Raw genomic sequence first — 57,671 nt, forward strand, 5'->3', positions numbered from 1 at the left:
CTTTGTTACGGGCCTTGGCGATAGGTAATTCGTCGCAGGTAGCAAACCGGTGACGAATTTCAAACTTGTCACTGCTTAATAAAGATTCACTACAAGGTGGCGCCATCCAGACAATGATCAACTCTTCGGGCAAGTGCTCTGAGTGCTCTAAACTGTTTATAAGGTTGGACAACTGACGAATACGCCCTTTAACGATGGTAACAATACTAAATGGAGTGTTCATAATGCTGTCTCTTTCAGTTGAGTCCTAACGGACAAAAAGAAAAATGCTGTGCATAAAGCTTGGGATATACACAGCGCACAATATTATCTATCCCAGACTCTTAGTGTAGACAATTGGGACACAAAAGCCTGGGGAGCTTGGTCTTTAAGATTTATCCAGCCCTCATCCAGGTCATCGGCTAAGCCCGCTGATGTGACTAAGCTCATGACATCCGGCGTAAAACCGATGAATTTTTGATGAGCGTGGGCATCGACTAAGAAGTCTTTTGCTTCTGGTTTGGTAGTTAAACTTTGTGCTCCCTCCTTAGAGGTAAGAAGCAAAACGGCGTCATACAAGACCGACGGTCCACCGTCGATTTTTTGCTGTGCCTTCACAAGGGTTCCATCATCGGAGATGGCGCCGCCAATAGTGGGTGCAACGACTTCATACATCGCGCCTTTTGCTTTAAGGGCATCGATGACCTGATTAAATAGCTTGCCGCTAAAGCCATCAGTAAGAAGGATCCCTAACTTTCGACCCCGAAAACTAGCGGGGGCATTTTTCAAAATACTTAAGGCGTCTGAAACGGGTAAGTCCTGCCGGGTTGCCATGGCCGCGTCAGCGGCAGCGGGCATCTCATTAAAGCCAAGCCCTTCTGCTACCGCATTGGCAAAATCACTGTCCACGTTCAGCAGGTGGCTGACTACTCGTTCGCGAATCGCTAAATGCGCTACCTTGGATAGCTCGAACACAAAAGCATCTTGCATATGCTTTTGTTCAACCTGAGTTTGGCTGTGTAAAAACTGCCTTGCTTGGCTGTAGTGATCGCTAAAGGTGTCAGAGCGGTGCCTAAGCTTTTCTCCGTCTACGTTATCAGCATGGGAAGTAAAGCCTTTTGAAGGGCACTCCCGAGGATTGCTTTCATTCCCTGCCCACGAGTTAGGTTCATAGTTGGCTCTGCCTTTGGGGTTATGCATTGCCATGTGACCATCTTGTTGAAAATGGTGCATGGGGCATTTAGGAGCATTGACTGGAATGTGGGTGAAGTTGGTTGAGCCTAACCGCTTAAGTTGGGTATCAAGGTATGAAAAGTTACGGCCCTGCAACAGTGGATCGTTCGTAAAGTCGATACCAGGAACAATATTTTGTGTGCAAAAAGCCACTTGCTCAGTTTCAGCGAAAAAGTTATCCACCACCCGATCAAGCACCATTTTACCAATAACCTTCACCGGCACTTGTTCCTCTGGGATTAGCTTGGTGGCATCAAGCACATCAAATTCAAAATTATCGGCGAAGGTTTGATCAAATACCTGCACGCCCAATTCCCACTCTGGATAATCTCCAGCCTGTATCGCCGCCCACATATCTCGGCGGTGGAAGTCAGGATCGGCACCATTGATTTTTAGTGCCTCATTCCATACCACCGACTGCATACCGCCTTTGGGCTTCCAGTGAAATTTTACATATTTCATTTCACCTTGTTCGTTGATGAACTTAAACGTGTGTACACCAAAGCCTTCCATAAAGCGTAACGAGCGAGGAATAGCCCGATCTGACATGATCCACATCAGCATATGCGTGGACTCGGGTGATAAACTCACAAAATCCCAAAAATTATCATGGGCAGTTTGAGCCTGAGGAAAGCCACGGTCGGGCTCTTGCTTGGCAGCGTGTATCAAATCGGGGAACTTAATGGCATCTTGAATAAAAAACACGGGCATGTTGTTGCCCACAAGATCCCAATTACCTTGCTGAGTGTAAAATTTTACTGCAAAACCACGGACATCACGGGCAAGATCCGGAGAGCCTTGATTTCCCGCCACCGTTGAAAAGCGTGCAAATACTGGGGTTTTTTCTCCTTTGCGCTGAAATAAATCCGCTTGGGTTAGCTCAGGTATGGCCTCGACCGTTTCAAAGTAACCATGGGCACCATAGCCGCGGGCATGAACGACGCGCTCAGGGATCCGTTCATGGTCGAAATGGAATATCTTTTCTCGCATTACATGGTCTTCTAATGCTGCTGGACCGCGAACGCCGGCTGTTAAGGAGTTTTGGTCGTCACTAACAGGGCAACCTTGGGCGGTTGTCATGGTGGGGTGGTGATTATCTGCAGTTTGATGAAGTTCGCCGCCAGCGCCTTGCTTTTGGTTATATTTAAAAGATTCAGCCATAATCGTACCTTTTGCGGTGATAGTAGAATTGCTGCGTTAAAGAAACACAGTGACTTTTGCACTGCTTGATGGGAAGCAAAGAAGATTCCGCTTTTAAAGTTTATTAAAATCAATAACTTGAATAAGTGAAGGCGGGTCGAACTAAACAGGAATTACAATGTCATTGTAACTCTTACAACAGGGCTATATTCTCCCCTGTGCCGTCTGCCTAGTGTATACTTTGGTGCAGAACGTTCATCTTGTTGAATTATTGGACAAAATGCCCGTTTTTAAGCCACACTGGTAACACATACCCGAAAAACAATAACCCACGGATGATGGGAAGGATTTATGACTCAACCTCAAAAAGGGGTGTGCGCCGAGCCCAATTTACATGCCCAATATCTTTTATTGAATGTTGTCGACGAAGATGTGGACACCATAAGAGGGAAGCTGGCTCGCGTACTAGATATCTTTGATGCATACGATAACGAGCATTACGAAGCCATGTTAACGGGTATGGTGGCGGTGGGGTCAACCTTTTGGTCTGAATTGTACCCGGGGTTGTTGCCTAGCGAGTTAGCGCCTTTTCCTGATATGCAGTGTGAAGATAGAACGGCGCCAGCCACCCCTTGGGACTTGTTTATCCAAATCCGGGCCGATCGCCTTGATATTTGCCATGCGGTGGCGATGGAGGTGATGGACTTATTGCGCATTCATGTGGAATTGGTCGAGCAGATCCGTGGATTTCGTTATTTGGATGGCCGTGATCTTAATGGGTACATTTACGCTACGGATAACCCACGAGGAATGTTACGTCGCAAGGTCGCGATTATTGAACAAGACGAAAGTGAATTTATCGGTGGGAGTTATGTGCATATCCAGCGTTTTCGCCACGATTTACGTCGTTGGGAAAGCCTTTCTCAACGTCAGCAGGAACAAGTGATGGGCACCACCCGAGAACACAATCTGCCGAGTCCTGAACAAAACGCCATGTCCCATTGTGTACGGGCTAATACGCTCAACCAAGCAGACAAGCTGCCAGGCTTAATTAAGCAAGGCATGCCTTATGGCGATTTAACGACGCAGGGGTTGTTTTTCGTCAGTTGTGCAGCCAGTGCGCAACCGTTTAAATTAATGCTTCACAGTCAGGTGTTCGGTACTGGAGACGGGGATTACGACCGATGGTTAGACTATACCTGTGCCGAAACCGGCGCCGCATTTTTTGCCCCCTCAGTAACCTTCATACGTCAGCAGGCAAGCAGTTAATTTGCTTAACGCCCCGTTATTAGCGCTCTAAATCGTAGGCACCATCCCAGCTTTCATCAAACATCATACCTTGGTACTGTAAACAAATGTCGATATGGTGCTGGGCGAGCCGGTCATCAGGGTTGATGGATCTTGCTTTAATAAAATGGGCTAATGCATCTTCCCATTCTCGGCGAATACGGCACGCTAATCCGGCCGTGATATAAGACTGGATCGCCAGTCGCTTTTCTTGCTCTTCGGGGGCAAGATGATCTAACACTTCGTAGACTTCGATAGGCGCACGCCGACCTTTTACTCTAACCCAGTCAAGCAGGCGGGTTTTGATGGCGTAATCGGCTCCTACGGCTTCAAGGGTTTGGGCACTGACAATGATATCGGCATCGTATGCCGGTGTTAGTGACTCTAATCGGTAAGCAATATTCACACTGTCACCGATTACCGTGGTATCCATTCTGTCATCAGAACCAACGGTTCCCATGATCACCGGCCCGTAATGTATGCCGATCCCCATATTGATGGGCACATATTCGCAATTATCCCGATGAGAATTATACATAACCAAGGCTTTGCGCAAATCGATGGCGGCCTGAATGGCATCTTTCGCTTTGTCTTTGGGCGTCCCGCCGGGATGATCAAATAACGCCATGATGGCGTCACCAATAAATTTGTCGATAAAGCCATGATTATGATGAATAGGATCATTCATTCTAAGGAAGTAGGAGTTTAAAAAACCCATTAATTCCTGCGGACTGAGTCGCTCAGACAAACTGGTAAAGCCACGGATATCACTAAACAAGATGGCCACGTCATCTTCATCGGCGTGACCCAGTTCTAAGGTGCCTGCCCCGCCATGTTTGGCAAAATGCTCAACGAATTGGCGAGGGACAAACTTTTGAAAGGTCTTATTGAGTTGCATTGCCTCGTTGGCTTTATCCAGATAGCTAGCTTCACGCTCATGCTCTGAATTAACAACCGGTGCAGGTTGCGGGGTAGTACAGGCCAGTTCTTTTTTTAGGGTATGCAGCTTTTTCTTCCACCTTAGCAAAATGACGGTGGTCGCCACGCTGTATACAACCAAAATAATGCAAACTAGCCAGATCATCATCACAGTTACCGCACCTTATGAATACACATTATAGTCGACTGAGTACATGGTCGGCGGCTTGCAGCGTCTTTTCTATCACATCGGGGGTATGAAGTTTTGACACGAAACCGGCTTCGTAGGAAGCAGGAGCAAGGTAAACGCCTTGTTCAAGCATGCCATGATAGAAGGTTTTAAACTGAGCCTGATTACAGTTTATGGCTTGGGTATAGTTAGTTACGCGCTCTATATCCGTAAAAAACAGCCCAAACATACTACCGGCCACATTGGTGGACAATGGTATACCGTGACGTTTCCCTAAAGCTTCAAAACCGGCGGCTAAGGCAGCTGTTTGCGTGAAAATCTCTTCGTACATGGCGTCGTCGTCCAGTTGCGCCAAGGCGGCTAAACCGGCGGCCATGGCTACGGGGTTGCCAGACAAGGTTCCCGCTTGATACACCGGTCCGGTGGGAGCAATATGTTCTAAGATTTTTCGCTTGCCGCCAAACGCGCCCACAGGCATACCGCCACCAATGACCTTTCCTAAACAGGTGAGGTCGGGTTGGATATTATATCTTGCTTGCGCGCCGCCTTTGGCAACGCGGAAGCCGGTCATCACTTCATCAAAAATCAGCACCGCGCCGTAGGTGTCACAAATGCTTCTTAGCCCTTCAAGAAAGCCCGGTACGGGAGGAATACAGTTCATGTTACCGGCAACGGGCTCGACAATAATACAGGCAATATCGTCACCATGGGTGCGGAAGGTTTCTGCCACACTTTCCAAGTTGTTATATTCAACCGTTAGGGTATGTTGGGCGACATCTGCCGGTACGCCCGGTGAGCTAGGCACGCCTAGTGTGAGAGCGCCTGAACCGGCTTTTACCAGTAAGGAGTCAGCATGGCCGTGGTAACAACCTTCAAATTTGACGAGTTTATTTCTGCCGGTGTAGCCTCTGGCAAGGCGAATCGCTGACATGGTGGCTTCAGTGCCCGAATTGACCATGCGCACCATTTCCATGGAAGGAACAAGTTGGGTAACCCGTTCAGCCATAATAATTTCCGCTTCGGTGGGGGCACCGAAACTTAGGCCATTTTGTGCGGCCTCGATAACCGCATTGCGAATGGCGGCATTATTGTGACCTAGAACCATAGGGCCCCAAGATTGCACATAATCAATATATTTGTTGTCGTCGGCATCCCAGATATATGGTCCATCCGCTTTTTTCATAAAGCGAGGCGTGCCACCAACGGCTTTAAATGCGCGAACTGGCGAGTTTACGCCACCGGGAATGGTTTTTTGTGCCCGTGAAAACAGGATCTCAGATTTAGACGTCATAATTATTAACTCTTGTTGGTATACCAGACAACATCGTGTTCGTATTTGCTAACCAGATGCTCAACACCCAGTGTAATCGCAAATAGGGCCATTCTCACTAGAACGCCATTGTCGGTTTGGCGAAAGATTGCCAGATTTGGGTTGGAATTTAAATCATTATCCAATTCGTTTGCTTCCGTACGTGAATCACGGGGAAGGGGATGCATGATTACCGTTTTCGATTGGAAGTGGCGGGTGTAAATGGTTTGGTTTAAGCGAAAACGCCCGCGATACTTGTTGGCTTCATCCTGGGATGGGAAGCGCTCTTCTTGAATACGAGTTTGATAACAGATATCGGCATCCACCATGCCATCAATATGATCGGTGACGGTTAAACGGTGACCGGCGTTTTCTATGGCGGCAATGACGTTGTCAGGCATGGCAAGCTCGGCCGGTGAAATCAGTGTGAAATGAATGTTTTTATACAGACACAGTAATTTCGATAATGAATGCACGGTGCGACCATAGCGCAGATCGCCGATCATCGCGATATGTAAGCCATCAATGCCCTTACCGTTATATTCTAGCTCTCGTTGAATGGTGTACAAATCAAGTAAGGCTTGAGTAGGGTGTTCATTGGCACCATCGCCGCCGTTAATTACCGGTACTCGGCTGCCTTCGGCAAATTCTTTTACCGAGCCCGCTTGAGGATGACGCATGGCAATGATATCTGAATAACCACTCAGCACTCGAGCGGTGTCGTATAATGATTCGCCCTTGGCTAACGCCGAATTACTCATGCCAGTGGTTTCTCTGACTTCGCCACCAAGCAAATTAAAGGCTGTACCGAAACTTACCCGGGTGCGAGTACTCGGTTCGAAAAATAAATTACCCAAAATCGCGCCGGTTAGAACACTCGTTCTTTTCTGCCGACGGGCATACGGCTCCATAGAATGAGCCACAGTAAAGATTTTTTCGATAGCTTCCCGTTCAAATTGATTTACCGAAAGAATATGATGACCAGTGAAGTGTGACATAGCGCTCTTAAAAAAAGTATTAACCGGCGTAGTTTAGCAAAATACCGCCAAGGTGTAGAGGGAAGTTAGCGAATAAACAATGGTGTATGTTGTTTATACTTGTGATGTACACTATTGACCCATTAGATGGGTTGTAAATAGATAAGTTATTTCAGTAAAGAGAGTGGCATGGACAACCGTATTAAGCGCGGTAATGCGTCGCAAAAGAAGTCCTGGTGGCAAACTGACTGTCCCAAATGCCGCCGCATGCGATATATCGTTATTTGGGGGCTATTGATGTTTTTGGTGTACTTTTATGTCTGGAACTGACAACGATCCGATTTTTGTTCGCGCCACCTCAAAGGGGAATGGCATAACCACATTGGTTATTGGTGTGGTTGGCTTAGTTGTCTCTGCGTTGTGGATAACCATGCTACCTGAATGGTTGTTTTTGGCTGGAATTTTTCTCACCAGTGCGTCTATTGTTACCTTGCTAATTGGTTACTTTAAGCTGCGGGAGCCGCCTTTTAGTATGGAAATTTCACCGGATGAAATTCGCTATCACCATCGGCGAGGCAATTGGTTGTTACATTGGGATAATATTCAGCGAATCGATTGCCCGCGTATTCAAGAGGGACTTTCACACACCCAATTAGATGCGGTGGGGATAAGAATTAAAGACTACGGCGCATTTTTGGCGGGGATCTCTCCTCGGTTAGCAACTCACCTATTAATGGAGCAACGCCCTTTGTTGATACATCAACGGGGAAACGATTGCGCTTCAGGGGATTGTTTTAGCCAAGCCCAGTTTGATGACAAGCATTATGTACTTGAAAATGGCGAAACCTTTACAGGGGTGAAAGCCATGTTAGCCAATAGAATGACCCAATTGCGTGAATTGCTTGGCTACGATATTTATATCTCTGGCACAGATATCGATCGTGAGCCAAGCGCTTTTGTGGCTTTACTACGCCAATGTCAAACGGCTAGACAGACGCGCAATATGGACTCTATTTAAGGCGCTTTAAAGTTCATATCCTCTAAAAAGCGCTGGGCTTCAGTTAGTAATACCTGCACTTCTTTAAGTAAGGCGCTAAGATGCTCATCAACTAAAAAGTGTTGATCTTGTTTTAGCGCCGACTCTAATTCTGAGGCAATCGCCTGTAATTTAGGTGCTCCCGTGTAACAACAGGCTCCGTGCAGTTTGTGCACTTCAGCTTGCAGACCTCCGTAATCTTTCTCGTCCCACAATACCTGCAACTGTGCCGTACAATCCGGTAGCAGCTTAATAAAATCATTGAGCAGCATCTTGGCGGTTTCCGGTTGCTGATTGGTACGTTTAACTGCCAGTTGCCAATCCAGTGTTGGCAACGATAAAGCCGCAGGCTCTGCATGTTGGCACCAGCGTTTGATTAAATCCAAAAGCTCTCCCATTTCCATGGGTTTGGGTAAATAATCATCCATGCCCGACGCCAGTAGCCGTTCTTGCTCTTCTTTAAACGCGTGGGCGGTAACGGCAATAATGGGGGTGCCCATATTCAGTGCAGTTTTGCGAATAAGGCGTGAGGCTTGTAATCCGTCCATTCCCGGCATCTGTACGTCCATCAAAATAAGGTCAAATTCGTCACTTTGACAGCGATTAACCGCGTCTTGGCCGCTCATGGAGGTGGTGAGGCTTACCGGTGAATGGTCGAGCCATGCGTGGAGTAGTTTCAGGTTCATATCCATGTCATCAACAGCAAGAATACGTGTTTTCGGTAAGGTATTTACCTTTTCCTGCAACGGATTTTGACGTTTAGCCGATTTCTGATGAAGTATGCCTTCTAATTTAGTTACCGTTAGGGGCATGCGTATCTGCTCGTGAAAATGCTGGGTTAAGCTAGGATATTGATTAAACGGTTCTGGGCCTGAATACCAAAGTATGCGTTTTTTCGCGGGGAAGTTTACCAGTTCGCTTAAGTACGCATTACGCATGTCTAACTTGGTGAGAGGCACAGTGGCAAACAGCAGATCGGCTTGAAATTGTAGGGTTTTTAAAAATGCCAAGGATTCCACACTGGTGACATTCGCCCCTAATCGAGTAAGAATGGCAGCGGATGCCCGGCGGGTGGCCGGCAACGGATCCACCAGAACAACCCGTTTTCCTATCCAGTCGGAGTGGGGAGATAAAATGTATTTCTGACTGAGTTGATTGGCCCGTAGGGTAACGTTAAATGAGCTGCCTAGCCCGGGTGTGCTGGTAAGATCCAGCTCTCCGCGCATAAGACGCACCAGTTCCCGACATATCACCAACCCTAGCCCGGTGCCCTGATAATTGCGGTTTAGGGCATCATCAACCTGAGAAAATGCACTAAAGAGTTTTTTCTTATCCTGTCGACTAATACCAATACCCGTGTCTTCAATGCGAAAGGCCATTTCATAAATACCGTGGGGTAGAGAATGGCCACTTACTGCAAGTGTAATGGCGCCAGAGGGGGTAAATTTCAGTGCATTGCTGAGTAGGTTGTTCAATATCTGTTTGATACGAAACATGTCACCGATGAGCTTTTCAGGTAGCGGTGATAATTCAAAAACAAATTCAAGCCGTTTTGAGTGCGCAGATTTAGACATGAGGGTAACCATGTCTTCAAGCAATTGATTCGGAGAAAATGGTTGATTGTTAATTTCCAACTTACCCGCTTCAATTTTGGAAAAATCGAGTACGTCGTTAACGATACCTAACAGGTTATCGGCGGCGGTGTTGATAATACGCACCTGTTCTTGCTGTTCTACCGGCAAGGCAGCATGGGTTAATTCTTTACTAAACCCTAATATTGCATTTAACGGCGTGCGTATTTCATGACTCATATTGGCCAAAAATTGCGATTTAACATTACTGGCGTTTATGGCGTCTTTTCGTGCAATGTCTAAGCGGGCGTTTTGTTCCTCGATTAACTCCATGTTGTTGCGCAGATCATTGGTCGCTTGCGCCACTTCCGCTTCTAATTGGCCACGACTTTTTTCCATTAGTGCGATGGAAAAAAGGCCCGCCTCTAAAAATACGCAAACTTGGAAGCAATAGGTGGTGAATTGGTTGGAAGGCAGTAAGCCGATAAAGCTTAGCATGGCAATTAAGGCCCCAAAAGCGAGCATGCTCCAAGCAAAAATAAAGTAACGAGCGGGCTTGAAGTAATTCATGAAGGCTTCAAAGCCGGCATAAATATAACTGCAAATAGCCACCAACCCGATGCCATACACCAAGTTGTTTTTCCAGATATGGGGCAACAGGTTAAATATGCATCCTAGGGCGATAATGCCCTGAATAACCAACAGCGTGGTGATCACTGGGTGCGCATTAGGTGAATGCACACGGGTTTCCAAGAAGGTAATGGTAAATACCCCGGCACTAATACCGATCAACAGAAATATAAGTTCGGTATGGGCGGCAAACCACGGTTGAACCCCTTGGGGGAATAAAAGATGAATATGCCCACCCCAAACAAACTGCCACAGTATTACCGCTAAAACATAGCCGACATAGGCCAGTAAACTGGGCTCTTTGGCGCCTAAGAATAAGACAAAGTTGTACACCGCCAAGATAAATAGGCCGCCATAAAATAGCCCCCATAACAGACTGTCTAATTGGGTGTTGTAACTGTGGATTGGTTCGGGTTGTACCGATAGGGGCACGATAAGGCTAGATGACGCACTTTCTACCCTCACATACAGTTCCAGTGGCGTATCTACCGGAAGACGGGCACGCATGGTGGGGATCCGGTAGATTTGTTCAGGTTGTAGCTTGCCTTGATGCGACTGCTGCAGTACCTGATCACCTTGAACCAAATACATATCTACTTTATCAAGTTGGCTAAAGTTTATGGTAAAAACCCAGTCGTTGATGTTACTGGCATTACTAAAGCGGGTGACTAACCACATGCCTTTATTCTGAAATCCAAGATTTGCATTACCAGAGGTAAACCATCGAAAATCGGCGCGCCTGCTGATAACTTCGCTAATGGTTAATTTAGCTGCGTCAGTTTCGTAGTAAATTTCGAAATTATTAGAAAGATCCGATTCAACATTCTCGTTAATAAGCTGTAGGGTAGATTGAGCCTGAGTTGGCGCAATACATAAAAAGCACAAGAGAATAACACTGAACCGACACAACAGGTTTGCGGGCATAGGTATTTATTTAGAAACAAAAATATTGGTCTATTAAAGCATCTCATCTGCCATTTGTACAAAATTCTCAACCTAAAATCAGTGGTTATTTGTTACCGTGGACAGCATCTGAAATGGGAATGCGCTCATGTATTGCGAATTCAGTTGCATTGGCTCACAATGGATGAAAAGCAGTGAACTTAAAATAAAACGAAAATAACGCATGAGCGACGAAATATTCATCAACCGAGATGGCGTTGAGCAACTTCCCCTACGCCGATTTACCGAAGATGCCTATCTGAACTACTCTATGTACGTCATTATGGATAGGGCGTTACCCCATATATCAGACGGGTTGAAGCCAGTTCAACGGCGTATTATTTACGCCATGTCTGATTTAGGACTAAGTGCTACCGCGAAATATAAAAAGTCTGCCAGAACCGTGGGGGATGTACTCGGTAAATTCCACCCCCATGGCGACTCTGCTTGTTATGAAGCTATGGTGTTGATGGCTCAACCTTTTTCTTATCGCTACCCGCTAGTCGACGGACAGGGAAACTGGGGAGCACCAGATGATCCCAAATCCTTTGCTGCCATGCGTTATACCGAGGCCCGCTTATCACGATTTAGTGAGGTATTGCTCAGTGAGTTAGGTCAGGGCACGGTAGATTGGATGCCCAATTTTGATGGCACTTTGCAAGAGCCCAAAGTGTTACCGGCTCGGTTGCCGCATATTTTATTGAATGGGGTTACCGGTATTGCCGTGGGAATGGCCACCGATATTCCGCCTCACAATGTCAGAGAAGTGGCCAACGCCTGCGCCATGCTGTTAGACAACAGTAAAGCCAATTTGGACGACATTGCCGAACATGTGTTGGGGCCTGACTACCCCACTGATGCTGAAATTATTACGCCGCGAGAAGATATACGTAAACTTTATGAGACCGGCCGTGGTTCCATAAAAATGCGTGCTGTTTTTCATGAAGAAAATGGTGACATTGTCATAACGGCCCTGCCGCACCAAGCTTCCGGTGCCAAAGTGTTAGAACAGATAGCGGGGCAAATGCAGGCGAAAAAACTGCCGATGGTGAGTGATTTGCGGGACGAGTCAGATCACGAAAACCCGACACGGCTGGTGGTAACCCCACGTTCTAATCGGGTGGATAACGATCAGCTTATGCAGCATCTTTTTGCCACCACGGATCTGGAAAAAAGCTATCGCGTCAATCTTAATATGATTGGTCTTGATGGTCGCCCTCAGGTTAAAGATTTGCGCACCATACTGACCGAATGGTTGGTGTGTCGGAAAGATACGGTGACTCGGCGATTGCAGTATCGATTGGATAAGGTACTGGCACGCCTACATATCCTTGAAGGTTTGATGGTCGCGTTTTTAAATATTGACGAAGTCATTGAAATTATTCGTACTTACGAGCGCCCGAAAGCCGAATTGATGCAACGTTTTTCGTTGTCTGATAAGCAAGCTGAGGCCATACTCGAGTTAAAGCTTCGTCATCTTGCCAAGCTTGAAGAAATTAAGATCCGTGGCGAACAAGATGAACTTGAGGAAGAACGTAAAAAACTGGAAACCCTGCTTGGTTCAGATCGCCGTTTAAAAACCCTAATCAAAAAAGAAATTTTGGCCGATGCGGAAAAATACGGCGACGATAGACGCTCGCCCATCGTTATGCGTACTGAAGCCAAAGCGTTGTCTGAAAAAGAACTTATCCCCTCCGAACCGGTGACGGTGGTGGTGTCTGAAAAAGGCTGGGCCCGTTGTGCGAAAGGCCATGATGTCGACCCAACGGCATTAAGTTATAAAGCTGGTGACGGATATCTTGCCAGCGCCAAAGGGCGCAGCAATCAGCCTGTGGTGTTTGTTGACTCTTCAGGTCGTACTTTCTCTTGTGATGCCCATGGTTTACCGTCTGCCCGTAGTCAGGGCGAGCCGCTGACCGGCCGCTTTAGTGTGGTGGGCGGTGAGCAGGTAACTGATGTCCTCATGGGAGAAGAAAACCAGCGCTATCTGGTGGCATCTGATGCCGGTTACGGATTCGTAGGCAAGTTTTCTGACATGATAAGTAAGAACAAAGCGGGGAAAGCGTTTTTAACCTTACCTTCTGCCGCGAAGGTGATAACACCACAACCGGTGAATGATATTGAATCTGACTGGTGTCTCTCTATTAGCAACGAAGGGCGTATGTTGCTGTTTCCGTTACGAGATTTGCCAAGCCTTTCAAAAGGGAAAGGGAATAAGCTAATCAATATTTCAGCAGCTCGAGCAAAAAACCGTGAAGAGTTTGTGACCAGTATTGCGGTGGTGCCGGAAGGGGCCTCGGTGAAAATACATGCCGGTAAACGTAGTATGGCTTTATCGCCCTCGGATTTGGCCCATTATTATGGTGAGCGCGGCCGGCGAGGCAACAAACTTCCTCGGGGATTACAGCGGGTTGACGCTGTCACCATTGAAGCTACACACCAAGAAACGGATGACACTAGCGAGCAATAATTCATACCAATTAATAAGTTGTCGAAACCCAACCTTGGACTAAACTCAACCTGAGAGAGAATAAAATTTACTCGGGGAAAGGTTATGCTAGGGATTGTTTTTACAACATTGGTGGAGATGCTTGAGGAGAAAGTGTCTCCAGAGTTTGCTGATGAAGTGATTGTGGAAGCTAATCTGGATAACGACGGTGCCTATACTGCCGTTGGATATTATCCGTTTTCAGATATGCAAAAACTACTGACGGTTTTAGTGGATAAAACCGGTAAGCCCCTAGACGCACTATTGTACGACTTTGGGCTGTATCTTTTTACTAAGTTAGCGTCTGCCCATGGTCAGGTTATGACCGGCAGAACTGGAATTCTAGACGCGTTATCTGTGCTAGATAATGATATTCATGTTCAGGTTCGCAAACTGTACCCCGATGCGGATCTCCCCACCTTTAATGTGATTTCTCAAACTGATAATTGTATGCGCTTGCGCTACTACTCCTCGCGGGATCTATACTCTCTAGCCGAAGGATTGATGGATGGCGCCGCTGCGCATTTTGGCCAGCGTATTTCTCGACAGCTTATTAAGCTTGATCAACCTCATACATACGAATTTAGTATTAGAGTGGAACAGTAACGTGTCAGAAAAGAATAGCCGAGATGACGTGGATTTTTTAAAGCGTCGTTTGTCTCGGGAGAAAAAAGCCCGCAAGCAGGCTGAAACCCTATTGTCTGAAAAAAGCAATGAACTGTACGATGCGCTTCAAGACAGTAAACAGACCGAAAGTCGGTTGAAGCTGGCATTATGGGCGGCCCAGGAGTCTTTTTGGGAATGGAATGCGAAAGACGATCAGTTTGCTATCCGCGCCTTTTCTTATAAATCCATCAAAGAATTCCATTGGAGCAGTAACACCTTCAGCTTACTTCGTCATGTGCACGAGGAAGATATCTCCAATCTCGAGTTTCAATGGGCGCTGGTGTTGCATTGCGATCAAGACAGGTTAGAACTGTCCTTTCGCTATCGCATCAAAGGTCAGTTTCTGTGGATGCGGTTGCGGGGGCGTGTATTAGAAAGAGATGGCAACGGTTCCGCCATCCGTATTGTAGGAACCATTCGGGACATTACCCACGAACGGGAAGCTGAGCAGTCGTTTCACCTTATGGCATCGGCGTTTGCCAGTTCTAAAGAGCCCATGTTGGTGTTATCTAACGACTTAAAAATAACCGAGTGTAATAACGCGGGTCAGCGCTTGTTAAGTTTAAAAGATAAAACGACCTGTTTTGGCTGGGCCCTGTTTGATGTATTAGATGAATCAAGCGATAAATTAACGCAATTGCAAGATAAAGAAGTGCGCTTTGAAACTAACCTCACATTGGCTGGAGGGCGCAAGCTACCTGTCGATGTAGCATTAGCTAAATTTGAAAATCGATACCAGAACAAGCCCTACATTATTGCCACCTTAAGAGACATTTCTGACCGCAAAATGAGCGAAAGCCTATTACGGCAACTGGCAATGCACGATGAACTCACCGGATTATTTAACCGCACAGGTCTTAATGATGTATTGGACAAGTACCTTAGTGGCGAACAGAAGTTCTCACTGATGTTCATAGATTTAGATGGCTTTAAACAAATCAATGATGGGGCGGGTCACGAGCTTGGCGATCTATGTTTACGCCGGGTGGCGAAAATCATGGAGCAGGTGCCAGTTATCGACAAAATTGTTACCCGATGGGGGGGCGATGAATTTGTCATTGTGCTACCAAGCTGCGACGTCAAACGCGCAGAGAAAATTGGATTGTCGGTAATCGAGGGCATTGAAAACTTAAAAATAGAATCTCAAAGTACAGAGCTGCGACTGTCAGCAAGTATTGGTATTGCTTCTTTTCCATGCCACGGGCAATCAGTGGAAAGGTTAATACAAAATGCTGATGCAGCAATGTATCAGGCTAAGATCCACGGCAAGGGCTGTGTGAATATTTACGAGCAAGGTTTATGGGAGAGCATGAAAGCTCAGGTCAGCTTATTGGCGGACTTGCGAAAAACCATCGAGCATGATCAATTGGACTTTTTCATCCAAGGTAAATATGACATACACGGTACGCTAAAATGCGGTGAGCTTTTATGCCGCTGGCATTCTGCATTACACGGGAATATATCGCCGGGTGTGTTTATTCCCTTGGCTGAAACCCATAGGCTCGACTTCTCCATTGGACTGCAAGCATTGCATCGAGCATGCGAGTACATAAAAGTGATGGATGAAGAGCGGGAGCCCGTACAATTGGCCGTCAATATCAGCGCAAATCAGTTACTTGATCCTGGTTTTCCTAGTCAGGCTGTGGCCATTTGTCGCGAACATAATGTGGCGGCGAAAAATATCGAAATTGAACTGACAGAATCTATTTTCATGCAAAATGAAGAGCAAGCAATTGCAGCTTTGAACACGCTACGCCGGTATGGATTCGCCTTAGCCTTAGATGATTTTGGAAGTGGTTTTTCGGCGCTCAGTTATTTGTGCATGTTTTCTTTTTCTACGATTAAATTGGATCGTAGCTTACTAAAAGATATTCACCGCGACGAAAAAGCCTTGGCGTTGTTTCAAGGGATTATTGCCATGTTACGACGGTTGAAAATGCATACGGTGGTAGAAGGGGTCGAGTTGTCAGAATATCTGCCGGTATTGCGAGAAGCCCGAGTGGATTTACTGCAGGGGTTTTATTTTGATAAACCTGCGCCCTTTGGGCAGTTTATGGCAAGGTTGCCGTTACGCGGGATTATTTAGTGAATATGGATAGCGAAGGGTGGGTTGTGGCTACTTGGTGATGCCCAACCCACGTTTTTGCATTATTTGGCATTAGTGCTTTCGAAAATTTTATCCGCTGATGCCGCAACAAAGCCTTGATAGCGACGACCATTGGGCATGGTATAGCGCTGAGCAAACTCGTAGAAACATGAAGGGATCTCCACCTGCTCACTGCCCATGGTGACTACCGCCTTATCGGCCATGGTCGATGACTGAGCTAAGAAAACGTCTTCACCACCTTTGATTTCTCCGCCGGATGTATTTAGCACAAAGCCGGCACTTTTTAGCAAGGCATTCACCTGGGCGAGAGATTGGTACTGAGCTAAATAATTCACGCTAACGGTAAAATGATTAGCCTGAAACCCCCAAGCAGCTAGCCAAGCAGCATATTCAGATTCATTCAAAAGGGTATCGTAGTCTTCTTTGGTTAACGCCCAATGGCGACCAGAATAAAGAAAATCGTCACTGTCCACGGCATGAGCATTCATTGAGTTAACTAAACCGACAATAATATCCTGGGCAGTTTGCGATAACTCCTCAACCCGCAACTCACTGATAAATACCTTGGGTTTGGTGTCATCAGGATGTTCGAAATGTTGAGCGGTCAGCTTTTTGGCTTCAAAGTTATAGTCCCCTTTGGCCTCATAACCTAAGGCAAGAAAATGGGCTGCCAGTTTCTCTAAGTTGGTTTTGCCCAAATTAAAGGTTCTAAACGCCACATGGTCGTTGACGATTTGCTCACGACCTTCTTCTCCGGCTAGCAGGGAATGAATCTTATGGGCTGACGGTGTGATAGCAACATATTTGTCCCACAGATGGGCAAACAAGGTATCTATGTTCGTATGCATAACAACAATACTCCTTGAAACTACAAGGTTAAACCGGGGCTTAACGCACCAGGCAGTGTCACTTTATCCAGCTCCACCGAAGCCACAGGGTACGCACAGTAGTCTGCCGCATAATAGGCGCTGGCTCTATGGTTGCCGCTTTCGCCTACCCCACCAAAGGGCGCCGCACTGCTTGCTCCGGTAATGGGACGGTTCCAGTTAACAATACCGGCCCGAATACGGTCGAAGAAGTAACGGTAGTCATCTTCTTTGTCGCCAATAAACCCAGCAGAAAGACCATAACGGGTATTGTTCGCCTCACAAATGGCACTGTCGAAATCATCATAACGAATCACTTTCAACAAGGGACCGAAATGTTCTTCATCTGGCAGTGAAGGAAGTATCTCGGTAACATCAATAATGCCTGGTGTGGCAAAGCCCTTAGTCGTGTCAGGTTGGGTCAGACGTACAAGAACATGGGCGCCTAAGCTTTCTAATTGCCGTTGTGCATCTGCCATCATTTTAGCCGCAGAGGATGAAATCATTGCCCCCATGAAAGGCTGGTCTGCATCGTCGTAATTGCCGACTTTAATCTGTTTTGTCACTGCAATAAGGCGTGCTAGAACTTTGTCTCCGTCATTGCCAGAAGGCAAAAATAAGCGTCGTGCACAGGTGCAGCGCTGGCCTGAGGTAACAAACGCCGATTGCACGATGTCATGAACAACGGCATCAGTGTCCGGCGCATCTTTTACTATGAGAGGATTATTGCCCCCCATTTCTAAGGCCAGTATTTTGCCCGGATGACCGGCAAATTGCTCGTGAAGGATCTTACCTGTACGGGAACTGCCAGTGAAAAACAAACCGTCAATATCATGGTGAGAGGCTAATGCTTTACCGGTGTCGACTTCCCCTTGAACGAGGTTTAGTACGCCGGCCGGTAAACCTGCTTGAGCCCATAAGTCCACCATAAAGGCCGCCACTGCAGGAGTCAGATCGCTAGGCTTAAAGACTATGGTGTTTCCTGCTAACAAGGCCGGCACAATATGTCCGTTGGGTAAATGACCGGGAAAGTTATACGGGCCAAATACGGCAACCACACCATGGGGCTTGTGGCGAATAAATGCCTGGCCTACCGGCATGGGGTTTTCTACTGTACCGGTTCGCTCCTGATAGGCTTTTTCTGAAATACCAATCTTTCCTATCATGGCGCCCACTTCGGTGGCGGTTTCCCACTCCGGCTTGCCCGTTTCCTTCGCAATAAGCTTGCTTAAGGCCGCTTTGTTTTGCCCGAGTAGTTCACCATAAGCCTTGATAATGGCTAGTCGCTGCTCAACGGATTGAGATGCCCAAAGCGGAGCACTTTGCCGTGCCGCTTTGATCGCTAAGTCTACTTGCTCTGGGGTGGCAGATTGGCCTTCCCAAATGACCTGGTTTTTTGCCGGATCGACGGATTCAATAGTGTGTCCTTGTCCCGCGATCCACTCACCATTAATGAAGAGTGTCGTTTGCATGTATGGTACCTGTCGTTAGTCTCGATAGTGGATGGGCGCGAAACGCACCATATCACCATCATTTATATTAAGCGCCTTGGCGGCTTGTCTGGATATTACTGCTACATTGTTGGTTTCGCTTACCGCCAAATCTGTGGCAACGGCGCGAAAATCTTTGACTGACGTGTTAATGATGTAGCAGGTTTGGCCGCCTTGAGCGGCCGTTTGGTCGTCAATTACTACCGGCAGTTTTCGGCTGGCCTGTGCAGTTCGGATATGACTAAGGTTAGCTTCTACGGTGGGCCCGGCATCAAAAATATCAACATACCCGCGATAACCGAATCCTTCCTCTTGCAACAGTTGCAGGGCAGGGCGCGTTTTGTCATGCACTTTACCAATTACTGCTTGAGCTTCTTTGCTTAACAAATTGACATATATCGGGTATTTGGGCATTAATTCAGCAATGAAACGCTTATTCCCGATGCCGGTAAGGTAATCGGCGGTGGGGAAATCCAGCGAAAAGAAATGCTCTTCCAGCCAAGCCCAAAATGGTGAACGCCCTTGTTCGTCATTGACACCACGCATTTCTGCAATGATGGTTTCTGAAAAGCGCTCGCGGTGTTCCATCATAAATAGAAAACGTATTTTTGATAAAAAACGCCCGTTGATGCCGCCACGGGCCTGCTCCCGCAGAAACAGCGTGCATATTTCAGTAACACCGGTGTAGTCATTACATACCGATAAAATATCTACGGTGTTGTGGATATTAAGTTCACGGGAAGCATGCACCACTTTACCTACGTGATAATGGTAGAACGCATCATCTAGGCCCACAGCGGCTTCGATACCGGTGGTTCCCACTACCGTATTGGTGGTGGTATCTTCCAGTACGAAAAGATAAGACTGATTGCCCGGCGCGTTCACCGTGGAAGAAAACGCAGCTTCAGCCCGCGAGATCTTGTTTCTTAATAAGGTTTCGTTTACCGGTAAAGAGGTAAATCCCACACCGGATTCCACGGCGACCTGATGCAGTGCCGAGTAATCCTGTGCTGAGATGGGGCGAATAATATACATAGTCGCTCGCTTTTTAATCTGGAGTTAGGCGCTAACGACGTGCGCAACGGCACGTTCGAAGCGAGCCATGCCATCGCGGATATCGTTTTCTGTGACAATCAGAGATGGCGCAAAACGCACCACGTTAGCCCCCGCGACTAAACACATAAGTTTTTCGTTAGTGGCTGCAACAAGAAAATCACGGGCCCGGCCTTCGTACTTTTTATTTAACGCAGCACCAAGTAACAACCCCTTGCCTCTGACTTCTTCAAAGACTTGATATTTATCGTTAATATCGTCAAGTAGGGCGCGGAATAAGGCTTCTTTTTCGGTGACACCATTCAGTACTTCTGGGGTGTTAACCACATCTAAAGCGGCTTCAGCCACTGCACATGCCAGCGGGTTTCCGCCATAGGTGCTGCCGTGAGTACCAGGTTTTAGGTGGGCGGCGATAGCTGCCGTGGTTAACATAGCACCAATGGGAAAACCGCCCCCTAAGGCTTTGGCCGTGGTTAAAATATCAGGAACCACATCAAGCCCCATGTAGGCATAAAGATGGCCGGTACGGCCGACACCAGATTGCACCTCATCAAAGATCAGCAGGGCATTGTGCTTATCACATAACGCACGCACGCCTTTGATAAAATCAGGATCTGGCGAAATAATACCGCCTTCACCTTGTAAAGGCTCCATCATAACCGCACAGGTTTTTTCGCTGATCAGCTTTTCAAATGCTTCCAGATCATTGTAGTCACAATGAAGCACGGCTCCTGGTTTAGGGCCAAAGCCATCAGAATAAGCCGCTTGGCCACCTACGGTGACGGTGAAGAATGTACGTCCGTGGAAGCCCTTATTAAAGGCAATGATTTCGTTTTTATTCTCGCCAAATTGTTCTAGCACGTAACGGCGCGCTAATTTAAGCGCCGCTTCGTTAGATTCAGCCCCTGAGTTAGCAAAATAGACGCGCTCTGCAAAAGTGGCGTCGGTAAGCTTTTTCGCCAAACGTAAAGCGGGCTCGTTGGTGAAAACGTTACTTAAATGCCATAATTTGTTGCCTTGTTCTGTTAGCGCACCCACAAGGGCTGGGTGGCAATGACCCAGTACGTTCACCGCAATACCGCCTGCAAAATCAATATATTCGTCGCCGTTCTGATCCCAGACGCGAGAACCTTCACCACGGACAGGCACCATGTTCGCTGGATTATAGTTTGGTACCATGACTTCATCGAAGGTAGCGCGAGTTACTTTCATTCTATTTACCTCTGTTATCAGGCATCCAGTAGGCTTCTTGCATGTAGTTAGTGGATGCGAATAGGACAAGTTAGCCTACTAGTATGCCATTTCTCGTGGCAATTTGTAACCATAGCTAATTGGCTGGAGGCCTTGTTTCTCGCGGTCTTTGGCTTGTTTTGCAAGAAAAGTGAATAACTATTTAGATACAAGCCCAATCGCTATTCTATTTGTTGATAAGTAAAGAGGGGAAGGTTATGGCTATAAGGACAAAAAACGATGGATATTCATCACCTTGAATGAATATCCATAAAAAAATTAATCTGCCTTGGTATTTTCGGTCAGGGGAAGCTGAAAAATATCGATTTTCTTTAAGATATCTCGTTGCGGGCGAGTGAGGCCACTGCTTGCTAATACCGAGGGAATTTCCTGCTTTTCTATAAATTTACTTTGGTGAAGCATCCTTACTGCGGTGTATTTTTGTGCGCTAGATAATAGGCCCGGCAGGCTTTCGTTGCTGTTTGTCGATACCGCACTGGCTGAATAGGTAGGAGCGAGTTCTAAATGCTTAAAATGCATATGGGCTACGATATCTGCATTTAAGTTATCTGCATACATATTTTGAATGGCAATCAGGTAGTTTGCTGAGGCCGGTAATTTTGTCAGTGCGGCGTGCAGAGCCGTGTCTCTATCGTCTTCAGCTTCCCGTAATAAATCCAACTGCACCTGCTCGAAATACTTAAAGTAAAGCCGAATAATCGCGCATCGGCCCAATTGTGAAAAAATACCTAAGGCAAATGCTTCATGGGCTTTCACATTGTATTGAGGGGCGATGGCTCGCAGCGTTAACGCCGTACCCTGGGCATATTGCATGAGTTGGTTTTTAATGTCGGGAAAGGGGTCAGTAATTTTAGGCAAGGCCTTGCGCAAAATCATGCTGGGCAACAACAGCCTGAGGTTATCAATACCCAAAAAGCTTAACGCAGTGCGCAACGATTCCACCAAAATGATTTTGCCCCGGGCATCTCGACGTCGGAACTTAGGGGAATTCACCACCGTCAGCAATTCGTCAAACAACCAAGGTAGTGCGCCAGCATGAGGTTCAATGCGCGAAATTGCAGTGGATTTCACTGACAAAATATCCAGCAATGACGCAACGTTCTCATCGAGACCTAATACCTCTTTTGCTAACGTATCAGGCTGAGTAAAATGACTTTGTATAAGGTTGAATACACGTTGATGTAGCGCCGCATTGACACGATCTAAATAAGACGCGTCAGTGTCTGCTTTAATCTGCTTATTTTTGATGGCGACTTTTTCTACCTGAAGTAACCGTCGTCGCGCGTTATTTTGTTCCGATTCAGCAAAACTCACTTCCCCAGGGCTACGTCTGCCCATCATCTGCGAAACCCGTGCAGGAGTAATAAGCAGATTATCGAATCGCTCTTCTACAGGCGGCAATGAGGGTTTTGCTGCTTTCACGAGAGTGGGGCTCCGGCGGTTAATTGGCCCGGTGCAAAGGGCTTCAGATACGGAATAAAACAACGTTGAGGCTCATTCATTTAAATAATATAACTTGGTTATCGGCCGGTAGGCAGAATTTTTTGAGCTTTTGTTGCCGCTAATTGCTGATTAAATTGCTCTGCTTGGCAGATAAACGCGCTTAGCAAGTCGTGACCATGTTCTGTTAATAGCGATTCGGGATGAAACTGTACGCCCCATATGGGTAAAGCGCGGTGGCTCACGGCCATAATTTCCCGCTGTCCTGAGGATGCGTCACACCATGCATCCACGGTAAACGTATCGGGGAGGGAATCTGGCGCGATAACCAGCGAATGGTAGCGGGTGACGTGATAACGACTGGGTAGATGGCGAAAAAGCCCCGTACTTTGATGAGTCAGCAGCGAGGTTTTGCCATGTTTAATATCATTAGCTTGTACCACTTTTGCGCCGAAAGCCTGGCCAATGGATTGATGGCCTAAGCAAACCCCGAATAGAGGAATGTTGCCGGCAAACCTTTTGATTGCCGCCAAGGTAATGCCGGCTTCGTTGGGGGTACAGGGGCCCGGTGAAAACACCAGCATGCTGGGTGACATCTGGGCAATCTCCGCCAAGGTGATGGCATCATTGCGCACCACCTGCACCGTCTGGCCCAGCTCTGTAAAGTACCGGGCGAGATTATGGGTGAATGAATCGAAGTTATCGATTAATAATAGCAACGACTGAGCCCTTGTCTGCTTGCGCCAATTAACGGGGGCGGGGAATAAAGCCTAATGTGTCATAGACGTTTGCTAACGTGACGGCGGCTTTGGCCGAAGCTTTTTGGGCACCTTGTTTCATGACTTGATCAAGGTAGCTTCGATCTTCTCGGATAGCCCGGAATCGCTCTTGTACTGGCGTAAGCAAAGCCACCACGGCATCGGCTACATCACCTTTAAGGTGGCCATACATTTTATCTTCGTAATCACCCACTAAGTCATCCACTTTCTTGCCCGTGGCTAACGAAAGCAGCGTGAGTAGATTGGATACGCCGGGTTTTTCCTGAGGATTAAAATAAATACGTGCTTGGTCGTCAGAATCGGTCACGGCCCGCTTTATTTTTTTGGCTATTTTTTTAGGATCTTCCAGTAGGCCGATAAAGTTATTCACGTTATCGTCAGACTTTGACATCTTCTTACCCGGTTCCTGAAGGCTCATGATGCGAGCACCGAATTCAGGAATATAAGGTTCAGGGATGGTAAACACGTTGCCATAAATGTTGTTCATTCGGGTGGCAACGTCACGGGCCAATTCTAAATGCTGTTTTTGATCGTCGCCCACCGGTACCTGATTGGCCTGATACAGTAAGATATCAGCTGCCATCAATGCCGGATAAGTCAGTAAACCTGCATTAATATTGCTGACATTCTTTGCCGATTTATCTTTAAATTGTGTCATCCGATTGAGCTCACCCATTTGGGTATAGCAATTTAAGATCCAGGCTAACTGAGTATGCTCGGGCACATGAGATTGAACAAACAAGGTACTTTTTTGCGGGTCGATGCCACAGGCAAGGTAAAGGGCTAAGCCGTCTAGACAGGCTTCGCGCAGGGCTTTCGGCTCTTGGCGCACAGTAATGGCGTGAAGATCCACCAACATATATAGGCAGTCATAGTCATCCTGCATGGACACCCACTGCTTCAATGCGCCCATGTAATTTCCGATAGTCAATTGACCTGAAGGCTGACAGCCACTAAGTACGATAGGTTTGTTGCTCATTACTTTATTACCTGATTGAAACGCTGAAATTAAGCTTATTTACGGGATTTTTCCAACTCTTCCCGCATTTGCGTGATGACATGCTGATAATTCGGGGCATTGAAAATGGCGGAACCTGCGACAAACATATCTGCACCCGCTTCTGCAATGGAACGAATGTTATCGACTTTTACTCCACCGTCAATTTCAATTCGTATATTTCGCCCGCTTTGTTGCACTTTTTCTTTCACCTGCCGAAGTTTATCTAAGGTCGAGGGGATAAAAGCCTGACCGGGAAAGCCGGGATTGACGGACATAATAAGTATATGGTGAAGCTTGTCCATTACGTGGTCAAGATAGTGTAGTGGCGTTGCTGGGTTAAACACCAACCCAGGTTGGCAGCCATTGTCGGCGATCAATTGCAAAGAACGATCGATGTGTTGGCTCGCCTCGGGATGAAAACTAATGTAACTGGCCCCAGCTTTGGCAAATTGTTCAATGAGATCATCTACAGGAGATACCATCAGATGAACGTCAATGGGGGCAGTGATACCGTATTCTCTTAGGGCTGAACAAATCATAGGTCCAAACGTAAGGTTAGGGACATAATGATTGTCCATTACATCAAAGTGTACGACGTCCGCCCCCCCTTTAAGCACAGCTTCAACGTCCTCTCCTAAGCGCGCAAAATCTGCAGACAATATTGAAGGCGCAATTAAAAATTCAGCCATACCTGTTTACCTCTTACCGGTATTGAAAAACCAGCCTGAATCATACCTTGTGAAAAGGGATTTGTCTTGACTCTAAGCTGCACCAAGTTTGGGAGGACGTTCCATCTTGGTGCGCGCCAAAGTGGTGCCTCAAAATCGATACGTTTAGAGAGATTATTCATTAGCAATAAAAGATGTTTTTAATCATGCGGTTAACAACTTTATCGCGGAGTTTAACAAATTAGTACATTTGGGCATCGGTTTTGCGTTACTGAGTAAAACCACATAATAACAATAAGACAGAAAACGCAATGAACGTCTATACGTAATTTGCGCAAAATAATACTAAATTTAACGGAGAACACATGAAAATTTCTATCAAAAAAACGTTGCTAGCGGTAGCCGTTTCGTCAACTGCCTTATTGACTTCTGCGCCTTCTTTTGCAGAGCTGAGTGCCAATGTTAGTGTAACCAATAACTATATTTGGCGTGGTCTTACGCAAACTACCAACGAAGCTGCGGTACAAGGGGGCATCGATTACGCTCACGAAAGCGGCTTTTATGCCGGTACTTGGGCGTCGAATGTCAACTATGGTGCAGATGATGTGTATTCCTACGAGCATGATTTGTACTTTGGTTTTTCCGGAGAATCCGGGGATTTCACCTATGACGTAGGGTACCTGTACTACAACTATGACTCTGTCGCAGAATTCGATTTTGGTGAAATTTACGGTACGGTAGGGTACGGCGCATTCAGTGTTTCACTTTACTTGCTAGCAAATACAGAAGCCGATGAAGGGGAAGGGCAGGACTTCGGTTTTGGTCAGGCCTCTTATGTTTCTTTAGATTACGCAATGCCGGTGGCGAGTGGTGCCGAATTGGGTTTGCACGTGGGTTACCATCAAGGTGATTTCGCAGAAGCCTTCAATGGCGTACCCGATGGCTATGCCGATTGGGCAGTTTCAATTGCAAAAGATGGCTTCAGTTTTGCCATTACAGGCACTGACTTAGACGACTCGGGTGCGGATGCATACGATAACGATTCGGTGAAGTTTGTCGTGGCTTACGGCATGGATTTCGAACTGTAAGTAAATACGATCCCAAAAATTTGTATAACGTTGAAAGCAAAACCCGAAGCCTTGGTGCTTCGGGTTTTTATCTTGGAATTAGGTGAATTAAAGTACTCCTTGTCCTAAAAGTGAATCGGGTTATAATGAGATGGTTTTTTAACCGGTGGTACATGGGATGCGCTTAAGAAAAACCCTCACGATTATCTATCGACGTTGTTTATCTTGTCCGCTTTATGCTGCGCTTGCTTTCAGTATACTCAGCACCTGTGTCCTGTCTCCCCTTGTTTATACCGCCAACAATTGTCAAACAACGGTTGAGACGGAAATCCAAGAACCCTTGTCTACTAACTCTCAGTTTTGCTTAATGAATACCAACGTGGGAGTCAGTTGGTTAAAGTGGCTTTCTGGGAAGTCTCCCTCTATTCAGTTTCATCTTTTCGACCTCCTCGAATTACTTCACCACAAATCTGACCGAGAATTTACTCCCGTAGACGGACGTTAGGAGCACATGATGAGAGCGATAATCAGCCAAAAGCAGCGCTTTCCGTTTGCAGGGATGTCATCGAAGCCCGGTGTGGTGGCAATGATTCTCAGTGTGCTGGCCAGTGCATTTGGGGTTCAAAGCCAACAAAACTATGAGCGAGATTTTAACTCTGGCCAAATAGCTGGCTACATTATCATTGGGGTTGTTTTTGTGGCGGTGCTGGTGGTGTTATTAGCGTTACTGGTTAACGTAATCATTAACTGATACTTTTTAATACGCCTTGTTTTTTCCGAGCTCGGGTTTTGGGCGCTCTTTTTTTGCTCACGGGCACGTTAAGATTGGGAGTGAAATACGCCAGTATTTCTGCCACCGGCTTGCGCGTAGCGCCATTTTGACTGATTGAACGTCTTACCGATAATTCCGAAATGTCTGCCGTGGTATAAAGCTGTCGCGTAACAGGCAAATCATGGTTAGAAATTAAAACGGGGATCCCTCGCTTATGGGATGCACGCACGGCCAGTGTGGCCAGCTTATGTTGGGCGTCGAGACCAAAACTAGAAGAGGCATAGCTGGTAAAGGCCGCGGTTTTACTCACCGGGGCATAGGGCGGATCGCAATAAATGACATTTCCTCGCCTAGCCCGACCAAATATTTTTTCAAATGGTAGACAGGTGAACACCGCTTTTTGAGACTTTTCTGCAAAAAACAGCATTTCGTCGTGGGGAAAGTAAGGTTTTTTATAGCGTCCGAAAGGCACGTTGAAGCGCCCTGCCAAACTATACCGACACAGACCATTAAAACCATGCCTGTTCAAATAAATAAATAAGATGGCACGGTAGTATTCATCGGAGGTTTGATTAAATTCTTCACGTAAGGCGTAGTAGGTAGCTTCACAGTTATGATCATGGGTAAAAAAACGGGCAGCATCATGAATCACCGCGTCGGGTTGGGCTTTTAAAAAATTATAAAGATTAATTAAATCAGGATTAATATCGTTAAGCAGGTAGCGCTTAAAATCCGTATTCAAGAAAACCGAACCCGCGCCTACGAAAGGTTCAATTAGCCGATTGCCGGTTGGGAGTTTGGCATTGATGGCTTCTACCAGGCTGTACTTTCCGCCGGCCCACTTCAGAAAGGCCCGGTTTTTTTTCTGCATCATGCTCTTTGAATTTAACCCACGCGCACATCACGTTTTAAACGTGTTTTAGGACAGTATTGTTTGCTTAGTCTTCACGCCCGTTGAAATAAACCACAGACAACCAAACATTTATTGATTGTATCTGTCATCGATCATCGCCACAACCTGCAATCGCTTACCTTGCGCTTAAACGGCCATACTTACAGCAATAATGCTCTAATTGCTGATGTTTTATCCAGCATGAGCTAAAAAGCGATCGAGGGTATTGGCAAAGGCCTGACGTTCCCGTTGCGATAACGGCGGAGGCCCCGAAGTTTGAACACCACTTGCTCGCATGGTATCCATAAAGTCTCGAATATTGAGTCGGGAACGGATGTTTTCCTTGGTGAGCGGTTCGCCCCGTGGGGTTACCACAAGCGCGCCTTTTGCAATCACTTCGTCGGCTAAAGGAATATCTGACGTGATCACCAAGTCATTGTCGTTTACCCGCTGCACGATTTCGTTGTCGGCAATATCAAAACCCTTTTCGACTTGAATACGAGTCAGCCAAGGGGAAGGCGGTACCCGGATGGCATGGTTCGCGACAAAAGTGATACGGGTTTTGGCCCGTGGCCCAGCCTTAAAGAGAATTTCTTTTATTGCCACAGGGCAGGCGTCGGCATCGACCCAAATAGATACCGCCATTAGTTTGCTACCACGTTGATTTCTTCAATTATATTTCGCCCACGTTTAATAAAGGCTTTATCTTTACCTTGGAAAGGGGGAAGGTCAGTTCTTGCTGCATTGGCTTGAGAAAAGCTAGCAAAGCGTTGATTATAGATTAGGACAAACCAATCCCCTCCATAGCGCTTGGTGCGATAGATCCAAACATGATCACCAAGGTTATTATCTTTTACAAAATCCATCATCAAGGCTTCATTTTTAAGGCCGGCTAGCTGAATCACATAATCTTTAGGGGCCATGAGGCTCAGTAATGTTTCATTGTCATAGTCATGGGCGTCAACCGCAAGAGCGGTGTTCTCGGTTGGAGCTTCGCTAGGGGAAGGACTTGCTGCACGGCTAGCAGGTTGTTTTGGTAACGTCACGGCAATTTCTTGTTCCACTGTGCTGGCAAGCGCCGTAGAGGGTTCCTCAAGCGCTTCTTTTTCATCTGCCGCTTGGATCGCCGATTGCTCCTCAGTCGTGGACTGTTGAGTACTTGTCGGTGCGATAAAATCTGGCTTAGAAACTGACAGTGGCGTTGGCGCAATTTCTGTTGATGTACCGGGTAGAGAATCGATGGCATCGACTGCCCGTTGAGCAATGGTTTTAGCCTGGCGTGCGTCGGTGGAGGAGGCGCCATTTTCCTCGTCTAGGGAAGACGTGGCTGAGTCGGCAACCGATTCGGGCTCTTCTGATTGGCTCGTGTCGGTCGCATCGTTTAATGCTGGATCATCATTGCTGACATTTTCGATAAAACTAAGTAGATCTTCGTCGGTGTCGTCAACGGGAGCATTAGGTGTCCCCTCATCCATCGCTGCCACCGCTTCGTCCCATGAGGCGACAGGCATATCATCTGACTCTGCTTGTTCATCTTGCAGTTGATCGTAGGCCGAGCCTGGTTCAACGGCAAGGGTTTCAGGTGGGTTGCTCTCAATGGGATTGAACAATGCGTCGATATCGTCACTGTATTGCCAGTAAATTAGCGCACCAAAAACTGTTAAAAATAAGATGGCAATAATGGACAAAAATAATGGCGAGCCTAACGAAATCCGTTGCTTGGTTTCAATCTGCTCATCGTAGCCGTTACGTTTTGCTAGGTGCTCGTGAAATGCCTGTCGTCGGTTTTCAATCATAGTATCTAACTCTGAGCCGGGTTGTTGAGCCGCCACTGACTTACTACTGATTAGCAGAGGCGTATCGGTATTTTTAGCCGGGAGCCACTGTTTCGCATTTTCTGCCCATGCGGTTTCACCAAACAACAACACATTTAGGTGCTGCTTGTTGCCGGCAAAACGGCTTTGCAGAACAAGATCCCATAGTTCCTGCAACAAGGCATCAGGTATGTGCTCGGCCTGGGTAATGGTAATAAGAATAGGACCGACATGTTCATTAAGGCCAGCCAGCAACTCATTTAACGGGCGAACAAAGCTACCCACCAGTGTACCGAGTAATTGCCGACACAACTGCCGACGATAATCGGGCAGTTCCATGGACGAATCTGCGGCTAAATACGCGATTTCTGTTTCGTCTTGTTGCTGGAATACAAATGATTCCAGTGTTTTCTTCTGTTGTGCAACGGTATCACCGCTGACAAAAATAAGTTGTGACGAATAATTGACTAGATACTCTAGTCGATCATGCAATTCAGATTGCACTTTAATACCCTCTGCTGATTACTGGCGTTACACATTGACCAGAAACGACATCAGCAATGTTGTCAGGCTGATGGAATGTCAGTTTAAAATTTGGCTTAAAATTTCGTCACTGACGTCTTTAGTCACAACTGCATGTCCTATTCCTTGGGGGATAACAAACCGAATATTACCCGCTTCAACCTTCTTGTCTCGTCGCATATGTTTCATATACGCGTCTTTTGTCATTGCATCTGGCCCAGAGACAGGCAAATTAAATGATGACAGAAGCGTTACTATGCGTCGGCTTTCTGACGAATTCATCCAGTCAAGTGCTTCTGCGGTATAACAAGCAAGCACCATACCAGCTGCCACGGCTTCTCCGTGTAGCCAGTTACCATAACCTTGTTCGGCTTCAATGGCGTGACCAAAGGTGTGACCTAGGTTCAGTATGGCACGCAATCCACCTTCTCGCTCATCCTTGGCCACCACATCGGCTTTAATTTCACAGCAGCGAAAAATGCCTTCGGTAAGGGTTTTGGTATCAAGGCTTTTCAGTTCATCGGCGTGGCGTTCTAGCCATTTGAAGAAGACTTCGTCATAGATTATGCCGTATTTGATCACTTCTGCCATGCCAGCAGAAAATTCCCGAGGGGGAAGGGTGGTCAATGAATCTGTATCGATGGCGACAAATACCGGTTGGTAAAACGCCCCAATCATGTTTTTTCCTAACGGATGGTTAACGGCAGTTTTACCGCCAACCGAGGAATCCACCTGTGACAATAGCGTGGTAGGTACTTGAATGAAAGGAACGCCCCGTTGATAAGACGCTGCAACAAATCCACATAAATCACCAATGACACCGCCGCCTAGGGCGATTAACGTGGTGTCCCGTGCTGCGTTCATTTCTAGCAGGCGGGTCATGATAAATTCAAATTGATGTAAAGATTTGTGTTGTTCACCATCGGGAACAATAATGCTTTCTACCTTTACGTTACCGCAAAGGGCTTTGACTTTTTCTAGATATAAAGGGGCAACGATGTCATTGGTAACAATGACAGCTAAGGGACCTTTAATATAAGGGGCAAGTAAATTGGGTTGAGACAGTAGACCCGCTTCGATACGAATCGGGTAGCTACGATCTCCGAGTTCTACAGTTAACATCGACATCACGCAGCTCCCTGAGTTAATTCACTACAATCCGATTTTACTGATTATTTGATTAGCTACAGCGCGAGCTGACTGGTCATCAGTATCAACAATGTAATCAGCCACTTCTTCGTACAAGGGATTACGTTGTTCAGCTAATTCCCGTAAGACTTGCTCTGGTTCGCCGTTTTGCAGTAGCGGACGACGTTTGTCACGCTGGGTGCGGGCTACCTGCTTATCAATCGTTGTTTGTAGGTATACTACAATGCCTCGAGCAGAAAGCCGGTTGCGAACAGCTTTATTGGTTACTGAGCCGCCTCCGGTTGCCAGTACAATCCCTTGTCTGTCTGTGAGATCGTTAATGACTCCCTCTTCACGCTTGCGGAACCCGTCTTCACCTTCAAGGTCAAAAATCCAGGTAATGTCCGCACCTGTACGGCGCTCTATTTCTTGGTCAGAATCAAAAAAATCAAGGTGAAGTTCGTCTGCAAGGTGTCTGCCAATGGTGCTTTTGCCGGCACCCATGGGGCCAATTAGAAAGATATTACGTTTTTCAGCCATATTTGCTTATATCACAACTTTTATACTGTTAAGGGCAGCGGTCTCGCTTTCTTTACTACCCGTTCACTCGTACCCGTTTTATATCTTTAACGGATACCACGCTTTAAACCTCGCTTTAATTTCGAGAGCGCGATTATCTCAGTTTCACGGGCAGCGATGCAAGTTTTGTTGCTGTTTTAATCCATATACTTTTAAATCAGTAGGTTAGGCTTTGAAAATGGGCCTATCCTAGGTATAGACGTGGTTTTCTTTACATGAATATGCCCAAAAACAGCCTTTATAATGATTCAGTGACAATTTTCGGTGTAACAAATATCAATAATTCACGCTTTTCGTACACGGTGGACTGATTTTTAAATAACCGGCCAATTACCGGTAGATCGCCAAAAAGCGGCACTTTATACACATCGTCAGTATTGGTTTGCTGGAATATGCCGCCTAGTACTACGGTTTCGCCATTATCCACTAATACTTGGGTTTGAATTTCTTGAGTGTCAATGGCCACCGCAGGACCGGTAGAAGTATCGACGGTTTCCCCGCGGGTATCTTGAGTGACCACCAAATCAAGAATAATACGGTTGTCCGGCGTAATATGAGGGGTGACCTTCAAGCTAAGCACCGCCTTCTTAAATTCCACTGACGTGGCACCACTTGATGTAGCCTGAACATAGGGGATTTCTGTACCTTGCTCAATATAGGCTTCGTGTTGATTGGCCACGGTAATACGAGGACTGGCAATAATTTCCCCTTTGTTTTCTGTTTCTAGCGCAGAGAGTTCTAAATCTAAAATAGTGCCATCAACCAATTCGGCAATTTGAAAACCAATGGTTGCTGCTGACGAACTGCTCACAGGCAAATTAACGTTGAGTCGGTCGGTAAGATCGGGAACAACCCCAGCAGATGCCGATTCCGTACCTTCTAGCGTACCAGAAATCGAGCCATTACTTTGGGTATCGGTAAAGCCCCAGCGCACGCCCAGTTGTTCGTCTACATTGTCTCGAACCGTTACCATACGTGACTCTATTAGTACCTGTTTAACGGGAATATCTAATGCTTTGATGACTGAGCGGGCTTCATCAATGGAAACCAAGGTATCTTTTAACAGCAAGGTGTTGGTTCGTTCATCAACAGACACTGAACCACGAGCGGATAAAATGCCGCCATCCTGAGATTTCAATATGGCAGCCAAGGTTTCTGCTTTTGCGTAATTAATGGTGATGTTGGCGGTGTGTAATGGCGCTAAATCTGATATTTGTTTTGTATTTTGTAATTCTGCGGTTTCACGGGCGGCCAATTCTTCGGCAGGCGCTACCAGTAAAATATTTCCTTCCATGCGTTTATCTAGGCCTTTGATCTTCAAAATCATAGCCAGCGCCTGATCCCAAGGAACCCCTTCTAAACGAATGGTAATGTTCCCCGCTACGGTGTCAGTGGTCACTAAGTTAAAGCCATTGGTTTGGGCGATAATTTGCAACACCTGTCTAACGGGAACGTCTTGAAAATCAAGAGAAATAGGCGTACCTGAATATTCAGGGTTGTTGTCCAGTTCTGCTAATTCTTCTTGGGTCATCGGTTGTATTTCGACCCGCAGCGTATTGTCTTGCTTGCGGTGACGGGCAACCACAGCACCGTCGTAACGAATGACCAATTTGGCACCTTCGTCTTCCTGATAGGTTTCGATGGATTCTACACTGGTACCAAACTGAACCACGGTAAGTTCCACAAGCTGATCTTCCGCTAATTGGGTGGCCGGTAATAATATGGTGAGTTGGCCCTGAGCTTCGATAAGTTGAGGCTCTGCGGTGTCATTATCGAAAGTGAGAGTGGTGATTGCGAGGTTATTGGCTTCTCGGGAAAAGTCGATATTGGTTAAGGTAGAAGTAAAAACGTTTTCTGCTTCAGCGTAGGGATCAAGCAGTACGGTTTCAGATTCTTGACCCAAGGCTGGACTACAACAAAGTGCTGTAAAAGCAAAAGCAATAAACTGGCGTCCCGCCAACGAATATGAGGCTGATTTAATCTGAAAAAATTTATTGAAAAGGTATCGCTTATACATTCTTATTATCTCCTGCTGACGTATTCATCGTCAGCGTGGTTTTTTCCCGTTGCCAGCATCCCGCTCCGTCGGGCAGCAATTGTTCAATAATGATGGACTGGTCGTTGATGGTTTTTATCTCGCCATAGAATAATCCAACATGGTCTCCCTTACGGGCTTTGAGCAGAGCACCTTCGTTTGTTTTAAACAATACCCAGCGTACACCCTGAATAGTAAATGTGCCAGATAACGTCAGGGAATCAAGACCATACTTCTCTAATTTTTCTTTTTTTCGGTCAAAATCGGGTTGAATACAATTATTTTTATTTGCAGCCACAAAAGGGGTTGTTCTATCGGCAGGACGGGCAAACGGGCTACGCAGATCCGATGCTGTGTATTTAAATGCCGGTTGAGAGGTAAATTCTGGGTATGGATCTACCTGGGCTTTAGTGGTGGCTCTGACTTCCTCGGTATAGGCCAACAAATCGTCGGTTTGAGGGGCACAGCCACTGATTAGAAGAGCCAGCCCAGCAACCATAAATAAAGGATTACTTAGTTTCATCACTGCTGCTCTCCTTCCTGACCAGACAAGGATGTGCGATAGGTTTTTGCCTGCATCTGTAGGTTAAGGCGGTTCCCTTCATGATTTATTTCAAAGTCGTGTAAGGTCACAATTCGGGGTAGATCGGCGATTTCTGAAACAAAGGCGCCAAAATTGTGGTACCCCCCTGACACTTCAATTTGAATAGGCAGTTCAGTGTAAAACTCTTTGGGGATTTCTTGTTGCCAGTTAAGTAATTTAAAGGTGAGGCCCGATGTAATACCCACATAGGTAATATCATCTAAAAGCCCTGGTGTTTCATTACTGGTAGGCAGTGAACGTAACATGGAGGAGAAATCATCTTCGATTTGCTTGAGCTGGGCTTTATAAGTTTGTAAGTTAACCGCAATTCGGTACTTTGCTTGAAATTGCAGTTTAAGCTCTTGTTCTTGTACTTCCGCTTGGTCAAGAACGGGAAGCTTGGGTTTGACGATAAACCAATAGCCTAAAGCGCCCACCACTATCATGACAAACAAGGCCACCACAATTTTAACTTCTTTAGACCAAATGGCGACTTGTTCAAAGTCCAGTTCGTTAAGTTCTTTCAGCTTACTAAAATCGAAACTCATTACTTAGCTCCTTTTTCCGGTTGGTCAAGGGGCGGTGAGATTTCAGGACTGATCCTAAATTTCAAGGTGAAGTCACTGACAGCGTCACTGGCCGACGTATCAGCTTTAATGGAGGATAATTCTCCACCGGTGAATACCTCAGAGTTTTCAAGACGGCGCATAAAATCGGATAGCCGGTTGTTCGAATCACTTAAACCGGTAATTTCAATTTGATTGCCCATGCGCTTCATGGTTTGAAAGGACACGCCGGCAGGCACAATACGGGCAAGTTCGTCGAAAACCGAGGGGGCGACATTGCGGCTAATTTGCAATTGCTCGATAAGTGCCATGCGTTGTTCAATGGCTTTTTTACTTTCTTTTATTTTTTGAATTTCGGCAATTTGACTGTCGAGTACGCTTATTTGCTGTTGTAAGAATTGGTTGCGTGCATGTTGGTTGCTAATTTGATTATCGATGCCTTTACCGATACCCCAGCATATTGCCCCAACAATTAACGCCACGGCACCCAGCATGGCAAGGTAATTTTGTTTTTGTAATTGGCGCTGTTTTTCGCGCCATGGAAGCAGGTTTACATGTGCCATTCACTAAAACTCCGGCTTGCAAGACCTGCGGCTAAGACTAACTGGGGCGCAATCTTGGCTAAACGGTCTGCATCAAGTTTAGGGTTGATGGTCATGCCATCGAAAGGATTAAAAATTTCTACTTCCATGTCTAAATCTTGTTTTAATATTTCGGTTAGTGCCGGTATGGTTGCCCCGCCGCCACAAAATACAATGCGTTCTGGTCGCTCGCCATGGGTGGCCGACACATACATCTGTATGGCCCTGTTTATCTGTTGCTGCAAGTTAGCGGCAAAGATTGGCAAGGTGTCTTCCTGCCAATTCCCTGGTAGCGTTCCGGCGATGGCTTGTTGTTCTGCCTCTGTGACTTCCAACATATTGATAGCGGCGAGATCCTGCATCAACATATTAAGGCCGAAAGCATGTTCTTTGGTATAGATTACTTCGCCTGCCTGCCAAACGCAAAGCTGCAATAACGAGGCGCCAAGATGAATGCAACATACCTTTTCTTCTTCGTTATCAATTGGATAAAAGTAGTATAGTGCATTGCCAAGGGCGTATCCTTCAACATCTACCACCTTTGGCTCGAAGGGAACCTCACGTACTAAGGTGATGCGGCTATCCACTAAATCCTTATGTGCCGCAGTGAGTAAAACGTTGGTTTTACCCGGTTGAGCGGAGTTTTCATCTATCTCTTCAAAATCCAGATACACTTCTTCGAGAGGGTAGGGGATAAGACTGTCGGCTTCTATTTCAATTTGCCCTTCTAGCTCATAGTCGGTAAGACCGGTTTCCATGGTCACCACTTTGGTGAGTACGGAAGAGCCTGCCACCGCTATTGCTGCGGGCTTTGATTTTGTTTTTAATGCGAGTTTTATTTTCTTCAGGGCGAGGCTTACGGCGTCGAAGTCTTTAATTTCTCGTTCGGAAAAGGCATTTTTTGTAATGGGTTCGCAGGCATAAGCCTGTAACACAAAACCTTTGGCCGTGCGTTCAATTAAAACGGCTTTTATTTGACGAGTCCCTATATCAAGGCCCACAATAGGTGGCAGCTTTTTCTTTAACGGCGATTTCATTTGCTGGCGTCCGGAATTTTGGAAATTTGTGCTCTAAAGTAGAATGTATCTTAAAAGTTTTAAACTGTATGGTTCTATATAAGGTACATAGGTATAATTTTCTAAGTCGGAACGACTCAACATTCTTGGTAGCGTAAACTTCGTGAAGTACATCAAATCCCTCTTTTTATTTTTCATTATAGGCGGCATCCTTGGGCTAGCCGCATTATTTGGTCTTTATTTTTATATCAAACCAGACCTGCCCAGCGTCACTGTTCTGAAGGACGTGCGTCTTCAGACTCCCATGCGTATTTACACAAATGATGGAAAACTAATCTCCCAATATGGAGTTAAACGGCGGATCCCTGTAAAACTTGAGGATGTTCCGCAAAAATTAATCGATGCTGTGCTAGCAACGGAAGATAGCCGTTTTTATGACCATTATGGTATTGATCCAATCGGCGTGGCAAGAGCGGCGTTAAATTTGGTGTTAACTGGCGAGAAGCAACAAGGGGCCAGTACCCTAACAATGCAGCTTGCTCGAGGGTTTTTCTTGTCACGAGACAAAACCTTTATGCGTAAGATCAAAGAGATATTTATTGCCATTCATATGGAGCAAGTCCTTAGCAAAGAGGAAATTCTCGAGCTTTATCTAAATAAAATAGAGCTTGGGCATAGAGCCTTTGGTTTTGGTGCTGCCGCTCAGGTGTATTATGGCAAAAGTCTAAAAGAACTTACGTTAGCACAAATTGCCACCATCGCTGGGTTACCACAAGCTCCATCGGTACTTAATCCAATTAGTCGCCCAGACCGCTCGGTAGAAAGACGCCGCATTGTGCTGTTGCGGATGCTAGATGAAGGCTTTATTACTAAAGACGAATTCACTTCTGCCAGTCAAGCGCCAGTCACCGCGGTGAAACACGGCGCTGAAATTGGGCTGGATGCGCCCTATCTGGCAGATTATATCTACAATGAAATGGTTGAGATTTACGGTAAGGACGAAGCAGAAACCGGCGGCTACCAAGTGTACGCAACGGCCACCTCACAAATGCAAATTGCAGCACAGCAAGCGGTTGTGCGAAATTTACATGATTACGACGAGAGACATGGTTACCGTGGTCCGGTTAATTGGCTGTGGAATGCCCCTCAGGCCGACGAAGACACAATGCCATCAGGTAACGATGAACCGTTATCGACCCTAACCCGCAAAGCAAAATCAGATTGGACCTTAGACGATATCAAAGCCGCGTTAGACAGTGTCCCCCATTTCCATCCTCTGGTGCCGGCTGTGGTCACTGAGGTGGCAGAGCAATCTGCCGTGGTGCTGGATCTTAACGGGGTGGAACACACCCTTGCTTGGGAGGGGCTTGATTGGGCGCGGCCATACATTACTGACTCTAGACAGGGCGCGGATCCGAAAGTGGCGTCTGATATTCTTGCGCAAGGCGCTGTCATTTATATTCGTAAACAAGATGACCAATGGCGCTTGTCTCAGGTGCCTTCTGTAAGTGGAGCCCTTATCGCATTAAACCCAGAAAATGGTGCGGTAGAAGCCGTGGTAGGGGGCTACAGCTTCTATCAAAGTCAATTTAACCGAGCCACACAAGCAAAGCGTCAAGTGGGGTCAAACATTAAGCCTTTCATTTATTCTGCGGCATTAGAAAATGGTTATACTTTGGCTTCCATCATCAACGATGCACCGATTAATCAATGGAACGCGGCCACCGGCGTCGCTTGGCGTCCGCAAAATTCGCCTCCAGAATATGATGGCCCTATTCGTATGCGCGTGGCATTGGGTAAATCGAAAAACGTGGTCTCTGTACGTTTGCTCAGAGGCGTTGGCTTGCAGAAAGCCAGAGCGCATCTTGCAAAATTTGGTTTTGACCCAGATGAGATCCCCAATGATGAAACCGTGGCTCTTGGTTCTGGTGCTCACACACCATTAGAAGTGGCAAGGGCAATGTCAGTCATTGCCAATGGTGGCTACCTTGTGACGCCGTATTTTGTAGATAGGGTGTTAAATGAACATGGAGAAACCTTATGGCAAGGTACACCTACCTGGGCATGTAACCCCTGTAAAGACGAGGCAGGCAATGTTGTCTCTCAACAAGAAAATGTCGAAGATTTGTTGGAGGCTCAACTCAATGCCGCTGGTGGTCTGGACAATAAGATCCCGGATAATGGCGACGAGGTGGTGAGCAAGCGTTCAGCGCCCCAGGTGATCAGTGCACAAAATGCCTTTTTAGTGGCCGATATGATGCGCACCGGCGTTAGAGCCAATGGCAGTTGGAATAAAAAAACCTATTGGATGGGAACGGGTTGGCGTGCTCGAAATATTTTGCAGCGTGATGACTTAGCGGGCAAAACGGGCACCACCAATGATGCACGAGATACGTGGTTTACCGGTTTTCACCGTGGTATCGTTGCTACCGCATGGGTTGGCTTTGACGATATGAATAGAAATCTAGGCCGGGCTACGCGCAATCAAAATCTGATTAATCGTAATCCTGAGAAGTTCAATTGGTTCGGTAATGCCATGATTGGCGGTGAGGATGGCGCTAAAGCTGCAGAACCTGCATGGATTCGGTTTATGCAAAAGGTTCTCGATGGTGTGCCAGAACAACCTATGCCCATTCCTGATGGTATTGTTCGGGTTCGCATTGATCGTACCACTGGTAAGTTGACTCGGCGCACAGACCATACGACACTCTTTGAATATTTTAAGCAGGGTACCCAGCCAAAAGTATTTGTACTGGATGATGATGTCATTGATCCTGCTCAGAGTGAAGAAAACGCCATGCCCGAATCAGAAGAAATATTCTAATAAGTACAAATATTCATGCCGTTATGGTCGGGCTTTATTATTAATAGCACTATTTTTTTAATACATCGGATACAAAATGTCAGAAGAGTCAAACCGATATTTATACATTCCCCATGCAGGACCTTCCTTACTCGAAACGCCACTGCTGAATAAAGGCAGTGCCTTCACGGCGCGAGAACGGGCATCGTTTAACCTTACCGGGTTGTTGCCGCCTCGGTATGAGTCTATCGAAGAGCAAGTAGAACGGGCTTTTCTACAATATAAATCCTTTGATGAAGCGCTAAATAAGCATATTTATTTGCGTGCCATCCAAGATAATAACGAAACCTTGTTTTACCGCTTGGTCCAGTCACATATTGAAGAAATGATGCCCATCATTTATACCCCCACCGTGGGCGATGCCTGTGAGCAGTTTTCTGATATTTATCGTAGCTCTCGAGGCTTATTTGTTTCTTATGAAGAACGGCATTTGCTTGATGACATCGTGCGTAATGCGACGAAACGAAAAGTCAAAGTGATTGTGGTAACCGACGGTGAACGTATTCTTGGTCTAGGCGATCAGGGTATCGGTGGAATGGGGATCCCAATTGGAAAGCTCTCCTTGTACACCGCTTGTGGTGGCATCAGCCCAGCCTACACCTTACCTGTTATGTTGGATGTGGGCACCAATAACGAAAAACTGCTTAACGATCCTATGTACATGGGCGCCCGTCATCCTCGTATCTCGCAGGACGAGTATGACGAGTTTGTAGACATGTTTATTCATGCGGTTAAACGTCGTTGGCCGGAAGTCATGATCCAGTTTGAAGACTTTGCTCAACCCAACGCCATGCCCTTGTTGCAGCGTTATCGTAATCAAATTTGCTGTTTTAACGACGATATACAAGGCACGGCAGCGGTAACACTGGGTACCATATTAGCGGCTTGTCGAACCACTCATCGCAAGTTATCTGAAATGAATGTGGTATTTGTCGGCGCCGGTTCGGCTGGTTGTGGTATTGCAGAAATGCTTATCTCGCAAATGATTTTTGAAGGTTTAAGCGATGCTCAGGCCCGTAAACAGGTGTTTATGGTCGACCGATACGGCTTGTTAACCGAAGGCATGGAGGGGCTACGGGATTTTCAGGCGAAACTTCAGCAATCTGAAGACACCGTGTCTCAATGGACATTTTCCGGTGAATACCCGTCGTTGTTAGATGTGGTGCACTGTGCAAAACCCGATGTACTGATTGGGGTATCTGGTCAGCCAGGTTTGTTTACCGAGCAAGTCATTCGGGCGATGAAAAGCTACAGTGAACTTCCCATAATTTTCCCATTGAGTAACCCTTCTCGCCAAGTGGAAGCGCGCCCTGAACAGGTTATTGAATGGACTGACGGTGAGGTTGTGGTTGCCACAGGAAGCCCGTTTAAGCCGGTAGAATTTAATGGCCAAACCTATCCTGTAGCCCAATGTAATAACAGTTATATCTTTCCCGGAATTGGCTTAGGGGTTATTGCTAGTAAAGCCAAGCGTATCAGTGATGAAATGCTGATGGCCGCGAGCAACGCGTTGGCATTGGCGTCACCGATGGCAAATAGCGGAGTCGGTAGCTTGCTGCCGCCGTTAACTGAAATCGGTAGCTTGAGCAGAGACATTGCCTTTGCTGTGGCCAAAGTGGCGATGCAGCAAGGCTTGGCATTAGAAATGTCAGATGATGCGTTAAAAGACAGCATTGAAAGTAATTTTTGGAAAGCTGAATATCGGCCCTACAAGCGCGTTAGTATTTAGACGCACCAAACCTCTTATTAAGCCGTGATTCATTCACGGCTTTTTTGTCTATAAAACAAATAGCTATACGCTAGCGTCGCGGATTTGTTACAGCAATAACAAAGCTCTTCATCGATTTTTGCTTTAATTTTAACCAAAGTTTGGTTTGCTAACGCAAAAATTCAGCCTTTCGTCCTTGCCAGTTGTGCCGTGTAAATAGTGGGTCAATAGGTGTCGGTAGTTAGCTACAAACCAATAAGATAATTTACCGTTAATGGTCACGTAAAATCCATAAATACATGATATATAATGTTATTTTTGATCTGGCATAGAGATTGATAAGACAGGTTATCTAATAGATTTTTTAGAGCCTGTTTGCGGGCAATGGATTGGCCGCTCTTTTCTTTGTGTGACTGTTTCGCGAAGGGTTGATTCCGCGAAAAAGACATGATGGAAAGAAATAAAGAAAGTAAAAGCAGAGGAACTGCTTTTACTTAAGTGCGAGGGTGAAAACCTTAGATTTGCGCTGAAAGTTGTAAAGCTCTTTTTTAGCCTCTGGCAGAGCACTTAAGTCAGCTGGCATGAAGCCATGCTCTAAAAACCAATGAGCGGTGAGGGTTGTCAGCACAAAAAGGGTGTGAATACCTGAATCGAGTGCTCGGCGTTTTACTTCTTCTAAAATCCGCTCTGCGCGATTTTTCCCTCGGTAGTCGTGATGGGTTGCAACGCAAGCCAGTTCCGCTTTCCCCTCCTCAGGGTAAAAATAAACCGCCGCACACGCGATGATCATGCCGTCACGAACAATAATGATGAATTGATTTATTTCGTTTTCTAAGCGCTCTCTAGAGCGCTTAACCAAAGCACCACTTTCTTCTAAGGGTTTAATCAAATTAATGATCCCGCCCACGTCCTCAATGGTTGCCCCTCGCAGTTGTTCATAATGATGCTCTAACACCAACGACCCTGCGCCATCACGAGTAAACAACTCTTGAAGTAGTGCACCATCAGTTTCATAGCTGATGCAATGGGCTCTAGGAATGCCTGCAGCAACACTGGTGGTCAATGCGCTTAGTACGGTAGGCTCGGTTTGAATTTCTTCTTCAAAGATGAGCTGCTCAAGCTGAGGACGCTCAATGGTGCGCAATAGCTTACCGTCGTTGTGATGAATGCCATCATCTTTGGAAAACACGATAAGCTTATCAGCTTTTAACGCAATGGCCGCCTGAGTGGCCACATCTTCATGGGACAAGTTAAACACTTCGCCCGTGGTGGAATAGCCCATAGGCGAAAGCAGCACAATGGAGCCATCACTCAAATGGTCGTTAATCCCGGTGGTATCAATACGTCGTACGAGTCCGGTATTTTCAAAATCAATACCGCCGCGCACCCCCATGGGTTTGGCGACCACAAGGTTACCTGTACATACCCGTATTTGGGCGCCGTGCATCGGCGAGTTTGGCAACCCCATGGTAAGCAATGCTTCCACATGGCTGCGTACCGAGCCTGCGGCATCCTTTACACATTCTAAGGTTTGCTTGTCAGTAATGCGGATCCCGCCTTTGAACCGCCCTTCAATACCCCGTAATTTTACCCGTTCGTCAATTTGCGGGCGAGCGCCGTGCACAAGCACTAAACGCACGCCTAAACTGGCTAAAAGGGCAATGTCATGGATGATATGGGCGAAATTATCATGTTCGATGGCTTCGCCCCCAAACATGAGAACGAAGGTTTTACCGCGATGTGCATTAATGTAGGGCAATGAGCTGCGAAACAGCTTAACGCCCTCATGATGAGCTAACACCATTGCTATTTACTACCCCAGTTTGTCCAAGCTTTCCAGTTCTTGGTAAAGCGCCTTGGTCACCGTTTCTTTGCTGGTGCCACCCAAAATATTACGTTGGTTTACACCAAACTCTAGTTGTAATACCGGGTAAACATCGTCATCAATTTTGTCACAGACGGCCTGTAAGTCAGGTAAAGTCAAGGCTTCAATGGCACACCCTGCATCAATGGCTTTGAGTACCACCTGTCCAGCAATGTCGTGACCTGTACGAAATGGAATACCTTTGCCGACCAAGTAGTCAGCTAGCTCGGTCGCATTGGCATAGCCTTGTGTGGCGGCTTCGCGACAACGGGCTTCGTTAAGGCTCATAGAGTCGAGTACTTCGGCGGCAATACACAAACAGCAATGCCATTGATTAACGGCGTCGATGGCCCCTTCTTTGTCTTCCTGCATGTCTTTGTTGTAAGCCAGGGGTAGACCTTTCATGGTAACCAGAAGCGCCTGCAAATGACCAAACACTCGGCCGCATTTACCACGCATAAGTTCTAGTGCATCGGGGTTTTTCTTCTGTGGCATTAAGGATGAACCTGAAGTAACAGAATCACCTAATTGCAAGAAGCCCGCTTCGCCAGAATTGTAGAAGATTAAGTCTTCTGCCAAGCGAGACATATGCATCATGCTGGTAGAGGCACAAAATAGCAGTTCGAGAACGAAGTCACGATCTGAAACGGCGTCTAAGCTATTAAGACACGGAGAAGCAAACCCCAATTCTTCAGCAATGGTGTCGCGGTCAACAGGATAAGTGGTTCCTGCCAGTGCGCCAGAGCCTAAAGGACATTGATTTAGACGGGTTTGCATATCAGTAAGGCGACTTAAGTCACGTTTAAACATTTCGACGTAAGCTAAGCACCAATGGGCAAAGTGAATGGGCTGAGCACGTTGCAGGTGCGTGTAGCCAGGAATAATGGCTTCCTGGTGACGACTTGCCGTGTTTAACAGTGACCGAATCAGTGCGATTAGATCGTCTTTTAACGACTCGACATGCTCACGAACCCACAAGCGAAAGTCAGTGGCAACCTGGTCATTTCGGCTACGTCCGGTATGAAGCTTACGGCCGATATCCCCAAGTTGGTCGATCAGTGCCGCTTCTACGAAGCTATGAATGTCCTCTTCAGGACTCGCATCAAAATCCAGCGTGCCGGCATCGGCTTGTGCTTTTAGCTCAGTTAATGCGGCTTCAAGCTGGGCTTGTTCATCGTCGGTGAGAACACCGGCTTTTTTCAAGCCACGAGACCAGATTATCGAGCCTTGGATATCCTGAGATGCCATTACACGATCAAAGGGCAGGGAATCATTCACCTGCCGAAACATACTGCTGCTGTCAGCCGCGAAGCGGCCACCCCACAATGCCATGATATTCTCCTGTTACTGCTGCTTTTTAAGTGCTTCGATACGACTAGACAGACTGAATAGGCGGATAAAGCCTTCAGCATGTTTTTGGTCGTATACATCATCTGCACCAAAGGTAGCGAAGTCTTCAGAATACAGGCTGTTAGGTGAACGACGTTGGGTAACAGTGGCTTGACCTTTGTACAATTTTATTACGATGTCGCCCGTAACCCGCTTGGCAAAGGAACCTGCGCCAGCGAGTAAGGCTTCGCTTAACGGTGTGAACCAGCGACCATCGTACATCACGTGGGAAAATTCTAACGCCAGTTGTTCACGATACTTAAACGAAGCTTTATCCAACACCATGGTTTCCAGTGCTTTGTAGGCTTTTAACATAACAGTACCACCGGGAGTTTCATAACAACCCCGAGACTTCATGCCCACCAGACGGTTCTCAACGATATCAATGCGGCCTACACCGTGGGCGGCAGCAATTTCGTTCAGTTTTACCAGTGCTTGATAAGGTGATAATGCTTCATCGTTTACGTGTGTCAGAGCGCCTTCTTTGAAAGACAAGGTGACACGTTCAGGTTGATCCGGCGCATCTTCTGGATCCACGGTCATGGTCCAAATTTGCTTAGTGGGCTCTTGCCAAGGATCTTCTAGCTCGCCACCTTCATGGGAAATATGCCACGCATTGGCGTCACGGCTATAAATTTTGGTAGCCGACGCAGTGGTCGAAATATTGCGCTCAGCAAGGTAAGCGAGTAGGTCTTCACGGGATACCATATCCCATTCACGCCACGGCGCAACTACATGAAGATCTGGTGCTAACGCAGCAAAGGTACTTTCAAAACGAACCTGGTCATTCCCTTTACCTGTGCAGCCATGACATAAAGCATCAGCACCCACTTTACGGGCAATTTCGACCTGCGCTTTGGCGATAACAGGACGTGCCATAGACGTACCCAGTAAGTACTCGCCTTCATAGACCGCACCGGTGGTGATAGTAGGATAAATATAATCCTTAACAAATTCTTCTTTTAGGTCGACGATGTAGCATTCGCTGGCGCCAGAGGCGATGGCTTTTTCGTGCAAGCCTTCCAGTTCTTCATCACCCTGACCCACATCAGCGGCAAAGGCTACCACTTCGCAGTCATAGTTTTCTTTTAGCCATGGAATGATGGCTGATGTATCAAGCCCGCCAGAATAGGCAAGGACGACTTTATTCACTTTTTTCATTTAAATTTGTCCTCTTAGGAACCGAGTAATTTGGTTAAGATAGCATTTTGCGCGTGCATTCTATTTTCTGCTTCTTGCATCAGCAACGACATATCACTGTCGATTAAAGAGCCGGTAATCTCCAGATCTCTATGGGCAGGTTGGCAATGCATCACATATTTGGCGCCGGTTTTTTCCATCAGGGCTTCGTTGACCTGATAGGGCATAAATTTATCTTTAATGGCATCTAAAGGGGTATCGTCACCCATCGATAACCAAGTATCGGCGTAAAGTACATCAGCGCCAATAGCGGCATCAACATCATTACTTTGTACTATTTTAACACCGGTTTTTGCTGCGATTTCTTGTGCTTGCGCAACGATGGTTGGATCTGTTTCATGGCCTGCGGGAGTGACCACAACCTGATTACAACCCAACAATGCGCCCACAATTAATAAAGAGTGCGTCACATTATTGCCATCGCCAATATAGGCCATGGTGAGACCTTCTGTCGTGCCGAATGCTTCGAACATCGTTAAATAATCGGCAAGTCCCTGACAGGGGTGATATTTGTCACACAAGGCGTTAACCACGGGCACTTTCGCCGCTTGAGAAAACTGCTCTAAGGTAGTGTGCGAGAACACTCTGGCGACAATAGCATCTGCCCAACAAGCCAGGTTGGCGGCCATATCTACCGCATCTTCACGACCGGCTAAGTTGCCACCTTGGCTATCCAGATACACCATGTGTCCGCCAAGTTTATTAATGCCAATATCAAAACTCACCCGGGTACGTAATGACGGCTTTTCAAAAAATGCTGCCACTGATTTACCTGCCAATACTTGGCTGTATTTTGATGGATTCTGCTTAATGTTGACGGCTAAATCCAACAAGGCTTTTGTGCCCTCTGGCGTCCAATTTGCGAAAGTCAGTAAATCCTGTTTCATTCCAATTCTCCTGCAATACGGCCTGTCGGCGCTTCTATACGCGTGCCTGTTTGCTGATTCAATATATCGGCAATATTTGCTTCCCAGCTGGCAATAGTCACTGCCCGCCCAAGTGTAGAGGCTGCCAGTAGAGCAGCATCGGTTTTCACTTGCATGCCATCGGTTATAACGCCGGCTTTTACCAACGAAGCTATTGCTTCTTCATCTAGGGTGCTGATTAACTGTTTGTGCGCATCAAGCACGCCGGGTACGTTCGACAATAATAACAGATCGGCATCCAGTAATTGTGCCACGACTGTGGCTGCTTGATCAGCATTTATGTTCAGTAATCTACCTGTGGCATTGGCACCAATAGAACTAACAACCGGCAACATAGATTGAGCGGTGAGCAAATTAAGTAAGGTAGCATCATTGGCAGAGGGCACACCCACGGCTCCGTATTTTTCAGCTAACGGGGCGCAATGTACCATATTGCCATCAAGCAACGATAATCCCACTGGCGTTAATCCGCTTTTTATTGCTAAACCACAAAGCGATTTATTCGCGCTGCCCGCCAATGTGCCGCAGATGTATGGCATATGCTCGTCCGGCGTTACCCTTAAACCATCGATTTTTTTGCTGGGCAGATTTAACGACTGCATAAGAGACTCTACCAAAGGGCCTCCACCATGAACAATCACTACCGGACGCAGCTCAATCACTTGCTTTACCGAGTCTAACAGGTGGGTGGCTGCGGCTTTATCTTCTAGCAGTGCGCCACCTACTTTAATGACGATGGGTGATAATTTCATTATTAAATCAACCCTTCTGTGACCGGTAAACCACTAACTAAATTGGCACATTGTATAGCCTGAGAAGCAGCGCCTTTCATGGTGTTATCAATGGCACTGGTGATAACCGCATAGCCTGATGTTTCATCCAGCTTCCAGTTAAGATCCACAAAGGGGGTATTGACCACATCATCCACTTTAGGGAAGCTGTCTCGAAGGCGAACGATGTCATGGCCTTGATAAGCATTTTTGTAAGCGTCATTTAACTGTTGCTGAGAGGTACCGGCTTTTACTTTAACGGTAACGGTGGCCAAGATACCCCGTTTGAAATTACCTAAGTGAGGGGTAAAGATAACCCCGGTACCCAACCAGGCTTCTATTTCGGGCGTGTGTCTGTGCCCTAATACGCCATAGGCTTGTAAGCTAACCTCACAAAAACTGTTGCCTAATGCCGCTTTACGTCCTGCTCCACTGACTCCCGATACGGCATTGATAACTGGACGTACGTTGCTGTCCAGTAATCCTGCTTCCATTAACGGTTTTAACGCGGACAGTGAAGCCGTAGGGTAACAACCGGGTACGGCCACAATATGGGCTGCGGTAATGTCATCACTGTACCATTCGGCCAGTCCATATACGGCGTCTTCGAGACAATCGGTTGCCGTGTGCGCAAAGCCGTAAAAGGCTTCGAACACCTGTGTGTCTTTAATTCGAAATGCGCCGGAAAGATCCAGTATCTTTGCTTTTCCCTTGCTTAGTTCCGGCATCCAGTTATGGCTGGCTTCGTGAGGGGTGGCAAGAAAAACCAAGTCCATGTCGGCAGCAAGATAGCCTAAGGTGTCGTCAGACATAGGAGTGAGGGTATATTGAGATAGATGAGCATATTGCCCGTGCAGTGCCGCCACAGATTTACCTGAATCGGCACTATTTTGTGAAACATAGGTGCCTTTCAAGGACATGGCTGGATGGCGATGTACTAAGTCAACAAGTTGTGCGCCTGTGTAACCACTGGCTCCAATAATCGATACGTTTAACATAATGAGGTTACATTTTTAGAAAGATAGAAAAAAAATCACTTTCTACCTTTATACACGAACGAAAGGAATTCTGTTTTCACTCGTATGCGTACAAAGGTAAAAAGTGCGCTACCGCAAAAGCAAAGCGAGGCCGAATCGTCGGAGCTCGCAATACAGTGTGTAGCCAGCCAGGGGAGAGCTAAACTGTTTTACCTTGTCAACCTGCTGGTCGAACCTGCTGGTTGCTTGAATCATGAGATTTTCCTGTCAAATTCTCTGTCTTTCGATAAATACAGCATAGGATGTGGCCGTTTTTTTCTATCGACTACTGCAGAGATTAATTAAACCGTGGGCTATGATACTTAAATGGAATAATTATGCAATAAAAATGTATATTTATTTCTGTCTGGTCGTAGCTGTTATATTCGGTATATAGTTAACCTTTGTATTGTGACCAAGCGTTGACAGAACAAAGAGCAAAGAATCGTTTACTGGCTCGGAAAAACTGCCTGATATTGACCGAGCCAGAATAATAAAAGGAATAACAAAGATGAATAGAAAAACAGTGGCGCTGGTGGCCCATGACCATAAAAAAGCCGAGTTGTTAGAATGGGTAAAAACACATATCGAGTGTATGCGGGTTTGTGATTTGGTTGCCACGGGGACCACCGGCGGATTAATCGCTGACAATACTGGCCTTACGGTAGAGCGCTACAACAGCGGTCCTTTAGGGGGAGATCAGCAAATTGGGGCATTGATTGCAGAAGGGCGCTTGGATGCGCTTATCTTTTTTTGGGACCCCCTTAATCCAGCCCCTCACGATCCTGATGTGAAAGCACTATTACGCCTGTGTTCTGTGTGGAATGTACCAGTGGCATGTTCATCGGCTACCGCCGACTTGATGATTACCTCACCCTTGTTCTTTTCCACCGACTACGTGCGTCTTAAGCCCGAATATTGAAAAAAGGCCGGTTAGTTAATTAACCGGCCTTGCATGTTTTTTAATTTTTAGGCTAAGCCACTCATTCACTTTTCAGCGTGAGGTCTATGCTCTCCAGGTTTTGGGCCACTAAAAAAACGGATATCTTGTAAATCTTCTTTTTGTTCATCGGTGAGCAAAGCCATAATCTTTTTATGGGTTTGTGCGCGCCCCGCGGCGTCACTAATAAACACATCTTGGTAACTGTCGATAAGCGTTTCAAGGGCTGTTTCATTGAAGTCATCGTTATATACCTGAGCTTCAATTTCCTCGTGTAAGGCGCGCAGCATTTCTCGGGCTGATTCATCATTGGCCCGCTGTGCATCAATTAATGCAGTGAGGGATTCAGTTTGCTGTGCAGTTAATGCCAATTCATCAAAGGGCATGCCAAGGCCGTCAGTATTACGCGGATGACGGCGGGCTTTAAATTTGCCTTTCTTATCACTTGCACGGTTTTCATATTGCTGTTTTTGCTCATCGGTAAGCAAAGACCAGATGTCATGCTCTAAAGAAGCCATCTCTATTCGTTGGCTTTTCATTTTTTGCCAATGTGCCGTCGCCCGTTCTGTGATTGCTGTTAGCGGTAAATCAGCCGTTTTATCGTCAGCCATCGCGGGGGGTTCTGTTGTCGGCGAAAGATCGTGGGTTTCTCGAAAGTCCCGCATAAGTTCACGAACGGATTGACGCTGAGCCTTGGTTAAGGATAGGGATTTTAAAGCGTGCATTAACGCCATTCCCTGTGGACCTGGACCTGGCCGCGGTGTTTTCGCATTGACCTGGGCGCTAATTAAAAGTGATCCCAGCAATGTAATAACTATCCATTTTTTCATAGCAGTACTCCGATTGAAAGCCCCGTTTTATGTGACAAATACATTAGGGGTAAGGACTGTTGATTTATCATGTTGAAATGAATTGTAGGGGTTGGGTCTGCAAAGTTGTGCCAGTACACTGTAAAGCTTATGTAAAGCTTTCGCAGTTTCGTCTTTACGGCGGTCGTAGTCAGGTAAAATAAACGCTTACTGGGGAGGAAATTAATCATGACACATAGCGTTTTGTCCCTATCTGTTTTACGTTCAATGTCAGTTGCGCAAAATCAGCGATCTACTATAAGGCAGTATGAAGGAGGTAATGGTATGGCCGCGTCAGCGACGACACAGTCTATTTTAATTATTGATGATGACCGAGAACTCACCGATATGTTAAAAACGTATTTGGAAGGGTCTGGGTATCAAGTTACTGTGGCGAATGATGGGTTGGAAGGACTAGAAGTCGCCACCACAGGTGAACCCGTGGATCTCATCCTGCTGGATGTGATGATGCCTCAGTTAGATGGTTTTGAAGTATTGAAAAAGCTTCGTATGAGCCACTTAACCCCAGTATTGATGCTAACTGCCCGTGGTGATGATTACGACCGTATTTTAGGTCTTGAACTCGGGGCTGACGATTACCTGCCAAAACCGTTTAATCATCGGGAGCTCGTAGCGCGTATTAAAGCTATCTTCAGACGTCTTGAACTAGGTAGTCAATCTCGTCAGCAACAGGATATTACCATCAATAACATTGCCCTGAGCACCAGTCGGCAATCAGTTAGCTGTCATGATACACTGCTTACGTTGACTAACACCGAATTTGCAATTTTGCATTTGCTGATGGTCAATGCAGGGCAATTAGTTACAAAAGAAGATATCAGTCAAAAAGTATTGGGTAAAAAATTACAAGCTTTCGATCGCAGTATTGATATGCATGTGAGCAACCTTAGGAAAAAGATTGCTGAAACCACGCAGGAAGAAAAAATTAAAACGATACGCGGCGCAGGTTATTTATTAAGAATGGCACCATGACAAAACGGATTAGGTTTAATCCAGCACGACAATTAGTCGGACGTCTTTTTCTCGGCTTTTGGGTAACCTTTATTGTTACTGGGCTGGTGACCTACTATGCGGTACAGTTTTTTGACTCGGACGTGACCATTCGCCCGGCTGACAACCGGGAAATCTCGGCGTTATATCGCGTAGAAAATCTGCTTTTAAGATTAAATAACGATAGAAATCGTTCGGTACAAGATATCTTAGGTCATGCCAATAGAATCACCCGTGCCATCATCGTCGCTGTGGACATTGACAAACAAGAGCTGTTTCCTCATCAAGGGCCGCCGATCCTCCAGGTGGAGCGGGACGCCATGCTTCAAGCGGCGTATCGTAAAAGCCCTATTGTGTTGGAAAAAGATGGTTTTTCAGCGGTGGGGCCGGTCTATTTAGAAATAAAAGGCAAAGCCGTCGCGGTGTTTGTGTCTCATCCCCTTGGCCCTCCTGATGCCCAGCGTCCGTTGACGTATTTCCTCTTTATTGCGCTTGTGATGTCAGTGGTGCTTTCATATCTTTTTGCCCGCTCCTTAGTTAAGCCCATTCATCAGTTACGAGAAGCCAGCAGAAAATTAGCCGCCGGTAGTTGGGATACTCGGGTTGGCAGCCCTTCTGTGCGCCGCGACGAACTAGGGGATCTTGCCCGTGACTTTAATGTTATGGCCACGCAATTAGAACGTATGTGGTCAGGTCAGCAGCGCCTACTGGCTGATATCTCACATGAATTACGTTCGCCTTTAGCACGCTTGCAAATGGCCCTTGGGCTGGCACATCAGCAGAACGTGGATCCTGCATCATTAGCTAGAATAGAGCGGGAAGCTGAGCGTATGGAAGTCCTAATTAATCAGCTTCTACAACTTACTCGCGCTGAAGCCGGTAATCAGGAAATGCTAGAAATTAAGCTGTCTTCGCTAGTGGAAAACATTTTTTCTGACGCCAAGTTTGAAGCTGCAAACTCAGATAAAACCTTACAAATTGCCCCTATCCCTGAACAAAAAGTAATAGTGAATGAGATCCTCATGTGCCGGGCTATTGAAAATGTGGTGCGCAATGCTATTCGATATGCCACATCTCAAATAGAGGTTAGCATTAACGTAGAAACAGGATGTTGGGAATTGCAAGTTAATGACGATGGTCCCGGATTGTCAGCCGAAGAGTGTGAATCTATTTTTGCGCCTTTTTATCGTGCCAGTCTTGCCCGTGAACGGGAATCTGGCGGCGTAGGCTTAGGACTAGCCATTGCAAAAGCGGCAGTACAATTGCATCATGGAGAAATTAAGGCCATGCGCAATGATAATGGAGGCCTCAATGTCACCATTCGTCTACCCATAGATGGTCGGGAAAAATGGACTGGACACTCTCAAACGAACACACATTAATAGCCTCGCTCCAAGAGATGGAGCATTTTTGGCAAACCCAAATCAACACGGGAGTTTTCGACGGAGCAGGGGATTTAACTATCGCCTATGCTTGGTGTGTACCTGATAATGCCAAGGCCACCGTGGTTATCAGTTCTGGGCGAATTGAATCTTATTTAAAATATAAAGAAGTTATTTGGGATTTGTTTCAAAACGGATTTGCGGTGTTTATTCTTGATCATCGGGGTCAAGGGCTATCAGGGCGAATGACGACCAATCCTCATTTTGGCTATGTTGCTGATTTTCAAGATTACGTAGCTGACTTTACTTACTTTCTCACCCACATCGTTACGCCAAATGAACCCTCTGGCCCTAGACTGCTTCTTGCCCATAGTATGGGTTGTGCCATTGGTGCGTTAACCATACTGGCTTTGCCTAACAGTTTTCAGCGAGCGGTATTTTGTTCACCCATGTTTGGCATCCGTCCTGCGTTGCCAGATTGGCTATCTCGTCGCTTATTGGCGTGGGCATCTCGGCGCCATCAACGTGCCGGTATGCAAACCGGTTATTTTATCGGCCAAAAAGATTACCTTCCCCATAGTTTCACTGGCAATAGGCTCACCCACAGTGAGACTCGCTATCAACTTTTCCGAGAACTGTACGCTCAGGTGCCTGATATTCAACTTGGTGGCGTCACCGTAAGCTGGCTAAAAGCGGCCATGGCAGCCATGCGCGAAATTCAACAACGGGCCGACGAACTCACTCTTCCTGCGCTTCTATTAAGTGCCCAGCAAGATACGGTGGTTGATAACAAAAAGCAGAAGCTTATCGCCGCTTTAGCATCTAACATGGAGGTTGTCTCAATTCCTGGGGCCTATCATGAACTCTTGATTGAAGCCGATGCTATTCGTATCCCTGTAATGTCAAAAATCCTCCAGTTTTTTACTGCCCAGCTTACTCGCTGACTGAAAAACAAGCTAAAAAGTAGCGCTTTTTTACACAAGGTGTCTCTATTTTACACGCAACGGCTCGGTGTTTTCTTTCCACAACCCCCTAGTTCGAACTTAGCATATTGACGGTGAAATGACTGTCTATGCCTTGCTAACACTGAGTTTCGAAGTACTAGGATATTAATTTTTTGTGACGATTGTGATTTCGGTACGAGTTCTGCTTAGTTATAGGCAGACCGGCCATATCGTATCTTGCCGTAAGTTTCGGTATGGCTAGAAAAACATCAATAAAATCGGTGAATAGAACATCGGTAAAGGACAGAAAATTATGCAAAATTATAAAGCGTTACGTAAAATGCGCTTACATGCTTCTGAAAATCAAGATTTATCATCAGTTTACGGGCACGCAGTGGCCACTGTCGAACCTGAATCTGCAGAGCTTTCACCCTTGCTCCAGAACGCACGAGCAAAACGAAGAGCAAGACGCTGGGCTGTACAAAAACAGACAGACCGGGTAGTCAGCGCACATTAAACGCCCGTTGCACCATTTAAAGTCAACCCGAACGGCGCCATGCCTTCGGGTTGAGGCTTGTTTCATTGCTCATCTCACCTTATTCTTGCATGCTATTTGTTGAATTGTGATGTAAGAATGCTTGATATCGTACTTTTCCAACCTGAAATCCCGCCAAATACGGGAAATATTATTCGTCTGTGTGCGAACACTGGATACGCGCTCCATCTGATCGAACCATTAGGCTTTGACTGGGACGATAAACGGGTGCGTCGTGCTGGCCTCGATTATCATGAGTTCGCCCATGTCCGCCGTCATGCCTCATTAACCGATTATTTAGATAACTGCGCGCCAAATCGCGTGTTCGCCTGTACAACGAAAGGGCAATCATTTCACAGCGATGTAACCTATCAACCTGGTGATGCCTTATTGTTTGGGCCGGAAACCCGGGGGTTACCCGACTCGGTAATTAGCGCATTACCACCTGAGCAGCGAGTCCGTATTCCGATGCTACCGGACAGTAGAAGTATGAATTTATCCAATGCAGTATCGGTATTCGTGTACGAAAGTTGGCGACAATTGGGGTTTAGTCAGGCGAGATAAATCAATTGGGATGATATTATCAAATTAAGAATCATTCTTACTTGTAAATTTATGTAAAGACTGTCGTAAGATTATGTCAACTTTGCGTATGGTGTTTCTTTTTTTGAAAGGATGTGTAAGTGAATAAAAATGGACGCGCTGGCTGGCTGAAAGGGCTTATCATTATTGTCTTACTAGGAATAGTAGGCTATGCGGTCAAGGTTTATTTCTTTGCATCCTCCTCCGACACAACCAATTACCTTTTTGTGCCTGTCGCTAAAGGCGATATAGAAAAAAGTATTGTTGCCACCGGCCAACTCGAGCCCAAACAATATGTGGTGGTAGGTGCTCAGGTATCGGGGCAAGTAGAAGCAATACATGTGGAAGAAGGTGATACCGTTGCCAGTGGCGCACTGTTGGTGGAAATCGACGCCACCGTGTTTGAAACAAAAGTACAAAATGCCGAGGCAGCATTAGAGGCGAAAAAAGCCCAATTAGCCCAGCTTAGAGCTGAAAGGGAGCTGGCCGAGCTAAGACAAAAGCGAAATGTAGATTTATTTGCAAAAAATGCGGTTAGCGAAGACGTGGCCATTAGCAGCCGCATTGATGTGAAAGTACTGGATACCAAAATAACCGCCAGCATCGCCCAAATTAAAGCCGATGAGGCTTCTTTAGCGGGCGATAAAGCCACCTTAGGGTTTGCTAAAATTTACGCCCCTATCAGTGGAACCGTTGCTTCTATTGCCGTGCGGGAAGGGCAAACACTTAACGCTAATCAAAATGCCCCTGAGTTGCTGCAAATTTCGGATCTTACCACCATGACACTGCGAGCGGAGGTCTCAGAAGCCGATGTGGATAATATCCGTAAAGGTATGCCAGTGTATTTTTCTACCTTGGGTAATACAGAACGGCGCTTTCATTCCACAGTAAGACAAGTGTTACCTACGCCCACCGTGGTCAATGATGTGGTGCTCTATCAGGTGCTGGTGGATATCGACAACCCTCAAGGGGTGTTGATGGACTCCATGACCAGTCAGGTATTCTTCGTAGAAGAGAAACAAGAAGACACCATGATTGTGCCTCTTGCTGCAGTAAAAGGCCCGCCTCGACGTCCCTTTGTATTGTTAAAGCAGGGTGAGGACGTGGTGCGCACACCGGTGGAAGTAGGGATCCGTAACCGAACCGATATAGAAATAGTATCGGGCATTGAAGTGGGTGATGAAGTGGTTGCAGGGCAACTTTCTTCGCCAGGGGCGCAAGGCGAAAACGGAAACCGCAGAATTGGAGGGGGGAATACCCCACGCATGCCGCGGGGGCCTCGTGGCAGCATCTAAACCTTCATTGATTGCTTTACAAAATGTAACCCGTCAATACCAAACAGAAGGCATGCAGGTTAAGGCGTTAGATGATATTTCCCTGACTATCGAAAAGGGAGAGTTCGTTGCAATTATGGGGCAGTCGGGTTCAGGAAAATCCACCTTAATGAATATATTGGGTTGCCTGGATACCCCCAGTGATGGCAGCTATACCATTAATGGACATGACGTTAGCCAATTATCTAACGATCAACTGTCGGCCCTTCGTTTGAAAACCTTTGGTTTTGTGTTTCAGCGCTATCAATTACTGCCGTCGTTATCGGCATTAGACAACGTAGCCCTACCCGCCATCTACAGTCATACCCCTGCTCAGGAACGAGAACAAAAAGCGCAGGCTTTATTAGCTCGCCTTGGTCTAGGCGATCGCCAAGGACACAAACCGGGTGAATTATCCGGTGGACAGCAACAGCGTGTGTCTGTGGCTCGAGCACTGATTAATGGTGCGGAAGTGATCTTAGCTGACGAGCCTACCGGCGCGCTCGATTCTTCAAGTGGTGAACAGTTGCTTTCTTTGCTTAAGGATCTGCATGAGGAAGGAGTGACGGTGATCTTAATCACCCATGATGCGGCGGTAGCTGAACATGCTCATCGGCAGATACATTTACTGGACGGCAAGATCGTCGCCGATACCAACGACGCAGAACGTTCAACTAGTAATCATGCCACGCCGGCACACACGACCGCAGAAAAAGTGATTGCACCTTTTAAGAGTATTTCCGGTTTTGCCGCTCTCACCATGGCTTTTTCAGCATTGCGTTTAAATTGGTTTCGTACCTTGCTAACTTTGCTCGGCATCATCATTGGTGTTGCGGCGGTGGTTACCATGATGGCCATTGGTGAGGGGGGGAAACAAGACGTACTGAAAAAAATTGAAGCCATTGGTACAAATTTGATTTCTGTGCGTCCCGGTGGAGGTAATATGCGTAACACCGGAGAGATTGCCACCCTGACGCTGGATGATGCCGAAGCCCTTAGGTCATTGCCCGGCGTTATCTATGTGGCACCAGAGCGAACATCCCGTAAAACCATTCGTTTTGCCCAGAACGATTTTTCCGGGCGTATTACCGGCACCACGCCAGATTATCTTTATGCAAAAGACTGGGAAATGGCACAAGGTGTGTTCTTTACCGAGGATGACGTTACGCATTATGCCCCTGTAGTCGTACTTGGCGATACGGTGGCAGAAACGCTTTTTGATGACAAATATCAGGCCGTCGGGCGCTATGTTCTCATGGCTAACAGCCTGTACCAGGTGATCGGCGTTTTGAAGGCTAAAGGTGCAAGCGCAGGGGGTAGCGATCAAGATGACGAAGTCCTTATTCCTATCTCAACAGGACGCCTAAAAGTATTTGGCAGAGCCTACCTTACTGGTATCACCGTTAAAGCCAGTGGCTCGGATGTCGCATCCACCGTTAAAGATGCGGTACTTGCTACCCTCGTTCAGCGCCATGGAACTGAAGATGTTATGGTTTTTACTACCGACTCTTTGGTTGAAGCGGTCACCGAAACCCAGAATACGTTAACCTGGTTACTCGCTTCCGTGGCAGCCATTTCTCTGTTTGTGGGAGGAATTGGGGTGATGAACATCATGTTGGTGAATGTTACTGAGCGTAAACGAGAAATTGGTTTACGGATGGCGACGGGGGCGAAACCCGCCGATATTCTTAAACAATTCAATATTGAAGCGTGGGTCGTTTGCATTTTAGGTGGGGCGCTGGGGGTGATTTTGGGGTATGGGATCATTTTTCTTGTCTCTCAGTTTGCCATCTCGGTGGCCTATA

General features: G+C 46.5%; 49 protein-coding genes (2 of these 49 only partly in view). 18 read left to right on the plus strand and 31 right to left on the minus strand.

The features are described from left to right. Together KO501_RS10285 and KO501_RS10290 are read right to left on the minus strand one after the other, a co-directional pair. Window positions 1-223, minus strand: partial view of a glycosyltransferase gene (locus tag KO501_RS10285; protein ID WP_216029583.1) — the 5' portion only. The gene continues 623 nt to the left of window position 1, outside the view; 223 of the gene's 846 nt are visible here — the first part of the coding sequence; its start codon is at window positions 221-223; the stop codon falls past the left edge of the window. A gap of 83 nt (window positions 224-306) precedes the next feature. Then, a complete protein-coding gene (locus KO501_RS10290; RefSeq protein WP_216029584.1) occupies window positions 307-2,373 on the minus strand; it encodes a catalase in 2,067 nt (688 codons plus the stop codon). A gap of 330 nt (window positions 2,374-2,703) precedes the next feature. On the opposite strand from KO501_RS10290, the gene KO501_RS10295 reads away from it, so the two are divergent. Then, window positions 2,704-3,621, plus strand: a complete 918-nt coding sequence (locus tag KO501_RS10295) for a Dyp-type peroxidase (RefSeq protein ID WP_216029585.1) — start codon at window positions 2,704-2,706, stop codon at window positions 3,619-3,621. Between the two features lie 19 nt (window positions 3,622-3,640). On the opposite strand, the gene KO501_RS10300 is transcribed toward KO501_RS10295, so the two are convergent. The 3 genes from KO501_RS10300 to KO501_RS10310 are packed head-to-tail and all read right to left on the minus strand — an operon-like array spanning window position 3,641 to window position 7,054. Beyond that, the gene (locus KO501_RS10300) at window positions 3,641-4,726 is read right to left on the minus strand and encodes an adenylate/guanylate cyclase domain-containing protein (protein ID WP_216029586.1); all 1,086 of its coding nucleotides are present in this window, start codon (window positions 4,724-4,726) and stop codon (window positions 3,641-3,643) included. A 28-nt stretch (window positions 4,727-4,754) separates the two neighbouring features. Next, a complete protein-coding gene (hemL, locus tag KO501_RS10305) occupies window positions 4,755-6,038 on the minus strand; it encodes a glutamate-1-semialdehyde 2,1-aminomutase (protein ID WP_216029587.1) in 1,284 nt (427 codons plus the stop codon). Window positions 6,039-6,043: 5 nt separating this feature from the next. Beyond that, entirely contained in the window at window positions 6,044-7,054 is a 1,011-nt protein-coding gene (locus KO501_RS10310) for an aspartate carbamoyltransferase (protein WP_216029588.1), read from the minus strand. A gap of 295 nt (window positions 7,055-7,349) precedes the next feature. Between KO501_RS10310 and KO501_RS10315 the strand changes: the two genes are divergently transcribed. Next, a complete protein-coding gene (locus KO501_RS10315) occupies window positions 7,350-8,051 on the plus strand; it encodes a DUF2982 domain-containing protein (RefSeq protein WP_216029589.1) in 702 nt (233 codons plus the stop codon). Here KO501_RS10315 and KO501_RS10320 read toward each other — a convergent pair. Further along, window positions 8,048-11,194 carry a hybrid sensor histidine kinase/response regulator gene (locus tag KO501_RS10320; protein WP_216029590.1) on the minus strand — a complete coding sequence of 1,049 codons (3,147 nt, stop codon included), beginning with the start codon at window positions 11,192-11,194 and terminating at the stop codon, window positions 8,048-8,050. The genes KO501_RS10315 and KO501_RS10320 overlap by 4 nt on opposite strands. Before the next feature lie 202 nt (window positions 11,195-11,396). Between KO501_RS10320 and parC the strand changes: the two genes are divergently transcribed. The 3 genes from parC to KO501_RS10335 all read left to right on the plus strand — a co-directional run bounded on the left by parC (window position 11,397) and on the right by KO501_RS10335 (window position 16,452). Then, entirely contained in the window at window positions 11,397-13,682 is a 2,286-nt protein-coding gene (parC, locus tag KO501_RS10325; RefSeq protein WP_216029591.1) for a DNA topoisomerase IV subunit A, read from the plus strand. An 84-nt stretch (window positions 13,683-13,766) separates the two neighbouring features. Beyond that, entirely contained in the window at window positions 13,767-14,306 is a 540-nt protein-coding gene (locus KO501_RS10330) for a heme NO-binding domain-containing protein (protein ID WP_216029592.1), read from the plus strand. 1 nt (window position 14,307) lies between these two features. Then, on the plus strand, window positions 14,308-16,452 hold the full coding sequence (locus tag KO501_RS10335; RefSeq protein ID WP_354667822.1) for an EAL domain-containing protein: 2,145 nt from the start codon (window positions 14,308-14,310) through the stop codon (window positions 16,450-16,452). A 62-nt stretch (window positions 16,453-16,514) separates the two neighbouring features. Here the strand turns inward: KO501_RS10335 and KO501_RS10340 are convergent, their stop codons facing one another. The 8 genes from KO501_RS10340 to rpe all read right to left on the minus strand — a co-directional run bounded on the left by KO501_RS10340 (window position 16,515) and on the right by rpe (window position 25,041). Continuing rightward, window positions 16,515-17,321, minus strand: coding sequence for a DUF1338 domain-containing protein (locus tag KO501_RS10340; protein WP_216029594.1), 807 nt, complete (start codon window positions 17,319-17,321; stop codon window positions 16,515-16,517). Window positions 17,322-17,341: 20 nt separating this feature from the next. Further along, the gene (gene astD, locus KO501_RS10345; RefSeq protein WP_216029595.1) at window positions 17,342-18,811 is read right to left on the minus strand and encodes a succinylglutamate-semialdehyde dehydrogenase; all 1,470 of its coding nucleotides are present in this window, start codon (window positions 18,809-18,811) and stop codon (window positions 17,342-17,344) included. 15 nt (window positions 18,812-18,826) lie between these two features. Beyond that, complete coding sequence (gene astA / locus KO501_RS10350; protein WP_216029596.1) at window positions 18,827-19,864, minus strand: arginine N-succinyltransferase; 1,038 nt, start codon at window positions 19,862-19,864, stop codon at window positions 18,827-18,829. A gap of 24 nt (window positions 19,865-19,888) precedes the next feature. After that, window positions 19,889-21,094 carry an aspartate aminotransferase family protein gene (locus KO501_RS10355; protein ID WP_216029597.1) on the minus strand — a complete coding sequence of 402 codons (1,206 nt, stop codon included), beginning with the start codon at window positions 21,092-21,094 and terminating at the stop codon, window positions 19,889-19,891. A 297-nt stretch (window positions 21,095-21,391) separates the two neighbouring features. Beyond that, on the minus strand, window positions 21,392-22,555 hold the full coding sequence (locus KO501_RS10360) for an HDOD domain-containing protein (RefSeq protein ID WP_216029598.1): 1,164 nt from the start codon (window positions 22,553-22,555) through the stop codon (window positions 21,392-21,394). A 98-nt stretch (window positions 22,556-22,653) separates the two neighbouring features. Continuing rightward, window positions 22,654-23,292 (minus strand): aminodeoxychorismate/anthranilate synthase component II, encoded by a 639-nt coding sequence (locus tag KO501_RS10365; protein ID WP_216029599.1) that lies wholly within the window; start codon window positions 23,290-23,292, stop codon window positions 22,654-22,656. Between the two features lie 28 nt (window positions 23,293-23,320). After that, window positions 23,321-24,331, minus strand: coding sequence for a tryptophan--tRNA ligase (gene trpS / locus KO501_RS10370; RefSeq protein ID WP_216029600.1), 1,011 nt, complete (start codon window positions 24,329-24,331; stop codon window positions 23,321-23,323). A gap of 35 nt (window positions 24,332-24,366) precedes the next feature. Continuing rightward, a complete protein-coding gene (gene rpe / locus KO501_RS10375) occupies window positions 24,367-25,041 on the minus strand; it encodes a ribulose-phosphate 3-epimerase (protein ID WP_216029601.1) in 675 nt (224 codons plus the stop codon). Between the two features lie 344 nt (window positions 25,042-25,385). Between rpe and KO501_RS10380 the strand changes: the two genes are divergently transcribed. From KO501_RS10380 to KO501_RS10390, 3 genes are all read left to right on the plus strand, one after another. Beyond that, entirely contained in the window at window positions 25,386-26,108 is a 723-nt protein-coding gene (locus KO501_RS10380) for a TorF family putative porin (RefSeq protein WP_216029602.1), read from the plus strand. Between the two features lie 157 nt (window positions 26,109-26,265). After that, window positions 26,266-26,592: a hypothetical protein gene (locus tag KO501_RS10385; protein ID WP_216029603.1), complete on the plus strand. Its 327-nt coding sequence runs from the start codon at window positions 26,266-26,268 to the stop codon at window positions 26,590-26,592. Window positions 26,593-26,598: 6 nt separating this feature from the next. Then, a complete protein-coding gene (locus KO501_RS10390) occupies window positions 26,599-26,838 on the plus strand; it encodes a DUF2970 domain-containing protein (RefSeq protein ID WP_252728327.1) in 240 nt (79 codons plus the stop codon). Here KO501_RS10390 and KO501_RS10395 read toward each other — a convergent pair. The 10 genes from KO501_RS10395 to pilM all read right to left on the minus strand — a co-directional run bounded on the left by KO501_RS10395 (window position 26,831) and on the right by pilM (window position 36,596). Further along, window positions 26,831-27,733 (minus strand): Dam family site-specific DNA-(adenine-N6)-methyltransferase, encoded by a 903-nt coding sequence (locus tag KO501_RS10395; RefSeq protein WP_216029604.1) that lies wholly within the window; start codon window positions 27,731-27,733, stop codon window positions 26,831-26,833. The genes KO501_RS10390 and KO501_RS10395 overlap by 8 nt on opposite strands. 210 nt (window positions 27,734-27,943) lie before the next feature. Beyond that, window positions 27,944-28,396 carry a YaiI/YqxD family protein gene (locus tag KO501_RS10400; RefSeq protein ID WP_216029605.1) on the minus strand — a complete coding sequence of 151 codons (453 nt, stop codon included), beginning with the start codon at window positions 28,394-28,396 and terminating at the stop codon, window positions 27,944-27,946. Next, window positions 28,396-30,069, minus strand: a complete 1,674-nt coding sequence (locus tag KO501_RS10405; protein WP_216029606.1) for an SPOR domain-containing protein — start codon at window positions 30,067-30,069, stop codon at window positions 28,396-28,398. Before KO501_RS10405 ends, KO501_RS10400 begins: the two co-directional genes overlap by 1 nt. A 78-nt stretch (window positions 30,070-30,147) precedes the next feature. Then, entirely contained in the window at window positions 30,148-31,215 is a 1,068-nt protein-coding gene (gene aroB / locus KO501_RS10410) for a 3-dehydroquinate synthase (RefSeq protein ID WP_216029607.1), read from the minus strand. Window positions 31,216-31,239: 24 nt separating this feature from the next. Then, on the minus strand, window positions 31,240-31,755 hold the full coding sequence (gene aroK / locus KO501_RS10415) for a shikimate kinase AroK (protein WP_216029608.1): 516 nt from the start codon (window positions 31,753-31,755) through the stop codon (window positions 31,240-31,242). Between the two features lie 277 nt (window positions 31,756-32,032). Beyond that, a complete protein-coding gene (locus tag KO501_RS10420; protein WP_216029609.1) occupies window positions 32,033-33,811 on the minus strand; it encodes a type IV pilus secretin PilQ family protein in 1,779 nt (592 codons plus the stop codon). Further along, a complete protein-coding gene (locus KO501_RS10425; protein ID WP_216029610.1) occupies window positions 33,804-34,352 on the minus strand; it encodes a pilus assembly protein PilP in 549 nt (182 codons plus the stop codon). The genes KO501_RS10420 and KO501_RS10425 overlap by 8 nt, the downstream gene beginning before the upstream one ends. Then, window positions 34,352-34,960: a type 4a pilus biogenesis protein PilO gene (locus KO501_RS10430; protein ID WP_216029611.1), complete on the minus strand. Its 609-nt coding sequence runs from the start codon at window positions 34,958-34,960 to the stop codon at window positions 34,352-34,354. Before KO501_RS10430 ends, KO501_RS10425 begins: the two co-directional genes overlap by 1 nt. Further along, on the minus strand, window positions 34,960-35,541 hold the full coding sequence (locus KO501_RS10435; RefSeq protein ID WP_216029612.1) for a PilN domain-containing protein: 582 nt from the start codon (window positions 35,539-35,541) through the stop codon (window positions 34,960-34,962). The genes KO501_RS10430 and KO501_RS10435 overlap by 1 nt, the downstream gene beginning before the upstream one ends. Beyond that, window positions 35,529-36,596 (minus strand): type IV pilus assembly protein PilM, encoded by a 1,068-nt coding sequence (gene pilM / locus KO501_RS10440; protein WP_216029613.1) that lies wholly within the window; start codon window positions 36,594-36,596, stop codon window positions 35,529-35,531. Before pilM ends, KO501_RS10435 begins: the two co-directional genes overlap by 13 nt. A gap of 142 nt (window positions 36,597-36,738) precedes the next feature. Here pilM and KO501_RS10445 point away from each other — a divergent pair, with 142 nt between their 5' ends. Both KO501_RS10445 and KO501_RS10450 read left to right on the plus strand, forming a co-directional pair. Next, a complete protein-coding gene (locus KO501_RS10445; protein ID WP_216029614.1) occupies window positions 36,739-39,399 on the plus strand; it encodes a PBP1A family penicillin-binding protein in 2,661 nt (886 codons plus the stop codon). Window positions 39,400-39,475: 76 nt separating this feature from the next. After that, the gene (locus tag KO501_RS10450) at window positions 39,476-41,167 is read left to right on the plus strand and encodes an NAD-dependent malic enzyme (protein ID WP_216029615.1); all 1,692 of its coding nucleotides are present in this window, start codon (window positions 39,476-39,478) and stop codon (window positions 41,165-41,167) included. 469 nt (window positions 41,168-41,636) lie between these two features. On the opposite strand, the gene argA is transcribed toward KO501_RS10450, so the two are convergent. The 6 genes from argA to argC are packed head-to-tail and all read right to left on the minus strand — an operon-like array spanning window position 41,637 to window position 48,293. Continuing rightward, on the minus strand, window positions 41,637-42,950 hold the full coding sequence (gene argA, locus KO501_RS10455) for an amino-acid N-acetyltransferase (protein WP_216029616.1): 1,314 nt from the start codon (window positions 42,948-42,950) through the stop codon (window positions 41,637-41,639). Window positions 42,951-42,959: 9 nt separating this feature from the next. Continuing rightward, a complete protein-coding gene (gene argH, locus KO501_RS10460) occupies window positions 42,960-44,342 on the minus strand; it encodes an argininosuccinate lyase (RefSeq protein WP_216029617.1) in 1,383 nt (460 codons plus the stop codon). 12 nt (window positions 44,343-44,354) lie between these two features. Continuing rightward, a complete protein-coding gene (locus KO501_RS10465; protein WP_216029618.1) occupies window positions 44,355-45,560 on the minus strand; it encodes an argininosuccinate synthase in 1,206 nt (401 codons plus the stop codon). 14 nt (window positions 45,561-45,574) lie between these two features. Next, window positions 45,575-46,486, minus strand: a complete 912-nt coding sequence (locus KO501_RS10470; RefSeq protein ID WP_216029619.1) for an ornithine carbamoyltransferase — start codon at window positions 46,484-46,486, stop codon at window positions 45,575-45,577. Further along, window positions 46,483-47,277: an acetylglutamate kinase gene (argB, locus tag KO501_RS10475; protein WP_216029620.1), complete on the minus strand. Its 795-nt coding sequence runs from the start codon at window positions 47,275-47,277 to the stop codon at window positions 46,483-46,485. Before argB ends, KO501_RS10470 begins: the two co-directional genes overlap by 4 nt. 2 nt (window positions 47,278-47,279) lie before the next feature. Continuing rightward, window positions 47,280-48,293 (minus strand): N-acetyl-gamma-glutamyl-phosphate reductase, encoded by a 1,014-nt coding sequence (gene argC / locus KO501_RS10480; RefSeq protein WP_216029621.1) that lies wholly within the window; start codon window positions 48,291-48,293, stop codon window positions 47,280-47,282. A 529-nt stretch (window positions 48,294-48,822) separates the two neighbouring features. Between argC and KO501_RS10485 the strand changes: the two genes are divergently transcribed. Next, the gene (locus KO501_RS10485; protein WP_216029622.1) at window positions 48,823-49,233 is read left to right on the plus strand and encodes a methylglyoxal synthase; all 411 of its coding nucleotides are present in this window, start codon (window positions 48,823-48,825) and stop codon (window positions 49,231-49,233) included. Between the two features lie 65 nt (window positions 49,234-49,298). Here KO501_RS10485 and KO501_RS10490 read toward each other — a convergent pair whose 3' ends face one another. After that, window positions 49,299-50,081 carry a Spy/CpxP family protein refolding chaperone gene (locus tag KO501_RS10490; protein WP_216029623.1) on the minus strand — a complete coding sequence of 261 codons (783 nt, stop codon included), beginning with the start codon at window positions 50,079-50,081 and terminating at the stop codon, window positions 49,299-49,301. A 303-nt stretch (window positions 50,082-50,384) separates the two neighbouring features. Between KO501_RS10490 and KO501_RS10495 the strand changes: the two genes are divergently transcribed. From KO501_RS10495 to KO501_RS10525, 7 genes are all read left to right on the plus strand, one after another. Next, a complete protein-coding gene (locus KO501_RS10495) occupies window positions 50,385-51,092 on the plus strand; it encodes a response regulator (RefSeq protein WP_216029624.1) in 708 nt (235 codons plus the stop codon). Continuing rightward, window positions 51,089-52,492, plus strand: a complete 1,404-nt coding sequence (locus KO501_RS10500) for an ATP-binding protein (RefSeq protein WP_216029625.1) — start codon at window positions 51,089-51,091, stop codon at window positions 52,490-52,492. Before KO501_RS10495 ends, KO501_RS10500 begins: the two co-directional genes overlap by 4 nt. Next, entirely contained in the window at window positions 52,459-53,436 is a 978-nt protein-coding gene (locus KO501_RS10505) for an alpha/beta fold hydrolase (protein WP_216029626.1), read from the plus strand. The genes KO501_RS10500 and KO501_RS10505 overlap by 34 nt, the downstream gene beginning before the upstream one ends. A gap of 313 nt (window positions 53,437-53,749) precedes the next feature. Continuing rightward, complete coding sequence (locus tag KO501_RS10510) at window positions 53,750-53,953, plus strand: hypothetical protein (protein WP_216029627.1); 204 nt, start codon at window positions 53,750-53,752, stop codon at window positions 53,951-53,953. A gap of 117 nt (window positions 53,954-54,070) precedes the next feature. Continuing rightward, on the plus strand, window positions 54,071-54,535 hold the full coding sequence (gene trmL / locus KO501_RS10515; RefSeq protein ID WP_216029628.1) for a tRNA (uridine(34)/cytosine(34)/5-carboxymethylaminomethyluridine(34)-2'-O)-methyltransferase TrmL: 465 nt from the start codon (window positions 54,071-54,073) through the stop codon (window positions 54,533-54,535). Between the two features lie 119 nt (window positions 54,536-54,654). After that, complete coding sequence (locus KO501_RS10520) at window positions 54,655-55,848, plus strand: efflux RND transporter periplasmic adaptor subunit (RefSeq protein WP_216029629.1); 1,194 nt, start codon at window positions 54,655-54,657, stop codon at window positions 55,846-55,848. Continuing rightward, window positions 55,835-57,671 carry the 5' portion of a MacB family efflux pump subunit gene (locus KO501_RS10525; protein WP_354667823.1) on the plus strand. It continues 119 nt past the right edge of the window, so 1,837 of the gene's 1,956 nt are visible here — the first part of the coding sequence; its start codon is at window positions 55,835-55,837; its stop codon lies off the right edge, out of view. The genes KO501_RS10520 and KO501_RS10525 overlap by 14 nt, the downstream gene beginning before the upstream one ends.

The organism is Alteromonas sp. C1M14 (assembly GCF_018860965.1).
Taxonomy (GTDB): domain Bacteria; phylum Pseudomonadota; class Gammaproteobacteria; order Enterobacterales; family Alteromonadaceae; genus Alteromonas.

Bases quoted from the DNA above. Each gene is read 5' to 3' on its own strand.
- KO501_RS10290 (WP_216029584.1), bottom strand. From the start codon at position 2,373: ATGGCTGAATCTTTTAAATATAACCAAAAGCAAGGCGCTGGCGGCGAA.
- KO501_RS10295 (WP_216029585.1), top strand. From the start codon at position 2,704: ATGACTCAACCTCAAAAAGGGGTGTGCGCCGAGCCCAATTTACATGCC.
- KO501_RS10300 (WP_216029586.1), bottom strand. From the start codon at position 4,726: ATGATGATCTGGCTAGTTTGCATTATTTTGGTTGTATACAGCGTGGCG.
- hemL (WP_216029587.1), bottom strand. From the start codon at position 6,038: ATGACGTCTAAATCTGAGATCCTGTTTTCACGGGCACAAAAAACCATT.
- KO501_RS10310 (WP_216029588.1), bottom strand. From the start codon at position 7,054: ATGTCACACTTCACTGGTCATCATATTCTTTCGGTAAATCAATTTGAA.
- KO501_RS10315 (WP_216029589.1), top strand. From the start codon at position 7,350: ATGTCTGGAACTGACAACGATCCGATTTTTGTTCGCGCCACCTCAAAG.
- KO501_RS10320 (WP_216029590.1), bottom strand. From the start codon at position 11,194: ATGCCCGCAAACCTGTTGTGTCGGTTCAGTGTTATTCTCTTGTGCTTT.
- parC (WP_216029591.1), top strand. From the start codon at position 11,397: ATGAGCGACGAAATATTCATCAACCGAGATGGCGTTGAGCAACTTCCC.
- KO501_RS10330 (WP_216029592.1), top strand. From the start codon at position 13,767: ATGCTAGGGATTGTTTTTACAACATTGGTGGAGATGCTTGAGGAGAAA.
- KO501_RS10340 (WP_216029594.1), bottom strand. From the start codon at position 17,321: ATGCATACGAACATAGATACCTTGTTTGCCCATCTGTGGGACAAATAT.
- astD (WP_216029595.1), bottom strand. From the start codon at position 18,811: ATGCAAACGACACTCTTCATTAATGGTGAGTGGATCGCGGGACAAGGA.
- astA (WP_216029596.1), bottom strand. From the start codon at position 19,864: ATGTATATTATTCGCCCCATCTCAGCACAGGATTACTCGGCACTGCAT.
- KO501_RS10355 (WP_216029597.1), bottom strand. From the start codon at position 21,094: ATGAAAGTAACTCGCGCTACCTTCGATGAAGTCATGGTACCAAACTAT.
- trpS (WP_216029600.1), bottom strand. From the start codon at position 24,331: ATGAGCAACAAACCTATCGTACTTAGTGGCTGTCAGCCTTCAGGTCAA.
- rpe (WP_216029601.1), bottom strand. From the start codon at position 25,041: ATGGCTGAATTTTTAATTGCGCCTTCAATATTGTCTGCAGATTTTGCG.
- KO501_RS10380 (WP_216029602.1), top strand. From the start codon at position 25,386: ATGAAAATTTCTATCAAAAAAACGTTGCTAGCGGTAGCCGTTTCGTCA.
- KO501_RS10385 (WP_216029603.1), top strand. From the start codon at position 26,266: ATGCGCTTAAGAAAAACCCTCACGATTATCTATCGACGTTGTTTATCT.
- KO501_RS10390 (WP_252728327.1), top strand. From the start codon at position 26,599: ATGATGAGAGCGATAATCAGCCAAAAGCAGCGCTTTCCGTTTGCAGGG.
- KO501_RS10395 (WP_216029604.1), bottom strand. From the start codon at position 27,733: ATGATGCAGAAAAAAAACCGGGCCTTTCTGAAGTGGGCCGGCGGAAAG.
- KO501_RS10400 (WP_216029605.1), bottom strand. From the start codon at position 28,396: ATGGCGGTATCTATTTGGGTCGATGCCGACGCCTGCCCTGTGGCAATA.
- aroB (WP_216029607.1), bottom strand. From the start codon at position 31,215: ATGTCGATGTTAACTGTAGAACTCGGAGATCGTAGCTACCCGATTCGT.
- aroK (WP_216029608.1), bottom strand. From the start codon at position 31,755: ATGGCTGAAAAACGTAATATCTTTCTAATTGGCCCCATGGGTGCCGGC.
- KO501_RS10420 (WP_216029609.1), bottom strand. From the start codon at position 33,811: ATGTATAAGCGATACCTTTTCAATAAATTTTTTCAGATTAAATCAGCC.
- KO501_RS10425 (WP_216029610.1), bottom strand. From the start codon at position 34,352: ATGAAACTAAGTAATCCTTTATTTATGGTTGCTGGGCTGGCTCTTCTA.
- KO501_RS10430 (WP_216029611.1), bottom strand. From the start codon at position 34,960: ATGAGTTTCGATTTTAGTAAGCTGAAAGAACTTAACGAACTGGACTTT.
- KO501_RS10435 (WP_216029612.1), bottom strand. From the start codon at position 35,541: ATGGCACATGTAAACCTGCTTCCATGGCGCGAAAAACAGCGCCAATTA.
- pilM (WP_216029613.1), bottom strand. From the start codon at position 36,596: ATGAAATCGCCGTTAAAGAAAAAGCTGCCACCTATTGTGGGCCTTGAT.
- KO501_RS10450 (WP_216029615.1), top strand. From the start codon at position 39,476: ATGTCAGAAGAGTCAAACCGATATTTATACATTCCCCATGCAGGACCT.
- argA (WP_216029616.1), bottom strand. From the start codon at position 42,950: ATGGTGTTAGCTCATCATGAGGGCGTTAAGCTGTTTCGCAGCTCATTG.
- argH (WP_216029617.1), bottom strand. From the start codon at position 44,342: ATGGCATTGTGGGGTGGCCGCTTCGCGGCTGACAGCAGCAGTATGTTT.
- KO501_RS10465 (WP_216029618.1), bottom strand. From the start codon at position 45,560: ATGAAAAAAGTGAATAAAGTCGTCCTTGCCTATTCTGGCGGGCTTGAT.
- KO501_RS10470 (WP_216029619.1), bottom strand. From the start codon at position 46,486: ATGAAACAGGATTTACTGACTTTCGCAAATTGGACGCCAGAGGGCACA.
- argB (WP_216029620.1), bottom strand. From the start codon at position 47,277: ATGAAATTATCACCCATCGTCATTAAAGTAGGTGGCGCACTGCTAGAA.
- argC (WP_216029621.1), bottom strand. From the start codon at position 48,293: ATGTTAAACGTATCGATTATTGGAGCCAGTGGTTACACAGGCGCACAA.
- KO501_RS10485 (WP_216029622.1), top strand. From the start codon at position 48,823: ATGAATAGAAAAACAGTGGCGCTGGTGGCCCATGACCATAAAAAAGCC.
- KO501_RS10490 (WP_216029623.1), bottom strand. From the start codon at position 50,081: ATGAAAAAATGGATAGTTATTACATTGCTGGGATCACTTTTAATTAGC.
- KO501_RS10495 (WP_216029624.1), top strand. From the start codon at position 50,385: ATGGCCGCGTCAGCGACGACACAGTCTATTTTAATTATTGATGATGAC.
- KO501_RS10500 (WP_216029625.1), top strand. From the start codon at position 51,089: ATGACAAAACGGATTAGGTTTAATCCAGCACGACAATTAGTCGGACGT.
- KO501_RS10505 (WP_216029626.1), top strand. From the start codon at position 52,459: ATGGACTGGACACTCTCAAACGAACACACATTAATAGCCTCGCTCCAA.
- KO501_RS10510 (WP_216029627.1), top strand. From the start codon at position 53,750: ATGCAAAATTATAAAGCGTTACGTAAAATGCGCTTACATGCTTCTGAA.
- trmL (WP_216029628.1), top strand. From the start codon at position 54,071: ATGCTTGATATCGTACTTTTCCAACCTGAAATCCCGCCAAATACGGGA.